The sequence below is a fragment of the Thalassobacillus sp. C254 genome (assembly GCF_001310615.1).
Genome location: NZ_BAXQ01000001.1, coordinates 394,496 through 452,166 on the forward strand (window position 1 = coordinate 394,496; position 57,671 = coordinate 452,166).

Below are 57,671 nucleotides of genomic sequence, written 5' to 3' on the forward strand. Positions count from 1 at the left end.
TCCCAGCCACTTAATTTCAAAATTTATGAAAAACCCATCTTTGTCTTTTCCTGTCTTCTGTTGCTCTTCTTTCCCTTCTGATGGTTTAAGTACTTGATAAATTGCCCAGAGGCCAATCATGATCAATATTATGCCTCCGACAGATTCAGCAAAGCCTGATGATACATAGCGCTGAATGATACTGCCAAATCCTGAGGCTATAAGCACTGATACTGCTGAACATCCGGCGATAAAAATGAGAGCTTTTAATGGAAGCTTCATTTTTCTCAACCCATAGGTTAACCCTACTCCAAAGCTGTCTAAACTTACGGCGAAGGCAAGCACCAACAATGAAAGGACTTCTGCCATACAGATAAGCTCCTCTCTCCATCGCATACTTTACGATAAGTATATGGCAGGAGCCTATCCGATGTTCATCGGCAGACAAAAGTCCCTTCCTATTTTCAACATTTATTTTTCTGGCTGGCATCCAGGCAAAAATGAGTGCCTCTGCCAGCTACAACCAGCTTTTCGATTGGAGTCATACAGTTTCTGCACTCTTCCCCTTGCCTCCCATATACATAAAGATGAAGCTGAAACATGCCCATGTCACCTTTGCTGTTTACATATGAGCGAACGGAGCTTCCGCCCTTATCTACAGCTTCCTGAAGTGTTTCCACAATGGTTTGATGAAGTCTTACTAACTCCTCATGATGTAAGGTGCTTGCTTTGGCATTAGGTCTGATTCCGGCTTTAAATAAGGCTTCATCCACATAAATATTCCCAAGTCCGGCTACTGCTTTTTGATCAAGAAGGACCGCTTTAACATTTCGAGTCGTTTTTTCAAATGCTCTTTTCAATACCTCAGGCGTAAAGTCCGGCGTTAGAGGTTCAGGACCGAGCTGCGCAAGGGGAAGAGCGGTCTCTTCCGTCCCTTTTTCGAAAAGATGCATGGTTCCGAATTTACGTACATCCCTGTATCTGAGCTCAGTTCCATCGGTAAATAAAAAGCGCACATGTGTATGTTTATCTGCTTCTTGTCCATCAGACATTTCGTAGCGGCCTTCCATTCGAAGGTGGGAAACAAGAACGAGGTCGTCCAGATGAAATTTTAAGAACTTACCTCGTCTTGTAATTTCATGAATTGTTTGCCCATGAATAAGAGTCCGAAAAGCTTCCTGATCATCGGGTCTTTTTATAATTTTTGGCCAGGTTATTGTAACCTCTTTGATTTCTTTTCCTTTGATAAGCTGGGTGAGCGTTTCTTTTACTGTTTCTACCTCAGGAAGTTCAGGCATGTATCTCTCTCCTTATTTTGCATCATACCAGGTATCTCCGTATGAAACGTCTGCCTTTAATGGCACATCAAGTGAAATAGTTTGTTCCATTTCTTCTGCAACAAGCTCTTTCATGACCTCAAGTTCTTCAGGCGGCACTTCAAAAATCAGTTCATCGTGCACCTGTAAAAGCAGGCGGCTTTTCACCTTTTCCTGCTCCATTCGCTCACTTACGTCCACCATTGCTTTCTTAATAATGTCAGCAGCCGTTCCTTGTATTGGTGTATTCATAGCCGTCCGCTCGGCAAAGCTTCGGCGGTTGAAATTGCGGCTTGTAATATCAGGGAGATAGCGGCGGCGGTGCATAAGAGTTGTGACGAAACCCTTTTCTCTTGCTTCTTCTTTACTGTTTTCCATGTATTCCTTCACTTTGGGATAGCTTTCTAAATAACGATCTATGAATTCCTGAGCCTCTTTACGAGTTATACCAAGGCTTTGAGATAAACCATAATCACTGATACCATAGACGATTCCAAAATTAACCGCTTTGGCACTTCTCCTCATGTCATTAGTAACCCCGTCTTCTTCCACGTGAAAAACATCCATCGCTGTCTTTGTATGCACATCCATGTTGTTTTGAAAAGCTTCCAGTAACCCTTTATCCCCTGCCATATGAGCTAAAACTCTCAGTTCAATCTGTGAATAGTCAGCTGCAAGTATAACCCAATTGTCTTCCGATGAGACAAAAGCTCTGCGAATCTTTCTGCCTTCTTCTAAACGAATTGGTATATTTTGCAGGTTGGGTTCTGTTGAGCTTAATCGTCCGGTTTGGGTAATTGCCTGATTAAAGGTCGTATGAATTTTGTTTGTCTCAGGATGAATAACCTTTAACAACCCATCTACATACGTTGATTTCAATTTAGAAACCTGACGGTAATGAAGAAGCTTAGGGATAATCTCATGACTGTCTTGAAGCTTCTCTAAAACATCAGCTGACGTAGAATACCCCGTTTTTGTTTTCTTGATAGGAGGAAGATTCAATTTTTCAAAAAGGATAGGTCCGAGCTGTTTCGGTGAATTAATATTAAACTCGGTTCCCGCCAGAGCATGTATTTCTTTTTCAAGCTCTTTTAATGTTTTATCTAATTCCGCCCCCATTTTTTCAAGCTGCTCTGCATCAACTTGTACACCTGTCGTTTCCATGTTCCCAAGAATGAGCGACAAAGGTAATTCAAGATTTGAAAAAAGCTCATGCTGCTCGTTTTCTTTCAGATCTTTCTCAAGTTCTTCTTTTAAGGTAAATATCGTTTCACCCTTACGGACTAGGTGCTCTGCCAGAATATTTTCTTCTGGTTCTGCCCGCTTTGCCCCTTTTCCGTAAACAGCATCATCCTGGTCGACAATTTTTTTCTTGTATCTAGAAGCGATATCCGCAAGCTCATGTGAGGAAGTTGAAGGATCAATTAAATAGGAAGCAATTAACATGTCAAAATTCACACCGGCAAGAACAATACCTTTCCAGCCAAGGGCTACGACTGCTCGTTTCGTATCAAACATTAGTTTCTCTGCGGTCTCATCAGCTGCCCACTCTCTGAAAACTTCAGATTCCATGGCAGCCTTGGCAGGAATGTAATACCGTCCTTTTTCATTTACCAGGGCTATCCCCCATATATCAGCCTGGTGATAGTTTTCCTGAGGAACTTCAACAACTAACGCTGAAGGAGAAACCAGGATGTCCTTTGTTACTTCCTCCACGCTTCTGTAGGTAACATCCTTTAAATCTTCTTGAACTTCCGTTTCTCCGTCATCAAACCTTTCAAGGAGACTTGAAAATTCAAGTTCTTTAAAGATCCTTGTGATCTCCTTTGAATCATACTCACCAAATGTGACTGTGGAAAGGTCCACATCAACAGGTGAGTCACGATCAATGGTAGCCAGCTCTTTGCTCATCATTGCCTGGTCTTTATTTTCCTCAAGGCGCTCCTTCATTTTTTTCCAGAAATTTCGTTGATCGAGTCAAGTACTTTTTCAATCGTGCCGAATTGTTTAAGTAATTTAATGGCTGTCTTTTCTCCTATCCCGGGAACACCAGGGATGTTATCAGAACTATCCCCCATAAGACCCTTCATATCGATAATCTGCTCGGGATGGAAGCCATATTTCTCTTCTATGGCATTCATGTCATACGTTTCTACGTTGGTAATCCCTTTTCTGGTTAAAGCGACCTTCGTCTTTTCACTAACGAGCTGAAGCAGATCTTTATCTCCTGAATAAACTTTCACTTCCCAATTTTGTGCTTCTGCTTCCTTCGACAGAGTACCGATAATGTCGTCAGCTTCATAGTTCTCAATTTCAAACCTTGATATGTTGAACGCATCCAGTACCTCCCTAATAAGAGGAAGCTGCTCAGAAAGCTCCGGTGGAGTCTTTTGGCGCCCTGATTTGTATTTTTCATAAGTCTTATGACGAAAGGTTGTCTTGCCTGCGTCAAATGCTACAAGCATATGAGACGGCTTTTCTTCTTCAATTACTTTCAGCAGCATCGTAGTAAACCCGTAAACCGCGTTGGTGTATACCCCTTTTTCATTATTTAAAAGGGGCAGTGCAAAAAAAAGCCCGGTAGGCAATACTGTTTCCGTCAATTAAAATAAGCTTACTCATGGAGAAAGCTCCTCTCTCTGTATAAGTTACAATGTTCCACTTCTCATGTAGAGTTATTTTATCATATCCGTTCCCTCAGGTCAGACTCAGGAACTCATTCTGTTTTTCGTTTGCCAGTCGTTTTAAAAAGCTCTCTGCCTGTTATAGGAAGAGAGCTTTTTAACTTAGTCAATATAACCCATCAGTATTCGGCATATGGTGAATCAGCTGGCAAAGTAATGACCGTTTCATCTTCAATTGTCGTACGGTAGCTTTCAAGAGTACGGTATAGTTCATAAAATTCCGTGTCCCTTCCAAAAGCCGCATTATAAACTCTGGCTGCTTCTGCTTCACCTTCACCAATAATCTCACTTGCATCCGCTTCTGCCGTTGAGATTATCTCCTGGACTTCCCGGTCCGTATTTGCACGTATACGGTTGGCCTCTGCATCCCCTTGTGAAAGGTACTCCTGTGCTGTAGACTCCCGTTCAGAGATCATCCGCCGATGAATAGCCAGCTCATTGTCTTCAGGAAGGTCCGTTCTCTTCATCCTTACATCTGTAATAATAATGCCATAATTATCACGGGCTAGAAGCTCATTGACTCTTTCTGTCACCCGTTCATTAAAGTCACCCCGGCCCGACTCTTCCTCATTTATTATTTCATCATAATCCATCTGCCCTAATTCTGCCCTAATGACTGAAAAAATAAAATTAGACATAATGGATTCTGCGTTTTCTATGGTTCTGGCGTTTCCAATCATAGCCCGTGGGTCCTCTACACGCCATACAGCATAATTATCAACCAGCATTCTCTTTTTATCCCTTGTGTTTATTTCAGCAGGATTGACATCGTAGCTCATTTGATATTTTGGAAGAGAAGAAACAGTCTGGATAAATGGGATTTTCACATTAAGTCCCGGCTCCTCTTCAATTCTCACAACCTCTCCAAACTGCCGGACTACTTTGTACTCCCCTTGTTCCACGATAAACAGGTTAGAAATTCCTATGATTAGAAGGGCAAGCAAAACAACAAGGACAATAGCCTTCTTAATCCATTTCCCTATATTTTCAGGCCCTCTTTTTTCGTTAAAGTTCACTATATTATTGTCTGCCATCAGCTGTTCCCTCCTTCCTCCTGTTCGTCTTCTTCCACTGAATCTGGTTCTTCTTCATCTACGTTTTCCTGTAGTTCTTCCTCATCAGGCTCTTCCACAGGTTCTTCAGGCTCTTCCACTTCCTCCGAATCATTGCTTCTTCCTTGATCAGCCAGTACAGCTTCCTCTTCACGTTGCTCCATAGGACGAAGAGGCAAGTAGTTTACTGTGTCCTGATTGCTGTCCAGTATAAAAATATCTGTGCCAGGAAGCACATCTTCGAGTGTTTCTAAAACAAGTCTCTGCCTCGTAACTTCAGGGTTATTTTGATATTCTTCGTAGAGAGCGTTAAAACGTGAAGCATCCCCTCTGGCTCTTTCTATTCTTTCTGCTCGCTGTCCCTCAGCACGGGAAATTATCGCATCCTGTTCCCCTTCAGCTTCATTTATTTCCTGGTTACGGTATCTATTAGCCTGATTAATCTTTGTTAACCGTTCTTCTCTCGCATCTGTCACTTCAGTAAAGGCACGTCTTACCTCCTCAGTTGGAAGCTCTACGTCCTGAAGCTTTACATCGAGGACGGTGATCCCAATGTCATAGCGATCAATAAGTCCAGTTAAATTATCAAAGACTTTTCCTTCTACTTCCGGCCGTTGATCTGTTAATACATCATCGATTAGTGAGCTTCCAATGACCCCACGTAAAGATGCAGAGGTAGCGTTATGTAAGATTCGTTCAGGATCATCGACGTTAAATAAATACCTCTCCACATCCGTTATTCTCCATTGCACGACTAAATCGGCAAATAGGATATTTTCATCCCCGGTGATCATTTTTGCCTCATCTGTGTATTCGGTCACTTCTCCATCCTCTTCCACATACCCAACCCTTAGGCTGTTCGTAGAAATAGGAAGTATTTCTACTCTTTGCACCGGCCAAGGCAGCTTAAAGTTCAGACCTGGCTCGGAGACTGTTTCTTCCACTGCTCCAAAGGTAATTAATGCTGCTTGTTCTGATTCATCGACCGTATACCAGCCTGTAATTAAAAATAAAGCTAAGATAACAACCCCAATCAGTGCAAAAAACCTAGGATTAACTGCTTAATGGTTACCACTTCATTCCCCCTGTCTTTCCTTACAACCTTATGTATCCTATTTATGTAGTTCATCTCTTTTTTATAAATAAGATATACCTTTCTATTATAGAACAAAGAAGAGTAGGGTCCTATGTTTCTATCAAATTTTCTCCTAAATTATGAAAACCTTTTACTGAATATGGATTTTTTACACGTGAAGTACTATTCAGACACAAATTAGGACGAAAGCCAAGGGGGGCTTTCGTCCAATAAAGGGAATTATGAGCCGTTCTATTATTATCCTACCGTTAATTTGTTAAGGAGATATGAAGAGAAAGTAAAGATTAGGTAAAGTTTACATTATATCAATTCTTTTGGAAAGGTTAGAGTAAATGTGGTCCCTTTACCTAATGTGCTATCTACTTCAATTTTCCCTTGATGAGCCTCTACCAGGTGTTTAACAATGGCTAATCCCAGTCCTGTCCCTCCTGAATTTCGGCTTCTTGCTTTTTCTATTCTGTAAAAGCGTTCAAAAATTCGTTTTATATGTTCTTGACTAATCCCTATGCCAGTATCAGTAACTGAGACCTTGATCTGTTTGTCTTCACTCGTTACTTCCACAAGAATGTTGCCTTTAACAGGGGTGTAAACAATGGAATTATTAATAATATTTATTAAAATTTGTTTTAAGCGAGCAGGGTCTCCATTCATAAGAGCTTTTCCATCTCCCTTACTAGTTACAGTGATATCTTTCTCTTTGGCCTTAGGGAGAAGAAGATCTGTCACTTCCTTAGTAAGGGCTGCAATATTTACCTGCTGTACATGCAGCTGGAAGTGCTCCTGCTCAATCTTTGACAGCTCCAGCAGCTCACTTATCAAGTCCTGCAGCCGGTCACTTTCTTTCCAAATAATATCAAGAAATTGTTTCCTAAGCTCAGGGTTTTCCATGGCACCATCAAGTAGAGTTTCAGCGAATCCCTTTACAGAGGTAACAGGGTTCTTAATTCATGAGAAACATTAGCAACAAAATCTTTTCGTACTTGTTCTAATTTTTTCAGCTCGGAGATGTCATGAAGAACCAGAACAATTCCTCGCAGTTTATTACGTGCACCAATGACCGGTGCTCCGTAAACGTCATAATATTTCATCTCCAAAGGAGCAGAATGGTTACCTGCTGTCTGTCTTTTTGCTCAGTTAAGAGAACACTTTGAATGAATTTTATTAACTCTTTTTCATGAATCACTTCATAATACAAAACATCCTGCCATTCATCTGTATTTTCATTAAAAATGTCCTTACAAGCCTGATTTATGAGTGTAATATCACCACGATCATTAATAAATATTAATCCGCTGCCCATATTATCAATTAAAGCCTCTAAACGCTCCTGCTGCGTCTGATACCTTTTTGTAATCTGACCCAGGTTATAAGCAAGAACATTAATGGATCTCGTAAGCTGTCCGACTTCATCCTTTGACCCAGAATACGTTCTGGCGTTAAAGTTCCCTTTTGCTAACTCATTTGCAACCTTTGTTACTTGGCCGATAGGCTTCGTAAGCTGGCTGGCAATCCGGTAATTGAGGGATAGAATAACGAAAAAAGCGACAGTAAATGTAAGTCCAATAAAAATCCAGATCTGACGATTCATTTCATTTACATGCTCTACGGGCAGCCCAAGTCTTAAATATCCCTCCACCTCTCCATTTAATTCAAGAGGAAGTGCAAAGTAAAGAAGTTCTGCCCAACCGTCGTACTATAACGAACATGGTGAGTACCGCTTTCTCCCGCATTCATGATTTCAGGGCGGTCTGAATGATTTTCCATTCCCACCGGTGTTCTCTCTGATTCGCCAATGACTGTGCCTTCTGAGTTCAATATGGTGACTCTAGTCCCAAGGCTCTCGCTAATGTCTACAGCAAGGGACTGCCACTCATCACCACCTCGTTCAGAAATCGTTAGAGCTGCCAGCTCGGCTTCTCTCTCAAGTCTATCTGTAAGCTGGTCCAGGTAGGAGCTTTTTACGACTTCGCCCACTAAGAAACCTAGAATAACAAGGACAAGAAAAATGACAGAGAGAAAGCCTATCATTAATCTTGTTCTAAGTTTTTTCATAAGGAAGAAGGCTCCTCTAATTTATATCCAAGACCTCTCACGGTTTTAATATACACAGGCTTTTTTGTATTAGGTTCAATTTTTTCTCTAAGATGACTGATATGCACATCCACAATTCTCGTATCTCCAACAAATTCATAGTTCCAGACAGCGTTTAACAGCTGATCCCGGGTAAGTACCCTTTCTTTATTCACAGCTAAATAAAGAAGCAGCTCAAATTCTTTAGGTGTTAATTCTAATGGCTCTTTATTAACCAAGGCTTGATAATTTTCAGGGTATATTAGCAAATGACCAATTTTGATTTCTTCCTTGGATCCTTGGTTTCCATAGGAACTATTATTACTTCTGTTTTCAACTCTTCTTAATATTGCTCTGACCCTTGCTACGAGTTCCCGGGGACTGAACGGCTTGGTCATGTAATCATCAGCACCAAGCTCCAGGCCTAGTACTTTATCGAATTCCTCATCTTTTGCTGTCACCATTAAGATGGGAGTATTAATCTTCTCTTGTCTAATTTGCCTGCACACTTCAAGTCCGTCCATTTCAGGTATCATTAAATCAAGTACGATAAGGTCAAACTCTTGATTCTGTGCCTTACTAAAAGCCTCTGAACCGTCCATAGCTGTGTCTACCTTGTATCCTGCTTGTTCAAGGTTAAATTTAATCAAGGTAACAATCGACTCTTCATCATCTACTACAAGTAACCGCTGAGCCATAATATGTAATTCTCCTCCATCTGTTTCTGGCACCCCTGTCACCAGAACATGATCTTAACGGCAAGAAATATAATCCCCTTTTCTTTCTTTATCTTACTATCCTTATTATAGATAAACAATACTCTCCTTCTTCCCTTCTATGCGCTAAGGACATTTAGACAGTTGACTGAATACGAAAAAAAAGCTTGCCCGGAAAACTTCCCGGACAAGCTTTGCTTATTAATCTTTTGGTAATGCAGTCATCACGCTTTTTACAGATTCTACTGACTTAGAAAGCTCTGTTGCTTCTTCCTCAGTAAGGTCCAGCTCAATAATTTTTTCTACACCATCGCCACCTAGAATGGTAGGAACTCCGACATACAAGTCTTCATATCCATACTCCCCTTCAAGGTAAGCTATTGATGGAAGAACACGTTTCTTGTCTTTCAAAATGGCCTCAACCATTTGAGTCAAGGAGGCAGCTGGCGCATAATAGGCACTTCCGTTGCCTAAAAGCTGAACGATTTCCCCGCCGCCTTTTCGAGTGCGTTCTACAATCGCATCAATACGATCTTGAGGCAGAAGCTTAGTTAAAGGAACTCCCCCCGCACTTGAATAGCGAATTAATGGTACCATGTCGTCTCCATGCCCCCCTAGAACAAATCCCTGGATATCTTCGACAGAAATATTCAGTTCTTGAGCGACAAAGGTACGGAAACGTGCAGTATCCAGTACACCGGATTGTCCCATTACGCGGTTTTTAGGGAAACCTGACTCTTTAAACACAGTATACGTCATAGCGTCAGCAGGATTAGTAAGTACTATGATATAACAATCAGGGGAATACTTTACTACTTCTTTTGTCACTGACTTCATGATTTTTGCATTTGTATTTACAAGGTCATCACGGCTCATGCCAGGTTTTCTTGCAATACCTGCAGTAATAACAACTACATCAGATCCAGCAGTGTCTTCATATTTTGATGTCCCGACTACGTTGGAATCAACTCCTTGAACTGGATAGATTCGAGCATATCAAGTGCTTTCCCCTTTGTTGGTCCTTCCATATCAGGAATGTCCACAAGCACTACGTCTCCTAATTCCTTCTGAGCAACCATTAGCTGTCGTTGCACCAGTAAAACCTCCGCCGATCACAGATACTTTTCTGCGTTTAATTGCCATGTGCAGTACCTCCCCAAGAATTACATATTTTTAATTAGCTCTTCACCGAACTCAGAAGTCTTAACTTCTTTTGCACCATCCATTAGGCGTGCAAAGTCATAGGTAACTACTTTGCTTTCAATTGTCTTATCCATTGCACCTAAGATTAATTCAGCAGCTTCTGTCCAGCCAAGATGACGGAGCAATAATTCCCCAGACAAAATAACAGAAGAAGGATTTACTTTGTTAAGGCCGGCGTATTTAGGTGCAGTTCCATGAGTGGCTTCAAAAATCGCATGGCCGGTATCGTAGTTAATGTTTGCTCCAGGAGCGATACCGATGCCGCCAACCTGTGCTGCCAAAGCATCAGAAATATAGTCTCCGTTTAAGTTCATTGTAGCCACTACATCATGGTCCTTTGGACGAGTTAGGATTTGCTGTAAGAAGATATCAGCAATAGAGTCTTTAATGATAATCTTTCCAGCTTTTTCAGCTTCGTCTTGTGCGTTATTAGCTGCTTCTTTTCCTTCTCTTTCTACAATTTCATCGTACTGAGCCCAAGTAAATACTTTATCCCCAAACTCGCGCTCAGCAAGCTCGTAGCCCCAGTTCTTAAATGCGCCTTCTGTAAACTTCATGATGTTTCCTTTATGAACAAGTGTTACGCTTTTGCGGCCTTCTTGAAGGGCATAGTTAATAGCAGAACGAACGATTCGCTCTGTACCCTCTTTTGATACAGGCTTAATTCCGATACCAGAAGTTTCTGGGAAACGAATATTGTTAGAGCCCATTTCGTTAATTAGAAAATCAACTACTTTTTTCACATCATCCGTGCCTTCTTTAAACTCAATCCCCGCATAAATATCCTCAGTATTCTCACGGAAAATTACCATGTCCACCTCTTCTGGACGTTTAACAGGAGAAGGAACGTTAGTAAAGTGGCGTACAGGGCGCAAGCAAGTATAAAGGTCAAGCTTTTGACGAAGAGCTACGTTTAAAGAACGAATCCCGCCTCCGATAGGAGTTGTTAAAGGTCCTTTAATAGCAATCAGATACTCACGGATTGCGTCCAGGGATTCCTCTGGAAGCCACTCACCTGTGTTGTTGTAGGCTTTTTCCCCTACAAGGATTTCTTTCCACTCAATTTTTTTCTCGCCATTATATGCTTTCTCAACGGCCGCATCTAATACTTCTGTGCAGCTGCCCAAATATCCGGGCCGATTCCATCACCTTCAATAAAAGGGATCACAGGTTATTAGGTACATTTAAAACTCCATTATTTGTGGTAATCTTCTCTCCATTAGACATTGTTACATTCCTCCTAGCTAATAGTTAACTTGTTAATTTCTTGGTGGTACAAAAGAGCTCAGCTGATTGATCACTTGTTTAGCAGCCAGCTGTCTTAAATTCTTACTTACTATATGTAGTAAGAGAGAGAATACTCTCTCTTAAACACTAGCGTTCGTTTAAAGGGACGTACGCTTGTTTGTCAGGCCCGACATACTCAGCTCTTGGGCGAATTAAACGATTATCGCTGTACTGCTCAAGAATATGGGCAAGCCAGCCAGAAACACGGCTCGTTGCAAAGATAGGGGTAAACAAATCATGATCGATTCCCAGGCTGTGATACACGGAAGCAGAATAGAAATCAACGTTAGGAAGTAAGCCTTTTTCACCCACTACCATTTCTTCTACCTTTACAGACATATCATACCATTTTGACTCTCCAGTGATACTTGTGAGCTTTTTGGACATGTCGCGCAAATGTTTTGCTCTAGGGTCCCCATTCTTGTATACCCGGTGTCCAAATCCCATAATCTTCTCTTTATTATCAAGAGCTTTACGGATATATGGTTCCACATTGTCAACTTCTCCAATATCCATAAGTGTTGACATGACGCGTTCATTTGCTCCCCCATGAAGCGGGCCTTTTAAGGCACCGATGGCAGAAGTAATACCTGAGTATACATCTGACAATGTAGCTACACACACACGAGCTGTAAAAGTAGAAGCATTAAGCTCATGATCAGCGTGAAGGACTAACGCCTTGTTAAAAGCAGTTTCTGAAATTTCATCTGGTTCTTCTCCATTAAGCATGTATAAGAAGTTTGCTGCAAAGCTGAGTTCCTTTTTAGGCAAAACAGGCTCCTTGCCATTTCTGATACGGGCAAAGCCTGTAACGATTGCAGGAATTCTTGCTTGCAGGCGAATTGCTTTGCGACGGTTAGCCTCTTCAGTCATTTCATCAGCTTCTTCGTCGTATAAAGCAAGCTGTGAAACAGCTGTACGAAGAGCTGCCATAGGGTGTACCTTATCGATAGGGTAAGACTTCATATAGTCAAACACTTCTTTAGGGACTTCCATGTCACTTGCTAAATTTTTCGTCAACTCTTCCAATTCATCTTTCTTTGGCAGACGACCGTTCCAAAGGAGGTAAATAACCTCCTCAAAGCTAGCATTATCAGTTAAATCATCAATGTCATACCCTTGATAAGTTAATACATCATCGATAATTGAACTAACACTGGAAGTTGTTGCAACAACGCCTTCAAGACCACGAGTTGTGCTCATTTCAACCTCTCCTTCACCGAAAAAGTTTGCGATTTCCAAAAGGTTTGAAAATCGTAAATGCTTACATTTTCACGTTCAGCAAGGGAAAACCCTATCATACCTACGTAACCGAAGAGTTTAGACTGCTTAGTCTGTTTCAGGAAGAATTCGACCCTAAGCCGTTCCTTCATGCACCCCGCCTAATTGAACGTGCTTAATCAATAGGCTATGTAGGAAGAACATTACACCCAGTATCAATTATAAACATTTTTTAAACTTTTGTGAACTTATTCATGAGAATTAACTTTAACTCTCTAAAAAGTTTAACTAATTAAATTATTCAGATAAATTTCGATTGCGGGAGAATACCAGTACTTTGGTTTCTGCCCGCTCCTGCTTCTGCCTTTTTCAGCCGCCTCCGCCTGAAAAATCTCCACCGCTTTCATTGCATAATAAGCTATTCCTGCACCAATTAAAGGGCCTACAGCTACACCGTTGAAAAGAGCAACTGCCAGTATCGTCCCAATCACAAGCGCAGCAGTAATATGAGGGTCGTTCTGAAGAAGATCTACTCCTCCCTTTGCAATAAGAGCGACTGTAATTCCTGCTCCCAGGGCTACCCAGGCATAAACTGACTTCATTGCATCACCTAACTGCTTAAAGCCGATTTCACCGGTTACGATAGGAACAAGGACAGCTATTGTTAAAATGGTGACTGCTATATTAATCCCTTTTGCCTGCATAAAAGGAAACACCTTGTCTCCTGCACCAGTCCATTTCAGTGCCAGTAATACCAGGATTGCCACAACAAGGGATTGGTTCTTTCCGATTACTCCTATGGCCAGCAGGATAAGCATGAATATTGTTGCCTGTGATATCAAGTTGTTGTAACATCCTTCCCCATAGACTTTCTCATTTATCGTACCACACTTTATAAATCACTTCACTTTTGTAGCGCCAGGAAGAACCGCTTCATTTCCTGCGTATGAACACGATGTTTCCTGATTGGGTAAGCTTTGAGAATACTCTCTGGAACACACCCTTAAAATACCCTCTTGTGAAAGGAATTAATAGTAAAAAGCCGATGGCGTCGGTTATAAACCCAGGCGTAAGAAGTACCACCCCGCCCACAAGAATGCAGAGGCCGTCCAAAATCAGATTGCTCGGTACCTCACCCTGCTGCATTTGCAGCTGTGCTGTGCGAATGGTTTGCAGGCCTTCTCTTTTGGCAAGCCATGCGCCAAGCACACCTGTTAAAATAACAAGAAGAACTGTAGCCATACGCCAAGGTAATTTCCTGAAAGAAGCAGTACGCCGATTTCCAAGGCCGGCACTATAATCAATAACAAGACTAATATTTTCCCCATGTTTGTTCCCCGCTTTCTTGTTCTTCCCTTTGAAGAGTGATCTTACCTATACCCAAGTATACCTTTTATCATTTCTTATTCCTAAGTTTTACCCGGGTTTCTCTTTAGCTTTGTTACATATTGTTGGTGGCTTTTGCGAAAGAACGCTTCCCTTACACCTGAAGTAAATGCGGCATTCAGTTGTCTTCTATTCCCGGAGCATTGCCTTCCTAGGGAAAACTGCCTGCGTGATCTTCGACTCATAGTATTCTTCAAGGCGCCTCGAGCGTTTATCTATAATCAAAGGATTTATAAAAATAAACCATTCGCCTTTCACAGAGCTCAGGAAAAAGGAGAAGGCATCTGCCTTCTCCCATGTATTAGAGCACACTGGCGTGCCCTCTATAAATATCTCCATGTGCACTATCTATCGTTACTTCTTCTCCATCCTCGAAAAGCTGAAGAGCATTTTCCACTCCAACTACAACCGGAATCCCCAGATTAATTCCCACCACTGCTGCATGAGAAGTGAGGCCGCCTTCTTCTGTAATCACAGCTGCAGCTTTTTCAAAAGCAGGCATTAACTCTTTATCAGTGCTGTAGGTCACAAGAATGCAGCCTGGTGTCGCTTTTTGGTTCGCTTCTTCTGCAGTTCTTGCCACAATCACTTTCCCTGCAGCTGTTTTTCTTCCAATGCCTTGTCCTTTAGCTGCAATTTCACCAATAACGTGTACTTTCATAATATTTGTTGTACCTGATTCACCAACAGGGACTCCAGCCGTAATCACTACAAGGTCCCCGTGATCCACATTTCCAGATTTCAATGCTTCCTGCACGGTAATATCAAGCATTTCATCAGTGCTGGCTGCTTCAGTCCCCATTACTGGAATAACTCCCCATACAAGGGAAAGACGTCTCATCACGTGCTCATTGCTTGTGACAGCGATGATCCGGGACTTAGGACGATACTTGGAAACCATTCTTGCCGTGTGCCCGCTTTCTGTAGCTGAAAGGATTGCGGAGGCATTTAGGTTTAGTGCTGTATGAGAGACAGACTGACTGATTGAGTTCGTAATAGACGTGCGGCTTTCTTTCGTGCGCTTGTCTAGAATTGTTTTGTAATCAAGTGCAGATTCGGCTCGTGTAGCAATATCACTCATCGTCTGCACGGCTTCCACCGGGTAATCTCCCGCCGCCGTTTCCCCGGACAGCATAATAGCATCCGTGCCATCAAAAATAGCATTAGCTACGTCACTTGCTTCTGCTCGTGTCGGCCGCGGGTTTCTTTGCATAGAATCAAGCATTTGTGTGGCTGTTATCACCGGTTTTGCAATCGTATTACACTTCTTGATTAAGCTTTTTTGAACAAGAGGAACCTCTTCAGGCGGAATCTCTACACCCATGTCTCCACGGGCAACCATCAGACCGTCAGAAACCTCCAGAATTTCATTAATATTATCAATGCCTTCCTGGTTTTCAATCTTTGGGATGATGTGAATGTCTTCTCCTTTCCTTTGTTCAAGAAGTTCACGGATTTCAAGGACGTCTTCGGCTCTCCGGACAAAAGACGCTGCAATGAAATCTACTTTTTGTTCAATGCCAAAAACGATATCCTCAGCATCCTTTTCTGTTATTCCAGGCAAGTTAAGCTTCACATTAGGAAGATTAACTCCTTTCTTATTTTTAAGTTCCCCATTGTTTAGCACCCTTGTAAGGACTTCTGTGTCTCTGACTTCCAGAACCTCAAGTTCAATTAAACCATCATCAAGGAGAATTTTCTTTCCTTTTTCCAAATCATTTGTAATCCCTTTATAAGTAACAGAAATCTTTTCAGGTGTTCCAATAACCTCATCTGTTGAAACAAGAAGGTCCTGCCCTTTTTCTAGATGAATAGCTCCGTTTTCCATGGTATGAGTGCGGATTTCCGGTCCTTTTGTGTCCAATAGAATAGCAACGGTTTTCCCTGTTCTTTTTGAAGCTTCACGAATATTTTTGATACGCGCGCCGTGTTCCTCAAAATCGCCGTGGGAAAAGTTCAAGCGTGCAACATTCATGCCTGCTTCAATCAGCTTTACCAGCGTATCAACCTGTTCACTGGCTGGACCGATAGTACATACAATTTTCGTTTTTCTCATGTTATCCTCCTTTTATCTATACCCGATTACTTATTCGCTTACCTGCTGTGATCCTTAAATTGAAAGTTCCTGAGAAAGCCGGTACAGTTCAAGGTCTAGTTCACGCTTCTCCGATAAGGCTGCAGAGATAGACTGGTAATATTCCTTGTTATTTTTAATACCGACCATCTGCCTGCTGCACCCTCTAATAGAATTTCAACTGCCTTTCCGCCAAGTCGGCTTGCCAGTACTCGGTCAAAGCCGGTAGCGATCCGCCCCGCTGTATATGGCCAAGTACCGTAACTCTGGTCTCAAAGCTCGTGGCGTCCTGAATTTTTTTACCAAATTCAGGCCCGCTGCCCACGCCTTCTGCTACGATTATAATACTGTGCTTTTTCCCACGTTCATGTCCTCTTTTTAGGCGCTCAACAATCTTGTCCATATTAAAGGGCTCTTCAGGAATGATAATAGATTCCGCTCCATCGGCCAGCCCTGCCCATAAAGCAAGGTCGCCCGCATCTCTACCCATCACTTCCACTACATACGTTCTCTCATGAGAAGTTGCCGTATCCCTGATTTTGTCAATTGCATCGATTACTGTGTTGAGAGCTGTGTCAAAGCCAATGGTAAAATCAGTACCAGGGATGTCATTATCAATAGTTCCCGGCACACCTATGGTAGGAAACCCTAGTTCAGATAATTTTTCAGCTCCTCTGAAAGAACCGTCTCCTCCAATCACAACCAAACCTTCAATACCTAATTCTTTCAATTGCGCGACGGCTTTCTCTCTGCCCTCTTCTGTTTTAAACTCCTCACAGCGAGCTGTATAAAGCATAGTGCCGCCTCGGTGAATAATATCACCTACGTCACCAATTTCCAATTTTTTTATGTCTCCTGAAATTAAACCGGCATATCCATAATAAATTCCGTATACCTCTACATTATTAAAGATTGCTTTACGAACAACAGCTCTGACCGCTGCATTCATTCCAGGAGAGTCTCCACCGCTGGTAAGTACTCCAATACGCTTCATTATTAACCTCCTCGGTTATCTTTTCTTTATTGTACAAAAAAAGGCTGACCCTATCCATTTTTCCCCATTTATCAGGGAAATGAAAACAACTTTCATACATCCCTATAACATTTAATCATTTGTAAAGCCTTTCATGCAAAGAAAAAAGTGCTTCTCTTGCTACGAGTAAGCACTTTCCAAATTTAACTGTCTATTATGACGTTGTCATCAGCTAACTGTCCAATTGCTTTGTATTTCTCATAGCGCTGAGAAACAAGTTCTTCAGGTTTCAGAGATGAAAGTTCTTCTAATGATCGAGACAGAGTCTCATCAATCAAGGCAGCCTGTTTCTTTAAATCCTGGTGCGCTCCACCTTGTATCTCAGAAATCACTTCCTCCAGGATACCTAACTCTTTTAAATCCGGTGCTGTAATCCTCATTGTTTCTGCTGCTTTTTGGGCGTAGGAGGAGTCTTTCCACAAAATAGAAGCTGCACCTTCCGGTGAGATGACAGAGTATGTGGAGTTTTCCAGCATATGAATATGGTTGCCTACACCTAGGGCAAGGCTCCGCCACTTCCCCCTTCTCCAATAACAATACAGACGACAGGAACAGTCAATCCAGCCATTTCAAACAGATTGCGCGCAATTGCTTCACTTTGGCCTCTCTCTTCTGCTGCTTTGCCGGGAAAGGCTCCTTTCGTATCAATAAAACAAATAATAGGTCTGTTAAATTTTTCGGCTTGCTTCATAAGCCGTATCGCTTTTCGATAACCTTCAGGGTGGGGCATACCAAAGTTTCTGCGGATATTTTCTTTAGTATCCTTTCCCCGTTGATGACCCACTACCGTAACAGGGCGGCCCTTGTACTTCGCAATTCCGCCAACGATAGCTTCATCGTCTCCATAAAGACGGTCTCCATGGAGTTCAAGAAAGTCCGTGAACAACTCTTCTATGTATTCCATAGTTGTAGGCCTTTCCCCGTGACGGGCAATTTGCACCCGCTCCCACGGCTTCAGGTTTCCATATACATCTTTTTCCAGCTGAACAAGCCGTGCTTCCAATGTTTCAATTTCACCGCTTAAATCGATATCTTTTTCTTCGGTAAAGGATTTAAGCTCTTTGATTTTCTCTCTTAATTCAACCACTGGTTTTTCAAAAGGCAAGTTGCCATTCAATGCTTCCACCTCCTTACTCTGTATCCGGCGTATGCAGGTCTAGTATTTTTGCCAGAGTTTCCCGCATTTCCCCCCTGGTACCACTTTATCGAGCTGTCCGTGTTTTAATAAAAACTCTGCAGTTTGAAAGTCTTGCGGAAGCTCCTCTCTAATGGTCTGCTCGATAATTCTTCTTCCGGCAAACCCAATTAAAGCCTTTGGTTCTGAAAGGTTATAATCTCCTAAGGAGGCAAAGCTGGCAGAAACACCGCCTGTTGTCGGGTGAGTAAATACAGAAATATATAAAAGGCCTTCTTCTGACAGTCTTCTCAATGCAGAGCTCGTTTTTGCCATTTGCATCAAGCTTAGTACACCTTCCTGCATCCGAGCTCCTCCTGAAGCAGAAAACATAATAAATGGAAGCCGCTTATCAATGGCCTGTTCTATTGCACGTGTAATTTTCTCTCCGACCACAGAGCCCATACTTCCCATTCGAAACCTTGAATCCATTACACTAATAATGCAGCGATACCCCTGAATTAACCCTTCTCCCGTAACGATCGCTTCATTTAATTCTGTTTTTTGTTTATCTTTTTCAAGCTTCTCTTCATAGTCAGGAAAAGAAAGTGGATTGGCAGATGACAAATACCCGTTTAATTCTACAAAGGTGCCTTCATCACATATACACTCGATTCGTTCGTAAGCAGTCATAGAAAAATGATGTGCACAACTTTGACAGACCATGTCATTTTTCTTTAACTCTTTTGAATACACGATCGTTTTGCATTCAGGGCACTTTGTCATAACTCCTTCATTCATCTTCCTCGGTTGTTCTCGTTCAGATGGAACCGTGGCATACTTTCTTTTTTTAGAGAAAAAATCTTTTAGCACACAGACACCTCCTTATCTATACGTAATGACTCCTCATCATTCTATTTAGCAATTAAAAAGGTTATTAGATAGATTATCATATCGCTTAAAAAAAACAACTCTTTCCCCTAAAGGGGACAGATCTTCCCTTTTTTCGCCCTGTTCACACCCAGCCCGTTTTTATGTACTCAGCTTAGGGGAAATGGTAGAAAAAGGAGTTGTTTTACCCATAAAAAATTCTTGGAGCCTAAAATGCACTATTTTCTAAATGATCACTTAGTGCTTTAATCGCTTTATCCTCATCTCTGGATTTAAGCGCTTTGTAAATCTGGACATGTTCTTCATAGGAGTATAAGGGTCTTCCAGGCCTGGATAAAGATTCTTTTAACGCAGCTTTTGTGTACTCTACTAAGGGAATCCATATTTGGTGCATTAAATGATTTCCTGAAAGTTTAACAATCTTTTTATGGAAAAGATAATCTTCCTCAAGAGGAAGAGTGCCACACTTGACTTTTCCCTCATACGAAGCAAGCAAATCCTCAAGCTCTTCGATTTCCTCTTGTCTTGCTCTGCAGCAGGCGAGACGAAGCGCTTCGACTTCTACTACTTTTCTTGTTTCTGCAAGATCGCGGCGGGCTTTTTCATCCTTAAGAATAAAAGAAGCAATTATTTCTACAAGGCGCTTTCCTCCGGCCTCTTTCATAAACGTCCCTTCTCCACGTCTAGTTTCGATCAGGTCGAGAAGTTCGAGTGATCGGAAGGCTTCACGAACAGAAGAGCGACCGACATGAAGCCGATCACTCATTTCTCGTTCAGAGGGAAGTTTGTCTCCGCTCTTTAAACCATTCGTATGAATCATTCGATTTATTTCCTTAATAACTTCAATGTATACCTTTTCTTGTGATGACATAATCATCATCACCGCCATATTTCAATTTTTCAACCTGGAAAACATCTATATTATCAATTCGTTTTATTGCTCTTTGTCAATAATTGAAAGCTCTCTTGTTTTCTCAGCTACTTTTTCAGGATCCACGTTCTTTCTGGCCACTCCTGTTTCCATAGCTGCTTTTGCTACAGCGGCAGCCACTGCAGGGGCAACTCTGCCATCAAATGGCGCAGGGATAACGTAATCAGGAGTCACGTCTCTTTCATCAATAAGTTCTGCAATTGCATAAACAGCTGCTTTTTTCATTTCTTCGTTGATGTGGGTTGCATTTACATCCAAGGCTCCGCGGAAGATCCCTGGGAATGCAAGAACATTGTTCACTTGGTTAGGAAAGTCGGAGCGTCCAGTACCCACAACACTTGCTCCTGCTTCTTTTGCAGTGTCCGGAAGAATTTCAGGGTCCGGATTAGCCATGGCAAAGATGATCGGATCCTGGTTCATGGATTTAACCATTTCTTGGGTTAACGCCCCAGCTACGGATACACCAATAAATACATCAGTGTTTTTCACAACGTCCTCTAGTGATCCTTCTGCATTATCTTTATTTGTAACTTTAGCAATTTCAGACTTCACATCATTCATCCCGTATGAGCGGCCTTCAAAAATGGCTCCCTTTGAGTCACATAAAATGACATCACGAACTCCGAGACGCTGCAGCAGCTTGATAATAGCAATACCTGCTGAACCAGCTCCATTGATAACGACACGAATTTCTGATAATGATTTTCCAGTTACCTTCAAAGCGTTAATTAAGCCAGCGGCAGTCACAATTGCTGTTCCATGCTGGTCATCGTGGAACACAGGAATATTTGCCTCTTTTTTCAATCTTTCTTCAATAATAAAGCAATTTGGAGCTGCAATATCCTCTAAATTCACACCGCCAAATGTCGGCTCAAGGAGTTTTACTGTCTCTACAATTTTATCGACATCAGAGGTACCAAGGCAGATAGGGAAAGCGTCCACTCCTGCAAAGGACTTAAAGAGAACAGCTTTTCCTTCCATTACAGGCAGGGAGGCTTCAGCACCAATATTTCCAAGACCCAGTACAGCTGTACCATCAGAAACTACAGCAACCATATTGCCTTTCATTGTATAATCAAATACTTTCTGCTGGTCATCAAAGATTGCTTTGCATGGCTCAGCAACTCCCGGGGAATACGCCAAACTTAAATCACGTGCATTTTGTACAGGCACCTTGGCTTTCGATTCCAATTTTCCTTGATTTACTCGATGAAGATGTAAAGCTTCTTCTCTTAACGTAGACACACTCTCCACTCTCCTTTTATGTGTTTAAGCAATTCATAAGTATAAAAGGGACAATCCGTCCCATTCTGATCCATATTGGTCAGACCACTTGAAAAACTGTCCTTATTATAACAAAACTAAAGGAGTTGTTCACCCTTTTACTCTGCTTTTAAAACAACGTGTTCAGAAGATAAAATAAACTGTAGCTGTGAAATGCACCTCTCTGTAGCATTCACGCGGTTTTCATCGGACAGCTGGATCATTTTTTTTTCTTTTTCATAAAACAGTTGAACAGGCACAGGTCCCGGGTAAGAATTTATCACCTTCTTTACCTGCTGAAGGATTTGATGGTTGTCCTGCTCGGGACTGATTTTTAAATATAAATTCTTGCTTGCATCTTTTAAAAGGTCATCAAGGTGAAAGATGCTGTTTGCAAGAAGTTTATTTCCCTGGCTTTTTTTGTCAGGAACCCCAACCACCAGTATGGGTGACTGAAGGGTAAGCAATGAACCTGCTTTGCGGTAAAGGTCTGGGAAGACTACAACGTCACAGGCTCCTTCACCATCAGTCATACTCAAAAAAGCCATTTTCTGCCCAGTTTTAGTACGGATTGTTGATAGTTGTTCGATAATCCCAGCCAAAGCTTTTGTTCCCCTGTCGCCACCAAGGTTCTCTGCAAGGGGGACTGGCTGGAACGGGGCAATTACTTTCTGATACTGAGAAAGGGGATGGCCACTAAGGTAAAACCCTGTCACTTCTTTTTCCCCTTCATATTTTTCAATGTCTGTAAAGGCTCCTGATCTATATAGCGAAAATCGGCTTCTCCCTGTTCAAATAAACTGCCAATATCCCGCTGAAATTCCGCAAATTCAATAGCTGCATCCAAAGAAGCCAGTAAAACAGCTCTATCCTTACCCAGCTCATCGAATGCACCAGCCTTAATCAAGGATTCTATCCCCCTGCGTTCAACACTGCCAGCTTCCACCTTCATAAAAAATCGATAAAGCTCTTAAAATTCCCCTTCGTCCTTGCTTGAAGGATTGCTTTGACTCCATTTTTCCCTAGATGTTTAATTCCTATTAGGCCAAACACTATTTCTTCCCCAGCAGCCGAAAATCCCGCTTGGCTTTTGTTGATTGAAGGAGGCGTAACTTGCAGCCCATGGTGCTTAGCTTCTCTTAGGTACAGTCCTACCTTTTGAGAGTTATTTATATTCGTAGTAATGAGTGCTGCATAAAAGTCTGCCGGATAGTGAGCTTTAAGATAAGCCAACTGATATGCAATGAAACTGTATGCAACTGCATGGCTCCGGTTGAAGCCATAATCAGCAAAACGAACAATTAAGCTGTAAACTCTTTCAGCAGCCTCATTGCTAACACCTTGTTTGGCTGCTCTCTCTACGAAATGAAGACGTTCTTTTTCCAGTATTTCTCTATCCTTCTTACTCACCGCCCTGCGTAAAAGATCGGCTTCCGCTAAGGTATACCCTGCAAGTTCTTCTGCTATTTTCATGATTTGTTCCTGATAAATGATTACTCCGTATGTTGGTTCCAGAATAGAGCGCAGCTTTTCATGAGGGTATGTTATTGGTCTTTTGCTGTGTTTGCCGTCAATATAAACAGGAATGTTCTCCATCGGACCCGGCCTGTAAAGTGCATTAACAGCGACTATATCCTCAAAGGAAGTTGGATGAAGGTTTTTCAGCACTTGCCTCATTCCTTCTGACTCCAGTTGGAAGACTCCTGTAGTATCCCCCTTTGCTAAATGCTCAAAGGTGAGTGAATCGTTTAATGGGATCTCAGTTATGGTGATTGTATTGCCTGTTCTTCGTTTCACAGAGAGAATGATTTTCTCTATAAGCGTAAGGTTTTTAATCCGAGAAAATCCATCTTCAAAAGTCCCAGCTCTTCGAGATCATTCATCGGAAATTGGGTAACTAACGTATCATTTTTCCCCTCTGAAAGTGCTGTAATCTCATAAAGCGGTGTCTGACTCATCACTATTCCAGCAGCATGAATAGATGTATGCCTTGGCAGGCCCTCAACTTTTGAAGCTAAAGCAAAAACAGCCTCGGCCTCTTTATCCTTTCGCAATATCTCGAGCAGCTCAGGGCTTTCCTCAGCCGCTTTTGGTAAGCTTGTACTTTCAGACGGGATCATAGAGGCTAATCGATCTATTAAGCCTTGAGGAATCTCCAGAACCTTACCAACATCTCTTATCGCAGCACGAGCCCCAAATGTCCCAAACGTCACAATCTGTGCCACATGGTTTTTTCCATATTTTTCAATAACGTAAGAAATAACTTCTTCCCGGCGATAATCAGGAAAATCTATATCGATATCAGGAAGTGAGATTCTCTCCGGGTTTAAAAAACGTTCAAAGATCAGGTTATATGTCAATGGATCTATTTCTGTGATGAATAATACATAAGCTACTAGAGAGCCTGCTGCCGATCCTCTCCCAGGGCCCACAAGAATCCCCCTTTTTTTTGCAAAGGAGATAAAGTCCCATACAATGAGGAAGTAATCGGCAAACCCCATCTCGTTAATCGTTTCCAGTTCCTTTTGAAGCCGTTTTCTTATTTCTTCATTCAGGCTGCCGTATCTCTTCACAGCCCCCTCTTCACACAGCCTTTTCAGCTCTTCTTCTGTGCTTTTTCCTTGTGGAAGAGGAAATCTTGGCATGTTCAGCTCACCAAGAGGAAGCTCCCAGCTGCATCGGTTTGCAATGTTTTCTGTGTTTTGCAGGGCTTTTTCCGGCGCTCCTCTTTTTCTGATTCCCTCTTCTGAACAAAACTTTCCTCGAGAAGGGTCTTCATTCTCTTTAACTTCTTTTAGACTCTTTCCTTCTTTAATTGCTTCCAAAGCAGATCTGGTTTCATTTTCACCTTCGTCAATGACATGAACGTTAGCGCCAGCTGCCAGTGGAATTTCAAACCTTTCCGCTGCTTTTTCCCAGGTTCGTTTTTCTCTCTCTGTTCCCTGAGGAGACCATTCCATATACAGGTAACCTTCAGAAAATAGGATTTTAAGTTTGTCTACAAGAGAAAGAATCCTTTCTTTTTCCCTCTGCTGAATGGAAAAAAACAGTTCACTTTCGCCCCAGGGAATCAGGCATATGACTCCTTCCAGGCTTCCTTGAAGTTCTTCGAATGTAAGAAATGGTTCTGTTCCTTGCTTATTAGCTGTTGTAGCCAGCTGCAAAAGGTTTTGATATCCACTTCTGTTTTCTGCTAGAAAAACCAGTGGATAGGCATTTTCCCGGCCTATTTGAATGTCCAGTTCAATGCCTGCTAAAGGCTTAATTCCCTCCTTTTTACAAGCTTTATAAAAAGGAACAATTCCATGGAGGACGTTTTTATCTGTAATCGCTAAAGCGCCCATATTCAGTTTCTTGGCTCTTTGTACAAGTTCATCTATCCTGGCCGTACTTTTTAATAAACTGTATTCTGTATGAATATGTAAATGGACGAAAGCCAAATCAATCCGCCCTTTCTTTCTCGGTTATTACTATAAGTATGAAGAGCTTCCTCTTTGAAAACAAGCATATTCCTCTAAACAGGCAACTATATTTAGTAAAAGGACCCTTGTCCCCTTCCCCATAAATTGTGAGGAGCAGAAAGGAGCAATAGCAATGCTGAACCGTGACTTTATTGCTACTCTGGTGATTGATTTCTTCGTCGCCTTTGGCGTCATTATAGGCGGTGCTATTATTGGAGGGATTGGCGCGTTCCTTATCGGAAAGCCTCCTTTATCAACTATTCATGACTTGGCCGCAAGCTTGAAAATCTGGGCTCTGGTAGCGGCTATCGGCGGTACATTTGATGCCATTACATCATTAGAAAGAGGACTCTTTACGGCACACATGATGATATGTACCGGACAATTCTTATGATTCTTGCAGCCTTAGGAGGAGCTAACACTGGCACAGTCCTTATTCAGTGGATTACACAGGAGCATTTAAGCCCATGAGAATTCCTCCCTATTACAAACACCCTGGGTGGCAGCGTCTATTTGCCGGTTTCGTAATAGGCGCTCTCTTTGGATGGGGGTTTTTTTTATATGAATTTGGTGCAATTCATGAAAAAATTGATTATAGATTTAAAAAAACAGCAGCTTACTATTGAAGCTCAACAGGAAACGATTGAAATGCTTAGAAGTGAAGAAAAAAAATTGAACGAAGAAAACGAAAAGAAATTAACCATTCAAGAAATCCTGGTATATTTCACAAACGAAGAAAAAATCCGTTTAAGCGAGCTCACTCTCCATGAACTAAGACAGCAAATAGAAAATGAGCTGAAAGGCATAAAAAATAGTGACATAGAAAGTGTGGTTACAAATAAAGAACTAATGATAAAGACAATTGAAAACAAAGAATTCTTAGTAGGTGAGCATTTGTACCATGTAAAAGTGGAGCAAATATATATGTACACTACATTAGAACTTCATCTAAAAATCCTCCCCAAAAACCGCTAAGCACAATCCTTTTAAAAAATAATAAAAACAGGCTACAAAACTTGATATTTTAGTTATAATAGAGGAAAGAGTATAATGTAGAAGAGGCACCCTTGTTTTTCAAATGTTGCCTTCCCTTGAACCTACCATTCACTTAGAGGAGGTGTGTTGGTTTGGATATGACTGGTAAGGAAATGGTCATGAACCGAAAAGAACTCGCGCTTCAGAAAGTAGATAAGATTAAAGCAGGATACTCTGCTTTTGCGGAATCGAAGGAAGTTACAGCCATGATACGAAAAGAACTTCAAAAACAAGGAATTGATGTGTACGAGGATATTACAGATTTAGGATCCTGGTTTATACCGAGCAATAAAAAAGAATAATACAATCCCGCTTATCTGCCGGGATTCTTTCATTTTCGGGCCTTTAAGACCAAATATTTACCCTTTGTAAGAGTCCTCTCACTTAACAATACCCCCAAAAAACTGACAGTACCAGCGATGAGAAGCAGAGGTTCCTACTTAAAGGAGTATTGCAGGCACTCTTTTTCAAGAAGAGAGATAATTTCCTTTGTTTCGGCTGTGTTCTTTGCCTTTGCCCCTGCAGCCATAGGATGCCCTCCCCCATCAAATTGGGCGGCGACCTTATTGATGACCGGCCCTTTTGAACGAAGCCGCACACGATAACTTCCATCTTCGTTTTCTACAAAAAAGACCCAGGCCTTGATTCCTTCTACTTCACTAAATGAATTCACCACTGCCGAAGATTCATTTAAAGACACCTTACATTCTTTCAGGAGACTTTGAGGTAAATAAGATATCCCTAATCCGCTTTTCCGCATTTCAAAATCCTGCAGGACTCTTCCTTGAAAACGAACCAGATTTTCCGGCTTTTCATACATCTTTGTATATAGCTCAGTTCTGTCAAAATCAATTTTTATAAGCTCCGCTGTATACTGGAGGGTCTTTGCTGTCGTGTTAGGAAAGCGAAAACGACCCGTGTCTCCCACAATCCCTGCATAAAGAAGACGGGCTGACTCCTCGGTCAGGTTCCATTCATCCTGAACCTCCATGAACAGTTCGGTAATCATTTCACTGGTTGAGCTTGCAGAAGTATCCACCCATACGATGTCGCCATATGGCTCATCATTCGGATGGTGATCAATTTTAATGATTTTATCACCTAGCTTATATCGCTTATCACTGATCCTTTCCTGATTTGCTGTATCACATACAATGACAAGGGAGCCCTGATATGTTTTTTCTTCCACAGTATCCATCTTCAGGAGAAAGGTTAAGGAAGGCTCTTCTTCTCCAGTCACATAAACCTCTTTTTCTGGAAAGGTGTCTTTTAGCAGCCGGGCAAGCCCCCCCTGTGACCCAAGGGCATCAGGATCCGGGCTTTCGTGGCGGTGAATAATGATCTTGTTATACATGTTGATCATTTCTATTATCTCTTTTTTCATCAATACCCCTCACTTTCATTCGTTACAAACAATGACCGCCCTGATTACTTACTATATCTTGTCACACAAATTTCATGCTGCCAAGGTGGCTTTTCTTAAAAAGCATTTGGCATTTTGATTCAGGGAAGGTAAAATTAAAGGCAGAAAACATCCAGGAGGGGTCCTATGACACAAATACTTGTCGTGATAATTGTCCTAGCTGTTGCTATGTATATATTTTATAAAGCAAAAGTTATCCGCACGAAAGCTCCCGCCGAGAAAAGGTGGCAGCAAATGAAAGCCACGATGGCTTTAGGAACGTTTGTCACAGCTTTTGGTTTAAACCTTGCCTTAACGCCAAGAAGCACTCTCGAATTGATTATTGGTCTCGTATTCATCTTGCTTGGAGGAGCAAATGTTTTACTAGGATACAAAGGCTATAAGCACTACCTTCCTTTTGTCGAACAAGAAGCAGAAGAAGCCCGAATGAAAGCATAAGGATACGTTTTTAAAGCATGACCAGCAGCTAAGACGCCGGCTCATGCTTTTTTTTATTCTATCTTTCTAAAAGCTGTGCCATTAACAAAGCTTTTCCTACAATCTTTCCTTCATGGTACAACTCTACGTCCATTTTCCCGTATTTTCTCCCTACTTCAAGCACTCTTCCTTTTGTTTCAATGGTACTTTCTATCTGGACAGGCTTAATGAAATACAGTGTTATATTTTCTACAACCATGTCTCCTCTTTTGTATTGCCGGAGGACTCTGCTTCCTGTTTCTGTAACGAGGGTGGTAATAACACCATATGAAAGCATGCCAAGGTGATTGGTCATTTGAGGAGAAACTTCACATTGGAAGTCATATTCAGAGCCTGTAGTTGTATCATGAAACCTGCTTGTAATTGTATCCTCAATCGTTTCACCAACATGGGGCTGGCGTTGAATCATCTGCAGAGCTTTTAACACGTCTTGTCTGCTGATGACACCAAGAAGCTTACTGTGATGATCAATAACAGGTAGCAGTTCAATTCCTTCCCAAACCATCACATGAGCTACAGAAGCAATTGATGTTCTTTCATTTACTGTAATTGGCGATTTAGTCATTACTTTTTCGATAGGAATGTGATACTGAGCTCCCAGTACATCCTTGGCTGCAACCATTCCCTTTACTTTCATGTCTTCATCTATGACAGGATAGCGGCTGTGGCCTGTCCGCTCGTTTAGTTCATGCCACTTTTCCACTGTATTCTCTGTGGTCATAAAGTAGGTATCCTGAAGAGGAATTAAAATGTCATCAACGACTGCAATTTCCTTTTTAATCAACTGGTCATATATCGCCCGGTTAATCATTGCAGCGACAGTAAAAGTATCATAGCTCGTTGTAATGACAGGCAGTTCAAGCTCATCCGCCAGTTCAATCACATCTTCGTTTGTATCAAACCCTCCTGTAATGAGAACAGCCGATCCTGCCTCTAGAGCTAGCTTATGTACTTGATAACGATTCCCTACAATTAAAAGGTTTCCTGCTTCTACGTACCTCATCATTGCCTCAAGCTTCATCGCGCCGATGACAAACCGATTTAACGTTTTGTGCAGTCCATTCCTTCCTCCAAGTACATGCCCGTCCACTATGTTAACAACTTCAGCATAGGTCAGTTTTTCAATATTGTCCTTCTGCTTCTTTTCTATCCTAATTGTCCCCACTCGCTCAATGGTTGTTACCAGGCCTTGGTTTTCTGCATCCTTAATCGCCCTGTAAGCTGTTCCTTCACTTACATTAAGAAACTTTGCAATTTGGCGCACTGAAATTTTCTCTCCCACGCCAAGTTCAGTAATATGCTGTAAAATTTGTTCGTGCTTGGTTGCCACTGGAAGCCCCCCTTGTTAGTTATCTGATCTGTTTCACTAAAATGCGGTCACTGTACTACTTTTTATTATAAAGTTGGGGGTCTTGTAAATCAAGACACGGAAGAACCAACCTTAAGTTGTTTTATATCAGGTTGATTAAGTGTCTTTAAAAATACACAAAAAAGATACCCTCTGCTTTAAAAGCAGAGGGGTATTGTTTGGGAAAAGTCTACAGTTCGATAGATTCTCCAGCTTCTAATGCTTTCCCTTTCGTGTCTCCAAGAGAATCTACGAATTTCTTGGGGTCCTGTTTAATCACAGGCATAGTGTTATAGTGCATAGGAACGGTGTACTCAGGCTGATCCATTCTACAGCTGTCTTGGCATCTTCCGGTCCCATGGTGAAGTTGTCACCAATAGGCACAAACAGCAAATCTACATTTGTGCGTTCTGCAATTAATTTTATGTCAGAGAAAAGCCCTGTATCCCCCATATGGTAGATTGTTTTCCCTTCTGCTGTAAATAGGATTCCTGCCGGCATGCCCGTATATACAATGCGCTGGTTTTCTTCTTCTGTGTAAGCAGATCCATGGAAGGCTTGTGTAAGCTTAACATGACCGAAATCAAAATCGTGGCCCCCGCCAATGTGCATTGGATGAGTATTTACCCCTTGCCATCCTAAATAAGTAGCCAATTCAAAAGGAGCTACTACGAGTGCGTCATTCTTTTTTGCTAACTCTACCGTATCTCCTACATGATCATTATGTCCATGAGTAAGCAGGATCACATCTGCTTCTACGTTTTCCGCTTCTAAATCACACATGCCGTTCCCTGTAATAAAAGGATCAATTATGATTTTCTTTCCGTTCGTTTCAATAGCTACAACAGAATGTCCATGATAAGTAACTTTCATTCGAAACACTCCCTTACTTTCATAGTATAGTGGAAAAAATCCCTATTCCTTACTTAACATAATTTTCCCTCTATTTCAAAGGTTCCTTTTCGTTTCAAAGGTTAAACCTCTCCTTTTGTCAAACCCGGTCACTAGTTTTGCAAAACAATGCACCCAATTGTTCGTTACATATAATAATTGGGTGCAGTTCAGCTTGTCTTGTATTCTAGTTTCTAAATTGCGGCAAGTAGGTGGAAAATTCCGGAATAAAGATAATAATTAGTAAAGTTAAAATCATAGCGACAAAGTAAGGGACTACAGCCTTGGACAGTGATTCAATTGAAAGGCCGGATATCCCCGCCCCTACAAATAAATTAACCCCAAGGGGAGGAGTAATAAATCCTACTGCTAAGTTAACAATCATAATAATCCCGAAATGAACAGGATCGTACCCTAAATTAACGGCAATTGGAAGTAAAATAGGGGTAAGTATGATAATAGCAGCGAGCGTATCCATAAAGCACCCTACAACAAGAAGGAGTACTGTTATCATAAGTATGATAATAAGTGGGTTTTGAGATACTGACATCATGCCTTCAGCTACTTGATTAGGAATTTGTTCCACTGTTAGCAGGCGTCCAAAGGCAGTCGCAGTCCCTACTATAATAAGGACGGTAGCCGTAGTTAAAGCCGCATCAGCAAATACCTTAGGAAGCATTGTAAGCTTAAGTTCCCGGTAAAGCACGATCCCGGCAAACAACCCGTAAATAACAGCGACAACAGCCGCTTCAGTAGGAGTGAAAACTCCCCCGTAAATTCCTCCTAAAATAATAACAGGAATTAACAAAGCCCATTTAGCATCCCATATAGCTTTTCCTATTCCTTTTATTGAAGTTTTTTTCTCAAGACCCCTGTATCCCATCTTTTTGGAATATAAGTAAGCATAAAGAATAAGAGCTCCTCCTACAAGTAAACCGGGGATAATCCCCGCAATAAATAAATTGCCGATTGAAGTACTTCCTGTTACCCCGTATATAACCATAGGTATACTCGGGGGAATAATGACTCCAAGTGAGCCAGCTGCAGCTACGGTAGCCGTTGCGAACTTTTTATCATATCCCTGCCTTACCATAGCAGGAATCATAATTCCCCCTATAGCTGCTACTGTAGCGGGTCCGGAACCCGAAATTGCTGCAAAAAACATACAAGTAATAATTGTGGCAATAGCAAATCCTCCTGTTTTGTTTCCTACAAGAGAATTAGCTACATTAAATAACCTTTCAGACACCCCGCCTTTCCCCATAATTTCGCCAGCTAGTATAAAAAAAGGCACAGCCATTAACGGAAATGAATCTATCGAAGTAATTAGTCCTTGGACTAAAAACTCAACTGGCAATGTCCTGAATAAACAATCGCTATTAACGAAGCAAGACCTAAAGCGATCCCAATAGGAACGCTAAGGAGCAAAAAGAAAGCAAAGCTTCCAAATAAAACTAAAGTAGTCAATATATTTCCTCCCTTCCTTTGAGGTCATTCTTAGCCTCTGCTTCCTTTAAATTTCTCAGGCAGGGGTTGTTCTACATCTCCTCTTTCTAAAGCGTCATCAAGTTCTGTTTTTACGTAAAACTCTTCTTTTCCTAATAGGGCCTTTAGCTGCAAATACATTTGCTGAATGATCCTGACAGCTGTTAAGCTCATCCCAATTGGCGCAGCCGCGTATACCACTCCCATAGGCAGGTTCAAGGAAGGTGATGTTTGCCCAAACAATAATAAGCTTTCCGTTATTCTATAGCCATATATTACTACAAACACGGCAAATGATAAGAAACATAGATTAGCTGCCATATGTAATAAAATCTTGCCTCTTTCTTTTAAAAGTAAAAGCAAGACATCAACTTTAATATGTCTCTGTTTTTTCACTCCATAACTTATCCCGATATAAACTAGCCAGATAAAGCAGTACCTTGCCAGCTCTTCAGACCATGCTAATGAACTGCCTAAAAAATAACGCATAAACACCTGGAGAGCAATAACACCTACCATAATACCTGTAAATATGACAAGTAGCAGTTCCTCCAGGTGCTTATCTAAATATGTAACGATTCTCATCACTTTGCCTCCTTTAAACAGGACAATTTCTCCCGTTTCTGCTGACACGAAGGCGTTTCACTACTAAATAAGCAGTGCTCCAATCCCTCGGCTGCATCCACTATGCCGTTGGCGTTTTACCTTACATTATTATATGACAAAAAATTTTGTTTTTCAAATGAATTTTTAGAAATCAAAGCCTGCAACAGTAATAAAAAATACCTCTTCCCTCACTGCAAACATTAGAGGAAAGAGGTATTTTCATTTATTTACATCATATCAGGTATAAAGGCTCTTTTCTTTTTAATTCTTTTCCCAAACCCAGCTGTATAACTGGCTTTCTCCGCTTCTCCACCGAATATCAAATCGCTCTAAATCCGGAAAAGGACCGTTTTTAAGGCGGGCTGCTAACTCTTCAGCCTCTGCTTCTTCTGATAAATCAAGCAAAGCAAAAACTTTTTCTACATTTGGTTTCGCCTTCTCACCATGAAGGACTTTGTCACCATGATGCCATTCATATGTTCCTGGGCTGTCAAATTCCCAATGATAAACGTCCCCATCGGACTCAAGAGTTACCCGAAAAGAGAAATTTTCCATTAATTCATCGGCATAGACTACTGATGGAGCAAAAATACCACAAAGCAGAAATGCCATTGTAAAAAATACCGGCAAGCTTCTCATGAAATCACCTCATCCATAATTTGCCGATATTTTTTTATTTTATACTTATTCCTCTGCTTTTCCCCTGTATTTATGCAGAACGTCTACCCCCCCTGTTACTTCTATTACTGATCCTGTGATCATATCCGAATCTTCCTCGCATAAGAACGCTATCGTCCTTGCAATGTCTCCGCCGGTTCCTGGCCTTCCTACCGGCGTTATGTTATCGGTTTTCCCTTTCGCCTCCTGAATACTTGCCTCTTTATTCTCTTCAGTAATTACCCCTGGACAAACCATGTTCACGGTGATGCCATTTTCGGCTTCTTCCAGTGCCACTGACTTCATTAGAGAAACAAGACCTACTTTGGACGCAGCATAAGCAGAACGGTACAGCCATCCAGGTGCGTCGCCGGCCCCCTGAAAGCCATATGTAATGATCCTTCCATACTTCTGCTCGCGCATGTGGGGAACAACATGCTGAAATAGATAAAACATGGAAGTCAGGTTCCCGTCTACCATTTCATGCCACTCTTCCGGCTTATAATCCATTAACTTTTTCCGTTCAAATACATAAGGTCCAGCATTATTCACTAACACATCAATTCGTCCAAACCGGTTTACTCCTTCACTTACAATCCGTGCTAAATCCTCTTTTTGTGTTACATCGCCCTGAACGATATGTATTTGATCAAGCTTATCGTGGTATTGTTCTTTTAAGGCCTGCACTGCCTTATGTCGCTTCGGTAACTCACGGTCACAGCGTACCCTTTATTTATAAACGTCTCCGTGACTTTTCTCCCCAAGCCTTTTGAGCCTGCAGTGATAATTGCATGACGCATGGAAGCTCCTCCTTCGACCCAGCGTTCCTAGTTCTCTCTTTCTTAAATCATACTATGAGTTAAATTTTAAATTCAAATATTCACTCTTCCCTAGTAAGAAAGCCCTCTGAAGACAGAGGGCTTTTCCACTCTATGCTTTCATGTTTGCAGAGTGGCCTTCTTCATTGGTCTCAAGACGCTGAGAAGTGTCCGAGCCAACATGGTAATAGTCCAAAAGTTGATTATGGACATGTTCTTCCCCTTCATGCTCATAGTGAAATTGCTGCTTTTGTTGTTTATCCACTCTTCATCTCTCCCTTCTGAGGATGGTTCCCTCGTTTTATAAGATGAGCTACTATCAGTTTTTTATGACAGTTCAAAATGTAACCCCTTACATGTTATAATAGATTAATAGAATGGGTATATGACAAAGGGGGGTGAAGGTAACATGTCTCAATACAAAAAAATTTTAGTCGCCGTGGATGGTTCAAAAGAAGCCAAAAGGGCTTTACAGCGTTCTTATTTGTTTGCAAAAGAAAACAATGCAGAATTAGTGATCGCTCATATTATTGATACACGTACCTTTGCTACCATTGAACAATACGACCGCACAGTTGTCAGCAGGGCAGAAATGTATGGAAAAGACCTGTTGGATCAGTATAAAACAGAAGCTGAGGCTGCCGGTGTGGAAACCGTAAGCACTATCATCGATTTTGGTTCACCTAAAGTGAAAATCCCAAAAGACGTAGCAAAGAAAGTGGAGGCAGATCTTATTATCACTGGAGCAACTGGATTAAATGCGGTGGAGCGCATGTTAATCGGCAGTGTATCAGAAGCGATCGCACGCCACGCAAAATGCGATGTTCTTATTGTACGCAAAGACTCATAAAGTACATGATGTAAAAAGCGGATGTCCTTTTTGGACACCCGTTTTTTATTGTTCTTTTTGATTAACTTTTTCTTTGCCTGATTCAATCGCTTTTTTGACTTGTTCAAAGCCCGTTCCACCAGCACTGTTTCTTCTCTCCACAACAGTCTTGGGCTGAAGTACGTTGTAAATGTCTTCTTCAAACAACGTACTTGCATCCTTATATTCATCAAAGGAAAGATCCAGAAGATATTTGTTTTGTTGAATACATTGAAGGACAAGCTTCCCTACAACCTCATGAGCTTCTCGAAACGGCATTCCTTTTCCGGCAAGATAATCAGCCAGCTCAGTTGCATTGGAAAAATCAGAATGAGTGGCGTTTATCATTTTCTCTTTATTGACAGTCATCGTTTCAACCATGCCAGTAAAGATTTTCAGTGAACCAGTAAGTGTAGTAACGGCATCAAATACGCCTTCCTTATCCTCTTGCATGTCTTTATTATACGCTAAAGGCAGCCCTTTTAACGTAGTTAATAAAGAAAACAGGCTTCCATATACCCGACCCGTTTTCCTCGAATCAATTCAGCCATGTCCGGGTTTTTCTTTTGAGGCATAATACTGCTTCCTGTCGCAAACGTGTCATCCAGCTCTATAAACTGAAATTCCTGGGTTGACCAGAGAATAAACTCTTCTGCCAAACGGGAAAGGTGCATCATAATCGTTGAACCCGTACCGAGAAACTCAATAATAAAATCCCTGTCACTTACAGCATCCAGCTGTTTTCATAAATGCCGTCAAACTCTAATAGCTCCGCAGAAAATTCACGGTCAATGGGGAAAGTGGTACCTGCAAGGGCACCTGCCCCCAGAGGAGACACATTTATTCTTTTCAGGCCATCCTCAAGGCGTGAATAATCACGCTCCAGCATCCAGAAATATGCCATTAAATGATGAGCAAAAGAGACAGGCTGTGCACGCTGTAAATGTGTGTACCCTGGAATTAACGTCTCAACGTGCTCCTCAGCCTGGCCGAGAATGGCTTTTTGAAACTGCTTTATAAGTTCCATAATTTCTTTTGTATGGTTTCGTAAATATAAGTGAATATCAGTAGCTACCTGATCGTTTCTGCTTCTTCCCGTATGAAGCTTGCCTCCTACGGAACCTATTTCATCAATCAGCAGCTTTTCCAGGTTTAAATGTATATCCTCATTTTGCACAGAATATTCAAGCTCATTATTTTTTGCTTTTTTTTAAAAGCGTATGTAATCCTTGTTGAATCTTTTCTCCTTCTTCTTCAGAAAGGATTTCACACTTTGTCAGCATTTTTACATGAGCAAGACTTCCCTGGATGTCTTCTTCCACTAACTTTTGATCAAAAGGGATGGATGCCCCAAAGGCATCCACCCACTCTTCTGCACTCTTTGTGAAACGTCCTCCCCAAAGCTTGGTCATACGTTTACACCCTTTTTATTTACCATGCTTTGAACCTTGGTAGGCAGACCCCATAGGGAAATAAACCCTACTGCCGCACTATGGTCAAACTCGTCATCTGGGGTATAGGTTGCAAGCTTCTCATTGTACAGGGAGAATTCTGACTTTCTGCCCTCTACTACTGCATGCCCTTTAAACAATTTCACTCTGACTACGCCAGTGACGTTTTTTGCGTCTCAGCAAGGAATGCTTGAAGGGCTGGAGTAAGCTGAGAGAACCATAGGCCGTTATAAATAACCTCTGTAAGCTTTTGTTCAATCATCGGCTTAAAATGTGCTACTTCTTTAGCAAGAGTAAGGTCCTCTAGTTCTTTGTGTGCTTTAATTAACGTCATAGCACCCGGGCACTCATATACTTCTCTTGATTTAATCCCTACCATTCTGTTTTCTACATGGTCGATTCTGCCAACGCCGTGCTTGCCGGCTATATCATTCAAGTAAAGGATAAGGTCATCAAGCTGATAAGCTTTACCATCAATGGCTACAGGCTTCCCTTGCTGGAATTCAATTTCAATGACTTCCGCTTCGTCAGGGGTCTCTTCTAGAGGCTTGGTCAGCTCATAAGCTCCTTCTGGAGGCGTTGCCCATGGGTCTTCAAGAATTCCACACTCATTACTTCTTCCCCAAAGGTTCTGGTCGACAGAGTATGGGTTGTCTAAATTCACGGGTACAGGCACATTGTTTTGTTTGGCGTATTCGATTTCTTCATCTCTTGACCAGCCCCAGTCTCTTACAGGTGCAAGGACTTCAAGGTCTGGATTTAGTGCCTGGATAGATACTTCAAACCTTACCTGGTCGTTCCCTTTTCCAGTACATCCATGAGCCACAGCATCGGCTCCTGTCTGTTCAGCAATTTCTACAAGCTTTTTAGAAATGAGAGGTCTGGACAAAGCAGATACAAGCGGATACTTCTGCTCATATAATGCATGGGCTTGAAGTGCAGGAAGAACGAAGTCTTCCGCGTATTCTTTCTTTGCATCAATTGTATAAGACTGAATAGCGCCTACCTTCAACGCTTTTTCTTTTACGAAATCCAAATCTTTTCCTTCACCGACGTCAAGTCCTACGGCTACTACGTCCCATCCTTGGTCAGTAAGCCACCGGATCGCTACTGATGTATCTAATCCTCCGGAATATGCAAGTACTACTTTCTTTTTACTCATTAATAATCCCTCCGTGTATATCGTGAATATAAATACCTTAGTAATTATTTTTATACATTCATTTTCAAAGAAATAAGAGGAAGCTCCTCTTTGTTTTTAATGCATGTTTTTTCAATTCAACTTATGTTTATTCAATACTTTACCACATACTTATATTTTTGCAATAGGTATCGAGAAAAAATTTAAAAAATATAAATCCCGTTAATTCAACTTCTCCCTGCCCTTGCCAGCTCCAATGTCACAAGCCTTCTTTATCATATAATCAGGCAGGTAAAAAAGTCTACAGAGAATTCATTTCTTTTTATTAAAGTTGTTCCTTGCTCTGTCCAAGCATTTGGTTGTTTATGATAAAATAGCAAAAACGTGTACAGTTAGGAGGGTTCCCGTTGCAATACCGATTTATTCATGATCAAAGACTCGGCATCTCTCTTCCTCAATTAGAAATTGAGTGGGAAAATTATTCTCCAGCCTGTCAGGACGTGATCCTGGAAAAGTGGGAGGAAATACGCGGGAAAATTCCTGAGCGGATACAAGAAATTGAGAACATCATTAATAAGAAACAAGCAATGCTTGATAAGGAAGAAGACTTTGAAACCTCTTGCAGGCTGAATCTGGAAATCGCGGAATTGGCTTCACTGATAAATGATCTTTGGATATGGTATCGAACAACTCAGCATATAACGTTAGATTAAAGCTCGCTTGTAGGTTTTCACTTTTCTTTTTTGAACAAGCACTTATTAGAATTCTTAGATAAGAAAAGGCTCTCACCCCGATGGTGAGAGCCTTTCTTATTAGCTGGATTTTGTCCCAGCCTCTATCTTCAGCCTCTGCCTTCTAAAGAAAAGCAGCTTCTTGCCTACAGACGGCTTTTTTCATATAAATAGCGTTTTTCGTAGAAGTTTTTTGCAACTTCAGTTACCTGGCACGAGAAATTATAATTTACCGTTGCACCGATCAACATACCGGCAACAGGTATGCCTTGAATCAGCTTCTTCCTCGCTAAGGTAATGACAGCAGCTTTCCCGACTTGCCTTAACGGCTGCTGGAACCAGGAAGGATTAATGACTTCTTCTTTTCCACCATAGAAGAAAGGATAATCTGAATCTTCTTCTTCCCACTCCTGTAACACCTCTTCCCAAGCTTTCTTTTGCATGCCTTTTGGCAAAGATGCTACATGGAATACTTTGATCGCAAGCATCATTTCATAAGGTTTTCGTAAGTCGTAGCCAAAAGTTAACGCGGTAAGCTGCACGGCCCGTAAATTAATAATAAGCATAGCAGGAAGGTCAGCACCGATAAGCAGTACTCCTCCGGCCCCCGACAGTCCCCCTTGCCCTAAAGAAATGAGACGCTGCTTCGCCGCCTGCTGCGAATGGATAAAATGCAGCTGATGAAGCTTTAAGCTCTTCATATCTTGAATTTCCTTAACTTCTTCATTAAATATCCTTGCTTGAGTAATAATTCGCTCTGTTGCTTCTTGGTGAAAACGAGAATTCAAGGTTAAAGACTGAGCATAAAATAAAAATTTATCTACGGTATCAAGTAACTTTTGTTTTCTCTTTTCTGGCAGCTTTTTAAAGCCTTCTCTGTAAAGCCTTTGATATGTAACTTCAAAATCAGTAGGCACGTGTGAAAAGAATTCATCCTCCCACCGTTCTATTTCATAGAGGCGCTTTTCTTCTAAATTGGTTAAGGTCACTGGTTACCCTCCTTTGTCTGATCACACTATATTATTCATATCACAATGTGTATAGTTTAAAAAGCATAGCCCTTCAACTTTACCATACATACACTTTCCCTCTACCTTTATTATACGTGAAAAGACCCTTGTGGTATCACAAGGATCTTTTGTTTAATCAGCTGCTCAGTCGAACTGTATCACGCGCCAGCATAACCTCTTCATTTGTAGGAATAATAAGGGCTTTTACCGGGGATTCCTCTGTCGTTAAGAAAGCCTCTTGGCCGCGTACATTGTTCTTTGATTCATCAAAATAAAGGCCAAGAAACTCAAACCCTTTTAGTACCTTTTCTCTTACCACATTACTATTTTCTCCAACGCCGGCTGTAAAGATCACTGCATCCACGCCATTCATACTCGCTGCGTAGGTGCCGATATACTTATGAATGCGGGTAGTTAAAAATGTTTAAGGCTGTCTGTGCTTGTTCATCACCATTACCTGCTTTTTCTTCAATATCACGAAGGTCACTTGAAAAACCACTTAAACCAAGCATCCCACTTTCCTTGTTTAAGATGTTAACGATCTCTCCTGCTTCTTTTCCTGTCTTTTCCATAAGATAAGGAATTAAAGCTGGATCAATGTTCCCGGAACGCGTCCCCATGGTCACGCCAGCTAACGGTGTAAATCCCATGGATGTATCCACAGACTTCCCTCCATCGATTGCTGTAATGCTGGCTCCATTGCCGATATGGCAAGAAATAAGCTTCAAGCCTTCAGCAGGCTTATCAAGTAGCTCTGCTGCTCTTTCGCTTACATATTTATGTGAGGTACCGTGAATCCGTATTTACGGATTCCGTATTTTTCATAATAATCATAAGGAATGCTGTATAGGTATTTTTCTTTTTCCATGGTTTGATGGAAGCTGTATCAAACACTGCCACTGCCGGGACCTCCGGAAGGACTTCTTTAAAAGCACGGATGCCTACAATATTAGCTGGATTATGAAGAGGAGCCAATTCGGAAACTTCCTCAATGCCTGCAAGAACTTCCTCATTAATTAGAACAGAGTCAGAAAACTTTTCGCCCCCATGAACGACACGGTGGCCGATTCCATCAATCTCATCTAGAGATTGAATAATTCCATTAGCAGTAAGGCTGTCGAGCAGCTTCTTTACAGCAGCTTCATGATCAGGAATAGAAAATGTCTCTTTTTTCTTTTCCCCTTCCACTTCGATTGTCAGCTGTGGATTGTCCAGCCCTATTCTCTCTACCAGGCCTTTTGTTAGTACTTCTTCTTCAGGCATATTTAAAAGCTGAAATTTAAGGGAAGAACTTCCTGCATTAATTGCCATGATTTTTGACATAGATTGACGCTCCTTTTTTCACCCTGCATGTTTTAAATAAGATAAAGTTTATAGAAATAATTTCTCCAGATATCAACTATCTACTCTTTTATCCAGAATTTCCTTTCATCATTGTAAACACCTGTCGAAATAAAATGCAAGAAAACCCCTGTTATATCAACCATATTCATACCTTTCTTGATATTCAGACAAGTAAGCGCGAACAAAAATAAAAAGGCCTTTCTTCATAAAGAAAGACCCGTAGTTATTAGTCAATATTTAATTCATCGCTGAACCACTTATCAATTTGGCGCACCATATCCAGTAAAGCATCCTGGCGCGTAAAAGACGGAAGCTCTGCAAGCAGGGCCTGGCGAGGCTGCACAGCCTCTTTCCCTTTCTTTTGTAAAATCCAGATACTTTTTCCAAATTGTTCTGATTTAAACATGGAACTTGGAAGCTGCAGCAGCCCCAAAGTGATAGCATGTTTCTTTATATATTCATTTAACGCGGAAGCTTCTTCGCTTTCAAACATAAAGTTTGGAATAAGAAGGACCATATAACCGCTTTCTTTTAATGATTGCACTGCTTTTTCAATCATTAAATGATGAACATAGGATTGCCCTTTTTTTGCTTTAAGCTCAAAGTTTTCAGCTACATGCTCTTTAGGATAATACCCTACTGGAAGATCTGAAACAATTACATCTACAGGAGGGACCGAAAGCTGCTCGATGCTGTCTTGATGAAATAGCTCCACCTCATATTCCTGGAGGTTGGAAATAACAAAAGCCAGTTTTAACAGCGTTTCATCTGCCTCCACTCCATACGTTACTGCTTCCTTGCTCAACTGGTTTAATACTGCTGTTGTTAAGTTGGCGGTTCCAAGCGCCGGGTCCAGAAGGGTCACATGTTCCTTTTTCTTTACCAGCTTTTGGACAAGATATCCCATAAATAACGCAACAGCATCCGGCGTCATGGCATGGTGGGGCTGCACTGCCTCTTTCATTCCTTTAATCACTGCAAGCTGAAATGCTTTTCTGATTTCTTCTCTTTTGATTTCTTCGGGAGTTTCTTCTTGAAGCTGTTTTTCCAGTTTATCTTTATGGTTCTCTGGAATCTCTTGTACCACTTTCCCCTGGAATAAATTTTCGCCTGCTTCCGCCAGCGACTCCAGGTACGTTCGATCAGTGTGCTCCTGTATTGTTACCGCCATATCATCTATTAAAGCATAGAGCTTTTCAACTTTCGTTGTCGGTTCCATTTTCATCTTTCCTTTCCTCTAATCTCCGATACTTATCCATTTCGACAGTATAGCAAAACCTCCTTTGAAAAGAAACCTTTTAGAAGTGAGACGTGAGACCCTTACAGCAGAGGGAAACACGAAAGATGCAGGTTTTTACATCAGACATGTTTTATTGAAGTACGTTCTTATGAATTAGGCATATGATACTTTCATAAACGGTGAAAGGATGATCCAATATGTATTATGTGCCTATGGTATATCAGAGCCCTTATTATGTTGAAAATGCAAGACACTCCTTACGCTCTAAATGGCAAGAGCCCAAGGAACAAATCGTCAAGTACTGGAAGCCTTGCTTGCTGGGATAAAAAGAGAAGCTTCTACTACTGATCTTTACAGCCGTTTAGCTCAGATAGCGCCAAACCAAAAAAATAGGAATGACCTTTTTCAAGCTGCAGAAAACAAAAGACGACACGTAAGGGAACTCACCTCTCTATACACCGCTATCACTGGCAAGAAGCCTGCGTACCAAATTGAAAAGGCTTCTTTTAACAACTATCAAGAAGGACTGCAAAAAGCTTATGAAAAAGAAGTCAAGGGGGAAGATGCATATCAAAAGAGTTGTTTACTTACTCTTCACCCATTTATTCAAAATACTCTTGCCCGGGTTTTATACGAGAATCAAGCACAAACGGCTCAACTTGACTTTTTAAGAGACCAGGCAGATACGCGGATAAGTGACTATGGAAAGGAACCGTTCGTCGTTGATATTGAAGAAGCTGTGGAAGAAAACAATAACTTTCGAACAGCCATATGGACAGGGGAGCACTTGCAGGTAACTCTTATGAGCATCGATGTTGGTGAAGATATTGGATTGGAAGTGCACCCTGATGTTGATCAATTTTTACGCATAGAAGAGGGGCAAGGACTCGTTCAAATGGGAGAAACCGAAGATCAATTGGATTTTGAAGAAGAAGCTTTTGCAGACTACGCTATCATGGTACCTGCTGGAATGTGGCACAATCTAACCAATACCGGGAACCAACCTCTAAAGCTTTACACTATCTATGCACCTCCAGAGCACCCTTTTGGAACCGTGCATGAAACAAAGGCCATAGCCATGGCTGAGGAACATCACTAAGCGATATTGACGCCATAAGCTCCTGAGTAAAGTAACAAGGTGTTTCCTGAAAAAGGAAACACCTATACACAACTTATGGGTACCTACCCGTTTGTATGCTCTTTTAAATGTTTTAACACAGCTTCATAATCAGGGTGGTCTGTTCCTTCTGAAACGTACTCCGTATAGGTTACTTTATCGTTGCTGTCGATTACAAAAATAGATCGAGCCAACAACCTTAACTCTTCCATAACAACCCCATAAGCCTTTCCGAATGAAAGATCCTTATGATCGGACAGTGTCTGGACATTTTCGATATCCTTATCTGCCGTCCAGCGTCTCTGTGCAAAAGGAAGGTCACAGCTGATAGTGAGTACCTCTACATTATCCAGATTGGCTGCTTCTTCGTTAAATCGGCGAGTCTGTTCTGCACATACTCCTGTATCAATAGAGGGGATAACACTAATCAGCCTTACCTTTCCTTTTGTGTCCATGAGCGAAACCTTGCTCAGATCGTTTGCTAATACTGTAAAGTCCGGAGCGGTGTCCCCTTCTTTTACTTCTTCTCCTAGTAATGTCATCGGGTTGCCTTTAAAAGTTACTTTTGCCATATGATCTCCTCCCTGAAATATCTTCCTGTCCATCTTAGAATGACAGCCGCCCCTCTTTCAAGCATTTACCATTTTAGGGTCGTTTCACATTTTAGATAAATCTTTATTAAAGATGTAACCGAACATCTTTAGTCAACCACAAGATATAACAAAGAAAGCTGCAGATAAAAAAAACGGCCTGCATGAAGGACAGGCCATTTTTCTTATAAAGGCGGGGTTTGATTATTTTGAGACTGTGTTGGCGGGGTCATTCCGCCGCTTTGATTTTGACCGCTGTTTACCATTTGCTGAATTTTTTCTACCACCTGTGGAGCGAACTCCATTAGCTTCTCATAAAGGTGGGTACTATTATCCAGGTGAATCATTTTTATCCCTGTAGAGTTAACAACGAGAAAAGCAATAGGGGTAATGGAAACTCCGCCCCCGCTACCACCGCCAAAAGGGATTTCTACTTCTTCATTCTTCTCAGACATAATAAACTGGCTTCCTCCGGCAGCAAAACCAAAACCTACTTTTGAAACAGGGACAATGACACTTCCGTCAGGACTTTCAACGGGATCACCAACAATGGTGTTAACGTCTACCATCCCTTTTAAATTTTCCATCGCTGTTTTCATAAGACCTTGAATTGGATGTTCAGACACTGTTATGCCTCCTTTTTATGTGATTCCGAACGCCTGTGCTTTACAAAAAGCGAACTGAATTCTCCTTTTGTGTGACGCACAACTAATATTCCCGCAAAAATAGCATGCCCTAATTGAAGAGTTACCATGCATTCTAAATGAGTTTTTGAAGCCCATCCCTGAAAAATGGGGTCTACTTTAAGCTCCGGAATACATTTTAGCGTAAGATATGAAGACAACAGACCCGCCATTGACCCTTTTATGGACCAAATCAGTCCGGAAAGCCATCCGGTCGTGCTGGCATCCCCAGCCCCAAGGCTGCTGCTCCAGTTAAAGCGTTTAACTTTTACATGTTTTAAAAAGCGTCGGGCAATTCGATGCAGACCGACAATCTGCTGCAGCCATCGGTTAAGCTCACGTACTTGCTCCACTAATTCATTTGGCGTTTCTTTTCGTATATATTCTTTGTCCCCGCCCGCTCCTTTTACCTCTTCTTTAAAAACCAAGGAGGGGGATTCTTTGTCTATGGCAATAACAGGGACTTCAATGGTTTTGGATATGACCTTCCACACTGTTATTTTTATCGTGAGCTGGTCATCGTCCCCATTATGCCAATATGTAACATCAAGACGAATTGGGGTGATTAATAGCAAGATTAGCAGTGCTATTATTATGCCTAACGCCCACCACATCCATATCATAATATCCACCTTTTTTTCTTCATTATTGACAACCAATTTTTTCTTTAAACTTGTTTGCCAATTTGTCTTTGGTTTTGTAAAACGAATAGCTTTTATTTCATTTACTTTATATTTCCATCAAAAGATGCTTTGTTGACATATAACATGGCTGCCTCACTGCTTAACCAGGCAGCGTAACTTTTTCATTGAACGTAAAAAAGAGAGCGGCTGTGCCGCTCTCTTACTTTCTTTCATGAATGACCCGTGTATCGGAGAACATATCATGAATTCCTTGTTTTTCATTTGTGAAGCCTACCACGATATAAAGAATATTAGTAATAACAAGCTTCTGTGAATAAACCGTCCGACCACTTCCCTAAACAGGACATCAGACCATTTTAAAACGCCATTGTCTTTTTTATAACCCTCAAACCAAAAAGCATCTTTCCAAGAGTCTGCCCTAAGTATTTTGTCATCAAAAGAAAATATATATATGCTGACAAACTCGAAATAATTCCTTGGGCTGTTAAAAAACCAAACAGGTTCATGTTAGTTCCTTCAATAAAGGCAAATGGTATAAGCAGAAGTCCGTTGACACTAAATACAATAATGAGATCTGTAATGTAAGCCCAAAATCTCATCCAAAACCCTGCATATCTTTGGCTTTCCTCTAAGACTGCTCCTGTCTTAGACTTTCTTCTCGTTCAGGAGTTCTTGTTTCCTCTCCGTTATACGTAGTATCCATAGTCACTTCCCCCTCCTATTCCGTGTACAAATACATGGCTCTAGGAGCATTAGGTTCGGTGAGAAGTTTATTTATCCCAAGCAGCTCCATATCACTGACAACTAAATTTCTGGCTGTTACTCCTAAAAACTGGTTAAAACGAAAAGTCGGCTCAAAACGGACAACCTGGCTTCCTTCTAAACCATATTCCTCTTTCATGATGTCAATGGCATTCGCAAGTGTTCCTAAGTCATCAACTAAGCCTACATCGTGAGCCTGGGTGCCGGAATAGATGCGGCCATCTCCTAACTCTCGCACCTCTTGTTCTGTCAGATTATCTCGGCCGTTATCAATAACTGTAACGAAATCATCGTAAAATTCATCAATGATGCTTTGCAAAATTTCTTCTTCGTCATCAGTCATTTCCCTGGTCGCTGACATAATGTCTTTGTATGGTCCGCTTTGGATCGTTGTAAAGTCTACTCCTAGATCATCAGCTAGTTCTGTTATATTTATATTTTGCATAATCACCCCGATGGAACCAGTAATGGTTGCAGGATGAGCTATGATTCGATCAGCCGGGGCAGCCACGTAATAGCCGCCAGAAGCAGCCTGGTTGCCCATCGTCACATACACGGGTTTCCCCTGTTCTTCCTGGATTTCTACGATGCGATCATGAATTTCTGCACTTTCAACGACCCCTCCGCCAGGCGTATTCACATTAATTATTATCCCTTCAATATCATTGTTTTCTCCGGCACGTTCAAGCATATAAAGAAATTCTCTATGGTTATACCTCCAGAAAACAATCCTTGGTCTGTACCTGTATCTTGAATAACGCCTTCAAGGTCGATCACAGCTATTCTTCCCAGCTCACTGCCATCTTCTACAATATGCTCTTCCCATGGCTCATCACCTGCCTCAAACATCCCTTCAAAGTTACCTGTTGCTATTGTTGAAACAAATTGAAAGGACACAGAGACTAGTAACAATAATGCGGCAATCCCCAAAGCTATCCAACGTTTCCCATTCATATTTAATCCTCCTCTTCCTCTTTTTGATATACTATTGTCTCATCTATAACAGTCTGAAGCACACTGGCAGTCAAAATCTCATCAGGTTGAGCAGTAAGAATATCTTTATCTAATACCGTGAAATCCGCTGCATAACCTGGAAGTATTTTTCCGTAGGTTTCTTCTTTTCCAATGGCTTTGGCGCTTCCTGTTGTAAACAAGCTGACTGCTTCGAAGGGAGTCAGTTTCTGCTCCGGCATATAACCTTCATGGTCTTCCCCCGGGCTTTTTCTGGTGACTGCGGCATGTATTCCTAACAGGGGATCCACTGGTTCAATGGGAGCATCCGATCCTCCAGCACAGTTTAATCCCTCCTTGAGAAGAGTTTTCCATGCAAAAGAATATGGCAGCCTCCATGTACCAAGGCGCTCTTCGACCCAAGGAAAATCAGAAGCGACAAACCTCGGCTGAATATCTAATGCAACCGGAAGGCTTTTAAGTCGTTCCCTAAGGTCTGATGGAGCAATCTGCAGGTGAATAAAGCGGTCCATTGTACGTGGGGGAGCCGGATACTCCTCCACTGCTTCTATCGCATATTCCAATGCCAAATCCCCAATCGTATGGATAGCAACTGGCATTTCAAAAGATCGGGCTTTTTTAACAAGCTCTTTTAATTCATCCCTCGTATGCATGGCTACACCAGAAGTTTCAGGGGCATCATTGTAAGGTTGTCGTAACAAGGCAGTTCTGCCGCCAAGAGCTCCATCGGCAAAGATTTTCATCCCGCCAAAGGAAAGATATTCATTTACTTCTCCATATGTAAACCCTTTGTTTTTCATATCTTCGACCACTTCATGATGCACGAGTAAATGGGCTCTGAATTTTCTTTTCTTGCCATCGATCACCTTAGTAAAGGTATCAAATGTTTGAGCAAACCCTCCGTAATAATTCAAATCCTCTGTATGGCCGCCCACAAGTCCTTTTTTCACCATATCATCCAATGCTGCCGTTAAAGCTTCCTCTAAATACTCATCGGTTACTTCTGGTACTGCTTCTCTTACTAGTTCCTGAGCTGCATCCAATAAATAACCTGTCGCCTCTCCGTCATTATCTCTTACAATAACCCCTCCAGAAGGATTTTCTGTCTCTGCAGTAACCTGGCCGAGTTCAAGGGCCTTAGAATTCGCCAGGATTGCGTGACGGCATACTCTTGTAAGAACTACTGGATTGTCAGGAGCAATTTCATCCAGTTCTTGACGGTGAAAAATTTTTCTGTCCGGAAAATTGTTTTCATTCCACCCTCTCCTAAAAGCCACTGCCCCCGTTTTAACTCCCTTGCTTTTTCAAGCAGAGCTTTTTTCATATCGTCAGCAGACTTCAACTGTGATAAATCCAGGCGAAGCATACTCTCACCATAACCAATCATATGTAAATGACTGTCGACAAACCCGGGGAATACAACGCCTCCTTTAAGATCTACGTATGTGGTGATCGTTTCGTTCCATTTATTTTTCATTTCCTTTTTAGTACCAACAGCCTTAATTCGTCCATTATGTGTAACAACGGCTTCTACTGATTCACTCTCATCATTCATTGTATAAATCTTGCCGTTATACCAAAGTGTGCCCACCGCTCTTCTCACCCCGTATCTTCGTTTTCTAGTCTTCATCTTCCCAAAAGTAAGCAGGCTTTTCAACTCAAAAGGATACTGCGTTGCTGTTCTTCTTAGAAAATACATAAACTCACAAAAGGAGAAGGCCATGCCTTCTCCTCGTATAGCCATATTATTCAATTTTTATTGTTGCTGCTGCCCATTGCTAAATTGCTGTTCGGACATTTGAACTAAACGCTTTGTAATTTCTCCGCCAACAGAACCGTTGCCTCTGGAAGTCGTGTCAGCTCCTAAGTTCACTCCGAACTCTTGAGCAATCTCATATTTCATTTCGTCAAGAGCTTGTTGGACTCCAGGTACAACCAAGCGATTTGATGAGTTATTGTTAGCCATCTTTCTCACCTCCTCATCAACTAGCCTTTACCTGGACCCCCTTGTTCATGTAGTAAAAATATAGGTAATTCATGAATGAAAAGGATTTTTCAGACAACGATGAGAACGAATGCCATCATTACGAGAAATGTAACACCATTCAGATTACCAAAAGGGGTATCTCGTTTTTGTCCCCTTTTTTCCTACTAGAGAGTTTTATAATAAATCATCGATCACATTTTCTTTTTTGCCAGAAGCAGGGCCCAATTCAACCGTTTCTACCTTCTGCACAGCCTCTTCGATAAAAGGCTGAAAATCTAATCGGTTTTCAAAACGATTTGATTTTTCCCTGTTTGGCTTCGTTTTAGAATCAGAAGGCAAAAAGATTGTACAGCAATCCTCGTATGGCAGTATCGATGTCTCGTACGTGTCAATCTGATGGGCAATTTGAATAACTTCTTGCTTATCCATGGTGACAAGAGGACGCAGAATGGGAAGGTTTGTCACTTCATTGATAGAATACATGCTGTCAAGAGTCTGGGAGGCAACCTGTCCTAGGCTTTCTCCATTAACGATCGCTTTTGCTCCTCTATTTTCAGCAATATGAGCAGTAATTCTCAGCATCATCCTTCTCATCACAGTCATTGCATAGCTTGAAGGAATATGTTGATGGATCGCTTTTTGCGTGTCTGTGAAAGGGACAATGTGAAGCTTAATCTTCCCCCCAAATTTCGTCAAGATCTGTGTAAGGTCCTCCACCTTCTTGCGGGCTCGTTCATTTGTGTAAGGAGGACTATGAAAATGAACGGCTTCCAAGTCCACTCCTCGTTTAAGGGCCATGTACCCGGCCACCGGACTGTCTATCCCGCCGGAAAGCATTAGCATAACCTTTCCGCTTGTCCCAACAGGAAGTCCTCCCGCTCCTTCTATTCTTCCACAGCTTATATACGTGCCTTGTTCTCTTACTTCAACTGTAATTTCAACATCCGGGTTGTGCACATCCACTGTTACCCCTTCTGTATTTCTTAGAATATGAGCTCCTACCACAGGATTTAACTGCTGGGAAGGGATCGGAAAAGGCTTATACGTACGACGTGCACTGACTTTAAATGTAGCAGCCTTGGGACTGTGGTTTAAAAAGGCCTGAAGGCCCCCTCTTTTTATTTTTTCTTCCTCATTTTCAGTTTTTATGGCTAAAGAGAAGGAAGAAATTCCGAACACATGCTTCAGCTTTTCGAGCATTTCCTTTGGATCTTCATCATGAATTTCTATTAACATTCGGCCAAAAGTACGTTTGATCTTGCTCGTCGGATGAGCCGTCAGAGCATACTTAATATTTCTTTGCAGCTGCTTTTCAAAAGCAGTTCTGTTTTTTCCTTTTAACGCCAGTTCACCATATCTCACTAAAATGTGATCATAAATCATTTTTTATTCGCTCCCATAACTTTCAATAATTCTGGTATTTGAGAATGTAATTCCCCTAGCAAAGCTTCAATTTCCGCTTCTGTCGTTTCCAGAGAAAAGCTCACTCTAATGGCACTCTCTGCCCGTGCTCTGCTCTTACCTGCTGCAAGAAGTACCTCACTCGGTTCATGTAATCGCGAAGAACAAGCTGACCTTGTTGAAACATGTATGTCTTTTTTGGTCAGTGCCTGGATAAGCACCTCAGGCTTCACCCCTGGTATGGAAAAATTAACAATATGAGGGGCACTCCCTTTCCGTGGAGTATTAACATATACTCCTTCTACTTTATCCAATGCATTTATCAAGTTTTCTTTCAGCCGCTCCATTTTGTCTCTCTCTTTTTCCTTTTTTTCAGAGAGAGCCTTAATGCTTTCGCCATAGCAGCAATGCCAGCTACATTTTCTGTTCCCGGACGATGAGCAAGCTCCTGACTGCCCCCATGAAAAAGAGGTGACAGTTTCACGCCACTTCGAATATAGATTGCTCCTGTTCCTTTTAACCCATGGAACTTATGAGCTGAAAAAGTACATAAATCTATATGGGCCTCTTTAAACGATAAAGGCACTTTGGTCATTCCCTGTACATGATCCACATGAAAAACCGCTTTGGGCCAATCCTTTAAAACTGTGCCGATTTCTTCAATTGGCTGAATTGTCCCCAATTCATTATTCACATGGATGACAGACACAAGAATAGTATCCTCTCTTAGTGATTCAGCCAGAGTTTCGACCTCCAACCGCCCCTCATTATTCACCGGAAGCCAGGTTACTTCAAATCCAATCTTCTCCAAATGAAAAAAAGCTTCTTTCACAGAGGGATGTTCTATTTCTGTAGTAATTACATGTTTTCCTCTGCCTTGGTGCTCCAATGCAGCTCCTTTAATAGCAAGATTGTTCCCCTCAGTTCCTCCTGAGGTGAAGATTAATTCTGAAGGGGCAATATGAAGAAGCCTGGCGATCGAGCTTCTTGCCTTTGTTAATAGCATCTCTGTGTCCAGCCCTACCGAATGAAGAGAAGAAGGGTTCCCAAAAAATTGCTGAGATACTTGGGTGAATGTATTTACTGCTTCTGGATAAGGTGGTGTGGTGGCACTATTATCCAAATATATCATGGTAAAAACCCCTTTTAGGTTATGCATGGTCTAGTTTGCAACAATATATAATAGCATAATTCATCTTTATATTCGAGATGGTAAGTCTTTTCCCGTCTTAAAGAAAAAAAGCGCTTCTGCGCTCTACAGGGACCGTTCCACAAGGTTTCTTTCAGCAGGAATTTATTGCACTACCCCTGTTTCAGCTCAAATAAGTATAATACTTCACATGATTTGACTTCATAAATAGAAAATAATTTTTATATCAACCTGGATTCACTTCAGGTAAAGCGGACCTCTCCAAACTGAAGAGCATTTTTCTGTTACTCCCGTTCTTCTATCCAGGTAAGCATTTCCCCTATAGAAGCGCGGCACCATCAGGAGCCAAATCATTACTGCATCCTTTAGGGAGATATTTCATAAGCAGCCTCATTGTTACATTTAGTATACCGCAAGAAACTACGAATAACACTGTATGTATTCTTCCTTATTATTTTTCGTGAAAGAAATACAAAAAAAGAGAAGGCTTTATGCCCTCTCCTTTGCTCGTTCCTTAACTTTTTCCAGCACTTGCGGCTCTTTGTTCTCTATCGCAGGCAATGCCAGGTTTACAGCTTCTTCATAAGCACCTTGACGAAACTTCTGTTCAGCATGCATTAAAGCTTCATCTACTTCAGGTGATTGTCGTCTGAAGCGATTACCGTATTGAATCAGTGACTCTGAGAGCTCTGCTTTCTCAATGGTTTCTCTTAAATAAGTTGAAGTCTTTTGAAGCTGCAAGCTTGCTTTTTCTACTTCCTCATATACTTTATTCATTTCTAACGGAAGATCCTGGAGACGCTTAGAAGCAAGAGACAACATCTCATCTGCCTTTTCCATTTCATCGACAAGAGACCCTGGAACGTATGGAAGCCTGCTCTTTTGAAGAGCCAGCTTTTCCTGAACCATTTGTTTACGAAGCTCCTTCAAATTATCAAGAGCTTTTAGCTCATCTTTTCTTAATGTATATAGCGTCTCTTTTGACGCACGTATCATTTTATCAATTTGGCTGAGGTCACTGCTTAAGTCTTTAAGCATATTCTTTAAGGATGTAAAGGACTGCTTTTTGTTCTCGAATAAATCCTTAAAGACACGCCATGATTTATCAGCTTGTTCAAACTCTTTTTTTACTTTTTGCTGACGATTAACCTCATCTTCAGGGATGCGGTAGCTTAGCTCTACCTTTCCTCGTTCATGGCCCAGCTCCTGCAGCTGGTATTGAAGTCTTTCCACGTCATTTTTAATGCTTAGGATCGTGGATTCAACATACTCTCTTGCATCTACTTCTTCCTCCAGGGACGTGTAGATTCCCTCAAGATTGCGATGAAGCTCCTCCAGCCGGTCTCTCACTTTCTGAAGCTCTAAGTTCTCTACATCTTTGACCAGCTTTGGAAGTTCTTCGCGATATGCCTGGATGTCCTTTTCAAAAGAAAAGTTATCAAGCTGGTATCCTTTTTCTCTCATATCCTCCATGCCAGCTTCAATATCCTTCAGCTCGGCTGGAAAATCCGATTCAATCTCGATTAAAAGCGAAGGAATTTCTTCCGATTGTTCTTTCATTAAAGAAAGCTCTTCTTTCACAGTGGTAAGGACTGTCCTGGCCTGAAGGTAATTCCCATCCAATGTCTCTTTTTCAAATTGGGAGAAGCCTTCTTCTACTTCCTTTAACTTCTTTTCAAAGTGATTACCTGCCTTGCCAAACGAACGCCAATGAAGAGAAATGTACTTTTTGACATCCTGGTACTTTTCCTTAACCTCGCCTATGTCTGAGCGGTTCTTCTCTTCACTATGTACTAGTTCATTTACATCTGTCATTATATTATCAATCTGGTTTTCAATTTCCTCAAGCTGCACCTCTACAGCCTTTATCAGCTCTTTTGATTTTTTGAAACGATACTTATTTGCCCATTCTTCAATATCAAAGAGAGCTTCCTCTATGTCCGGAAGATGGACATCAATGATATCATCCCAATCCTTTCGCCAGGATTCAAACTTTTCTTCTGTTTCTCCTGAAATCGTTAACCCCTTAACCCTGGATATTTCTTCAGCAACGGGACGATTTGTAACGTCTGATTTCCAGCGTTCTATTCGGTCTACTTCTTTATAAATATTTTTCCGTAAAACCGAACCGCTGATAATCACTACCGCAAAGATAACAGCAATGCTGATAACCACATATATCATATGACCTCACTCCAGTTTCTCCACACCAATAAGGTAGGTACAATCTCTTGATTGACTGACTTTTAACACTTATTATATTCCGAGCTGCTGTAAAGCAGTTTTACCTATCAAAACTCATTAAGTTGATTTTTTTCTACATAAAACGTCAAATTCCTTCTTCTTCTATAAAAAACTTGTGCAGAACAGAAACGTTCTTTATAAAAGATCATAGAAGAATACACTTATTATAATGATAACATGATAAGATTATTTTTGAAGTCATTTCCATGTAAACAAACGAAAAAATTCCCTTCGCCTGTAAAGGGAAATAAAATGGGAGGTAAACGCTATGATTGTTGATCGTGACGGCCATGTTCACACACCATTTTGTCCCCATGGAACACTCGATCCCTTGGAGAAATATGTAGAAGAAGCGATAAAAGCTGGTCTGAAAACCATCACTTTTGCAGAGCATGCCCCCCTTCCTCTAAACTTTGAAGACCCTGTTCCCGAGAAAGACAGTGCAATGGAATTCCGTCAGCTGGATTCCTATTTCCAAGAGATCGAAAGAGTAAAAATGAAATATACATCTGACATCCTTATCAAGACAGGACTGGAAGTTGATTATATTGAGGGTTTTGAGAGTGAAGTCAAGGCTTTTTTAAATGAATTCGGCCCTCGTTTGGATGATGCTATTCTTTCCGTGCACTTCTTGAAAAAAAAACAGAAAAACGAATACATATGTCTTGACTACAGCCCTGATTCCTTTAAGGAATTAACCACTATATTTGAGAGCGTAGAAAGTGTAGCTGATAAATACTACGAAACCGTACTAAAGTCGATATACAGCGATCTTGGCGCTTACAAGCCTGGCCGAATCGGACATATGACTTTAGTACGCAAATTCCAGAAAAAGTTTACTGGCAACACTGCTCCTAAAGAACCTATCCTTGCTATATTAAATGCGATCCAGGACCAGGGATATGAATTGGATTATAATGGGGCTGGGACAGCAAAGCCTCTATGCAGGGAGCCTTATCCCCCTTCCTGGGTTGCTGATGAAGCAATGAAGCGAAACATTCCCTTGATCTATGGATCGGATGCTCACCAGGCAAAAGAAATGATGCAGGGCAGCAGCCAGCTGCTCTGATCAGGGGCTCTATAAGGAAGCTGCTGAAGTTTCGATATCATGGATTAAATGATGATCGACCCAGTGAGACAATTCTTTCATATACACTTTCAGGAAATAAGATTCCTGGGGCTGCAAATGAAATACTTCTCTAATATACTGGGGATGGAGAAAGGGCATTGTCACCATTCCCCTGACATACATTACTGTCCAGTCTAAAGGAGCCCTGGCAAAGATCCCTTGCTTAATGCCATGTTGAATCACTAGTGAGTACATGTGCTTTTCTTTCATAAAATAGGTGCTCATAAGTTCTCTGACCAGCACGGAATCCAATGTCATTTCCCGAAGAACAAAGCGGGAACGGTGATGGTTTTTCTGCATGTATTCAAGAGAGCTTTCCATAATATTTAGCAATGTTCGCCTGGCCCCTAGCTCAGTAAGCCTTTCCGCTTCTTTTTCAAGGGTGTGCAAATACCCTTCAAGGTAATCGGTCATTAAATTTTCAAGGAGACCTTGTTTTCCTCCAAAGTAGTAAGAAATTAAGGAAACATTAATGTTTGCTTTCTCAGCAATTGCCCTCACAGAAGTGCCGTGAAATCCTTTGGTGTTAAAGAGAAAGGTAGCTGCATCCATCACTTTTCTTTTCGTCATTCCTTCTTTTTTACTCATGGAAGGTCCTCCCTTTCCAGCTCAGTTTCATAGAGTATATATTCTGTTTCTTACTTTTATTTCCTTTTGAAACTTCTCGACAGTTCTGCCCTCTTTTAGTCAGATTTCTCAATGAAAGGTATTAAAAAACTATTAAGCAGGTGAAAAAAATGTTTAAACCAGTACAATATAATGATTCTCTTAAAGACAGCTACACCACCTTAAACAAACAACTTGATGCTCTCATGAGCGGAGAAAGGGACATGACTGCTAATTTAGCAAATGCTTCCGCTTTATTAAATCAATTTCTGGACCGGGTGAACTGGGCAGGCTTTTACCTTTATAAAGAAGGAGAACTTGTACTCGGCCCATTTCATGGTCTTCCTGCCTGTGTAAGAATTCCACTTGGAAAAGGTGTGTGCGGAACTGCAGCCGCTGAACGAAAGACTATTAGAGTAGATGACGTGCATGCTTTTCCAGGGCATATCGCCTGTGATGCTGCTTCACGTTCTGAAGTTGTTGTTCCACTGCTCAAAGAAGGAGAATTACTTGGAGTCTTAGATATCGACAGCCCGGAAAAAAACCGTTTTACAGAAGAAGAGACACTCTATCTAGAGGAGTTTGTGGACGTCCTGATCCGTCACCTGTAGTCAGAATGAAGACAACGACCTTCCAGCCTTCTATAAAGATAGTTTTCCAGGGTGATTGACTTTCCTTCTTATTCATTATATAATCTCCCTTGTGTAAAAAAAGACAGCCTGGATAAACTTGATGTGTTAACCCTCATCATTTTGTTCCTCTTAACCCAGCGGCTGAAAACGGGTTGAGGTGTATCAGGTAACCTCTAGCTGTCGAGGCGAAGGTGCATGAAAACAAAATGAGCATGTCAGGAGATTATCATTGTTGTTCTTTTTTCCATAACTTTAAAATATAAAGGGGGAGTCTTTGTATGGCACGCTATACAGGACCATCTTGGAAAAAATCCCGCCGTCTTGGAATTTCTTTAAGCGGCACAGGAAAAGAATTAGAAAAACGCCCATATGCACCAGGTGAGCACGGACCTACTCAACGGAAAAAACTTTCTGAGTACGGCCAGCAGCTTCAAGAAAAGCAGAAGCTTCGTTTTATGTACGGCTTAAATGAGCGTCAATTCCGTCGCACATTTGATATTGCAGGCAAAATGAAAGGTGTTCATGGTGAAAACTTCATGATCCTTCTTGAGTCCCGTCTGGACAACCTTGTGTACCGTTTAGGACTTGCCCGCACTCGTCGTGCAGCGCGCCAGCTTGTTAACCATGGTCATATCACTGTTGATGGTGGACGTGTAGATATCCCATCTTACCGTGTTGCTCCAGGACAAGTTATCGGTGTTCGTGAAAAATCTCGCAACAACTCTGCTATTAAAGAAGCAGTAGAAGCTAACAACTTCGTTCCTGACTTTGTTACTTTTGACGAAGAGAAGCTTGAAGGCAGCTTTTCCCGCTACCCTGAGCGCTCTGAGCTTCCAGCTGAAATCACTGAAGCTCTTATCGTTGAGTTCTACTCTCGTTAATATCAAAAACTGCCATTACGGCAGGTTTTTTCTTTTCAATTCAATAGAAAAATAGAAAAAGGCCAGTATCTTCAGGATTACTGGCTCTTTTTTTCTTTATGAAGGAGCTGGTGAAACGGCCTCCTCTTTTTTAAGCATATTGTATTAAGAAGTATTTCTTCTTCCCTCTTCTAATAATTGTAAACGCTCCATCGATTTTGTCTTCCTGACTGATGGTCTTTTGCATATCCTGGCAGCGGTCACCATTAATGTAGACGGCTCCGTTTTTAATATCCTCTCTAGCTTGTCTTTTCGAGGAAGAAATTCCTGCTTCCACAAGAAGATCAATTAGTCCGTACCCTTCTTCTTCTGCCACAAAGGTAGGAACATCTTTAAAACCTTGCTTGATTTCATTAGCTGTTAAGGTTTTTAAATCCCCTCCGCCAAATAATGCTTGACTGATGTTTTGAGCCTGCTGTAATGCTTCCTCTCCGTGGACAAAGCGTGTGACTTCTTCGGCTAGCCTAATTTGGGCAGCGCGCTCCTCAGGACGTTCTGCTGCTTCTTTTTCTAAAGCAGACAATTCTTCCTCAGAAAGAAACGTAAAATAATTTAAGGAACTTCAATACATCTCGATCATCAGTGTTAATTAAGAATTGATAAAACTCGTAAGGCGATGTTTTTTCAGGATCAAGCCAGATGGCGCCCCCTTCAGTCTTGCCGAATTTCGTACCATCAGCTTTGGTTACAAGGGGAATGGTAAATCCGAAAGCTTCGGCTCTTTCCTCTTCTTCCTGGCCTTTCATCTTTCTGATCAACTCAAGCCCTGCAGTGATATTGCCCCACTGATCACTTCCTCCGAGCTGAAGTTTACAGCCTTTTTCCTCATAGAGTCTGTAGAAGTCATATGATTGTAGTATTTGATAGCTGAACTCCGTAAAAGAAATACCTGTCTTAATTCTTGACTCTACTGATTCTTTTGCAAGCATATAATTAAGCCCAAAATGCTTACCGACATCACGCAGGAACTGAACTACGTTCATTTCACCGATCCAGTCATAGTTATTCACAAGCTCTGCTTTATCTCCGCCATCAAAGCTTAAATACTTTTCCAGCTGCCCTTTAATTCTGTCGCTGTAGGATTTAACTATCTCCTCTTCATTTAGGGTTCTTTCAGCGTTTTTCCCACTTGGATCTCCGATCAGGCCCGTTGCCCCGCCAACAAGAGCCAGCGGTTTATGACCTGCCAGCTGAAAGCGGCGCAGGGTAATAATTGTCAGCAAGTGTCCAATATGCAGACTGTCTCCTGTCGGGTCAAACCCACAGTAGAGCGTTACTTGCTCTTTCTTAAGCAGAGACTCAAGCCCCTCCCTGTCCGTTACCTGGTTTACAAGACCTCTGAATTCTAGTTCCTCTAAAATGTTCATCATCTTCTCTCCTTTAAAAAGTAAGATTATCGGGTATATTATCGGGTATAAGTATAGAAGGATACTTAGTTACAAAGTAGTACATATATCTTCTTCATATGCACAGTTAGCCTTATATGATACTTCTGCACAAACTCCCGTTTATGAGGATAAGGCTGCTGATTA

Annotated in this window: 42 protein-coding genes and 18 pseudogenes (1 of these 60 cut by a window edge); 10 read left to right on the forward strand and 50 right to left on the reverse strand. The window is 41.5% G+C overall.

All coding sequences use genetic code 11. The features are described 5' to 3' along the window. From ytaF to dnaE (JCM19033_RS02310), 24 genes and pseudogenes are all read right to left on the reverse strand, one after another. Positions 1 to 348: the 5' portion of a sporulation membrane protein YtaF gene (gene ytaF, locus JCM19033_RS02200; RefSeq protein ID WP_054635108.1), read on the reverse strand. The gene continues 303 nt to the left of window position 1, outside the view; 348 of the gene's 651 nt are visible here — the first part of the coding sequence; it begins with the start codon at positions 346 to 348; its stop codon lies off the left edge, out of view. 95 nt (positions 349 to 443) lie between these two features. Then, positions 444 to 1,277, reverse strand: a complete 834-nt coding sequence (gene mutM, locus JCM19033_RS02205; RefSeq protein ID WP_054635109.1) for a DNA-formamidopyrimidine glycosylase — start codon at positions 1,275 to 1,277, stop codon at positions 444 to 446. 12 nt (positions 1,278 to 1,289) lie between these two features. Then, a pseudogene (gene polA / locus JCM19033_RS02210) lies at positions 1,290 to 3,917 on the reverse strand (DNA polymerase I). Positions 3,918 to 4,098: 181 nt separating this feature from the next. Beyond that, the gene (gene hflC, locus JCM19033_RS02215; RefSeq protein WP_157049702.1) at positions 4,099 to 5,013 is read right to left on the reverse strand and encodes a protease modulator HflC; all 915 of its coding nucleotides are present in this window, start codon (positions 5,011 to 5,013) and stop codon (positions 4,099 to 4,101) included. Continuing rightward, positions 5,013 to 5,975, reverse strand: a complete 963-nt coding sequence (gene hflK / locus JCM19033_RS02220; protein WP_306301191.1) for an FtsH protease activity modulator HflK — start codon at positions 5,973 to 5,975, stop codon at positions 5,013 to 5,015. The genes hflC and hflK overlap by 1 nt, the downstream gene beginning before the upstream one ends. A 452-nt stretch (positions 5,976 to 6,427) precedes the next feature. Next, a complete protein-coding gene (locus JCM19033_RS24890; RefSeq protein ID WP_269757913.1) occupies positions 6,428 to 7,015 on the reverse strand; it encodes a cell wall metabolism sensor histidine kinase WalK in 588 nt (195 codons plus the stop codon). Between the two features lie 32 nt (positions 7,016 to 7,047). Continuing rightward, a complete protein-coding gene (locus JCM19033_RS24895; protein ID WP_269757915.1) occupies positions 7,048 to 7,215 on the reverse strand; it encodes a hypothetical protein in 168 nt (55 codons plus the stop codon). Further along, positions 7,212 to 7,763 carry a HAMP domain-containing protein gene (locus tag JCM19033_RS24900; RefSeq protein WP_269757916.1) on the reverse strand — a complete coding sequence of 184 codons (552 nt, stop codon included), beginning with the start codon at positions 7,761 to 7,763 and terminating at the stop codon, positions 7,212 to 7,214. Before JCM19033_RS24900 ends, JCM19033_RS24895 begins: the two co-directional genes overlap by 4 nt. Before the next feature lie 8 nt (positions 7,764 to 7,771). Then, the gene (locus tag JCM19033_RS24905; protein WP_269757917.1) at positions 7,772 to 8,179 is read right to left on the reverse strand and encodes a hypothetical protein; all 408 of its coding nucleotides are present in this window, start codon (positions 8,177 to 8,179) and stop codon (positions 7,772 to 7,774) included. Next, entirely contained in the window at positions 8,176 to 8,895 is a 720-nt protein-coding gene (locus JCM19033_RS02230) for a response regulator transcription factor (protein ID WP_054635156.1), read from the reverse strand. Before JCM19033_RS02230 ends, JCM19033_RS24905 begins: the two co-directional genes overlap by 4 nt. 219 nt (positions 8,896 to 9,114) lie before the next feature. Further along, positions 9,115 to 10,056: pseudogene (gene mdh, locus JCM19033_RS02235) on the reverse strand (malate dehydrogenase). Between the two features lie 20 nt (positions 10,057 to 10,076). Continuing rightward, a pseudogene (gene icd / locus JCM19033_RS02240) lies at positions 10,077 to 11,343 on the reverse strand (NADP-dependent isocitrate dehydrogenase). Between the two features lie 147 nt (positions 11,344 to 11,490). After that, complete coding sequence (gene citZ, locus JCM19033_RS02245; protein ID WP_054635110.1) at positions 11,491 to 12,606, reverse strand: citrate synthase; 1,116 nt, start codon at positions 12,604 to 12,606, stop codon at positions 11,491 to 11,493. 404 nt (positions 12,607 to 13,010) lie between these two features. Continuing rightward, positions 13,011 to 13,466: pseudogene (locus JCM19033_RS02250) on the reverse strand (DUF441 domain-containing protein); the annotation flags it as partial. A gap of 91 nt (positions 13,467 to 13,557) precedes the next feature. Then, complete coding sequence (locus JCM19033_RS02255) at positions 13,558 to 13,866, reverse strand: FxsA family protein (protein WP_374701188.1); 309 nt, start codon at positions 13,864 to 13,866, stop codon at positions 13,558 to 13,560. Positions 13,867 to 14,311: 445 nt separating this feature from the next. Next, positions 14,312 to 16,066 carry a pyruvate kinase gene (gene pyk / locus JCM19033_RS02265; protein ID WP_054635112.1) on the reverse strand — a complete coding sequence of 585 codons (1,755 nt, stop codon included), beginning with the start codon at positions 16,064 to 16,066 and terminating at the stop codon, positions 14,312 to 14,314. A gap of 54 nt (positions 16,067 to 16,120) precedes the next feature. Continuing rightward, positions 16,121 to 17,078 (reverse strand): annotated as a pseudogene (pfkA, locus tag JCM19033_RS02270) (6-phosphofructokinase). Positions 17,079 to 17,260: 182 nt separating this feature from the next. Next, a pseudogene (accA, locus tag JCM19033_RS02275) lies at positions 17,261 to 18,234 on the reverse strand (acetyl-CoA carboxylase carboxyl transferase subunit alpha). A 13-nt stretch (positions 18,235 to 18,247) separates the two neighbouring features. Next, positions 18,248 to 19,104, reverse strand: a pseudogene (accD, locus tag JCM19033_RS02280) (acetyl-CoA carboxylase, carboxyltransferase subunit beta). 226 nt (positions 19,105 to 19,330) lie between these two features. Then, positions 19,331 to 19,993 carry a FadR/GntR family transcriptional regulator gene (locus tag JCM19033_RS02285; RefSeq protein WP_054635157.1) on the reverse strand — a complete coding sequence of 221 codons (663 nt, stop codon included), beginning with the start codon at positions 19,991 to 19,993 and terminating at the stop codon, positions 19,331 to 19,333. A 63-nt stretch (positions 19,994 to 20,056) separates the two neighbouring features. Further along, complete coding sequence (locus tag JCM19033_RS02290) at positions 20,057 to 21,298, reverse strand: NADP-dependent malic enzyme (RefSeq protein ID WP_054635113.1); 1,242 nt, start codon at positions 21,296 to 21,298, stop codon at positions 20,057 to 20,059. A 137-nt stretch (positions 21,299 to 21,435) separates the two neighbouring features. Beyond that, complete coding sequence (locus JCM19033_RS02295) at positions 21,436 to 22,032, reverse strand: OB-fold nucleic acid binding domain-containing protein (RefSeq protein WP_054635114.1); 597 nt, start codon at positions 22,030 to 22,032, stop codon at positions 21,436 to 21,438. Beyond that, positions 22,029 to 23,113, reverse strand: a pseudogene (gene dnaE / locus JCM19033_RS02305) (DNA polymerase III subunit alpha). The gene JCM19033_RS02295 and the pseudogene dnaE (JCM19033_RS02305) overlap by 4 nt, the downstream one beginning before the upstream one ends. A gap of 17 nt (positions 23,114 to 23,130) precedes the next feature. Further along, on the reverse strand, positions 23,131 to 24,756 hold the full coding sequence (gene dnaE, locus JCM19033_RS02310; RefSeq protein ID WP_054635117.1) for a DNA polymerase III subunit alpha: 1,626 nt from the start codon (positions 24,754 to 24,756) through the stop codon (positions 23,131 to 23,133). Between the two features lie 232 nt (positions 24,757 to 24,988). On the opposite strand from dnaE (JCM19033_RS02310), the pseudogene JCM19033_RS02315 reads away from it, so the two are divergent. From JCM19033_RS02315 to JCM19033_RS02325, 3 genes and pseudogenes are all read left to right on the forward strand, one after another. Beyond that, a pseudogene (locus tag JCM19033_RS02315) lies at positions 24,989 to 25,248 on the forward strand (YtrH family sporulation protein). A 108-nt stretch (positions 25,249 to 25,356) separates the two neighbouring features. Then, on the forward strand, positions 25,357 to 25,752 hold the full coding sequence (locus JCM19033_RS02320; protein ID WP_269757919.1) for a hypothetical protein: 396 nt from the start codon (positions 25,357 to 25,359) through the stop codon (positions 25,750 to 25,752). A 152-nt stretch (positions 25,753 to 25,904) separates the two neighbouring features. Next, positions 25,905 to 26,114, forward strand: coding sequence for a hypothetical protein (locus JCM19033_RS02325; protein WP_198153392.1), 210 nt, complete (start codon positions 25,905 to 25,907; stop codon positions 26,112 to 26,114). A gap of 134 nt (positions 26,115 to 26,248) precedes the next feature. Here JCM19033_RS02325 and JCM19033_RS02330 read toward each other — a convergent pair whose 3' ends face one another. Further along, positions 26,249 to 27,196, reverse strand: a complete 948-nt coding sequence (locus tag JCM19033_RS02330; RefSeq protein WP_054635118.1) for a bifunctional oligoribonuclease/PAP phosphatase NrnA — start codon at positions 27,194 to 27,196, stop codon at positions 26,249 to 26,251. Between the two features lie 165 nt (positions 27,197 to 27,361). On the opposite strand from JCM19033_RS02330, the gene JCM19033_RS02335 reads away from it, so the two are divergent. Then, the gene (locus JCM19033_RS02335) at positions 27,362 to 27,673 is read left to right on the forward strand and encodes a YtpI family protein (protein WP_054635119.1); all 312 of its coding nucleotides are present in this window, start codon (positions 27,362 to 27,364) and stop codon (positions 27,671 to 27,673) included. A gap of 58 nt (positions 27,674 to 27,731) precedes the next feature. Here the strand turns inward: JCM19033_RS02335 and JCM19033_RS02340 are convergent, their stop codons facing one another. The 7 genes and pseudogenes from JCM19033_RS02340 to JCM19033_RS23070 form a co-directional block, all read right to left on the reverse strand. After that, entirely contained in the window at positions 27,732 to 29,042 is a 1,311-nt protein-coding gene (locus tag JCM19033_RS02340) for a CBS domain-containing protein (RefSeq protein ID WP_054635120.1), read from the reverse strand. A 208-nt stretch (positions 29,043 to 29,250) separates the two neighbouring features. Then, positions 29,251 to 29,933: pseudogene (locus JCM19033_RS02345) on the reverse strand (metal-dependent hydrolase). A 205-nt stretch (positions 29,934 to 30,138) separates the two neighbouring features. Next, positions 30,139 to 31,418: pseudogene (locus JCM19033_RS02350) on the reverse strand (TRAP transporter large permease). 30 nt (positions 31,419 to 31,448) lie between these two features. Continuing rightward, positions 31,449 to 32,021 (reverse strand): TRAP transporter small permease, encoded by a 573-nt coding sequence (locus JCM19033_RS02355; protein ID WP_054635121.1) that lies wholly within the window; start codon positions 32,019 to 32,021, stop codon positions 31,449 to 31,451. 282 nt (positions 32,022 to 32,303) lie between these two features. After that, on the reverse strand, positions 32,304 to 32,681 hold the full coding sequence (locus tag JCM19033_RS02360; protein ID WP_054635122.1) for a hypothetical protein: 378 nt from the start codon (positions 32,679 to 32,681) through the stop codon (positions 32,304 to 32,306). A 45-nt stretch (positions 32,682 to 32,726) separates the two neighbouring features. Then, positions 32,727 to 33,499, reverse strand: a pseudogene (locus JCM19033_RS02365) (SDR family oxidoreductase). Between the two features lie 130 nt (positions 33,500 to 33,629). Then, positions 33,630 to 33,782 carry a hypothetical protein gene (locus tag JCM19033_RS23070; RefSeq protein WP_157049704.1) on the reverse strand — a complete coding sequence of 51 codons (153 nt, stop codon included), beginning with the start codon at positions 33,780 to 33,782 and terminating at the stop codon, positions 33,630 to 33,632. Positions 33,783 to 33,926: 144 nt separating this feature from the next. Here JCM19033_RS23070 and JCM19033_RS02370 point away from each other — a divergent pair, with 144 nt between their 5' ends. After that, positions 33,927 to 34,367, forward strand: a complete 441-nt coding sequence (locus tag JCM19033_RS02370) for a universal stress protein (protein ID WP_054635123.1) — start codon at positions 33,927 to 33,929, stop codon at positions 34,365 to 34,367. A 45-nt stretch (positions 34,368 to 34,412) separates the two neighbouring features. On the opposite strand, the pseudogene argH reads toward JCM19033_RS02370, so the two are convergent. Both argH and JCM19033_RS02380 read right to left on the reverse strand, forming a co-directional pair. Continuing rightward, positions 34,413 to 35,797 (reverse strand): annotated as a pseudogene (gene argH, locus JCM19033_RS02375) (argininosuccinate lyase). After that, positions 35,794 to 36,998: pseudogene (locus tag JCM19033_RS02380) on the reverse strand (argininosuccinate synthase). Before JCM19033_RS02380 ends, argH begins: the two co-directional pseudogenes overlap by 4 nt. A gap of 386 nt (positions 36,999 to 37,384) precedes the next feature. Here JCM19033_RS02380 and JCM19033_RS02385 point away from each other — a divergent pair. Then, the gene (locus JCM19033_RS02385) at positions 37,385 to 37,690 is read left to right on the forward strand and encodes a hypothetical protein (RefSeq protein WP_054635124.1); all 306 of its coding nucleotides are present in this window, start codon (positions 37,385 to 37,387) and stop codon (positions 37,688 to 37,690) included. Positions 37,691 to 37,854: 164 nt separating this feature from the next. On the opposite strand, the gene JCM19033_RS02390 is transcribed toward JCM19033_RS02385, so the two are convergent. The 3 genes and pseudogenes from JCM19033_RS02390 to JCM19033_RS02400 all read right to left on the reverse strand — a co-directional run bounded on the left by JCM19033_RS02390 (position 37,855) and on the right by JCM19033_RS02400 (position 41,281). Further along, on the reverse strand, positions 37,855 to 38,697 hold the full coding sequence (locus JCM19033_RS02390) for an EcsC family protein (protein ID WP_054635125.1): 843 nt from the start codon (positions 38,695 to 38,697) through the stop codon (positions 37,855 to 37,857). A 157-nt stretch (positions 38,698 to 38,854) separates the two neighbouring features. Continuing rightward, positions 38,855 to 40,041: pseudogene (locus tag JCM19033_RS02395) on the reverse strand (acetate kinase). Between the two features lie 247 nt (positions 40,042 to 40,288). Beyond that, positions 40,289 to 41,281, reverse strand: coding sequence for a class I SAM-dependent methyltransferase (locus tag JCM19033_RS02400; RefSeq protein ID WP_054635159.1), 993 nt, complete (start codon positions 41,279 to 41,281; stop codon positions 40,289 to 40,291). A 289-nt stretch (positions 41,282 to 41,570) separates the two neighbouring features. On the opposite strand from JCM19033_RS02400, the gene JCM19033_RS02405 reads away from it, so the two are divergent. Continuing rightward, positions 41,571 to 42,401, forward strand: a complete 831-nt coding sequence (locus tag JCM19033_RS02405) for a cupin domain-containing protein (protein WP_054635126.1) — start codon at positions 41,571 to 41,573, stop codon at positions 42,399 to 42,401. A gap of 83 nt (positions 42,402 to 42,484) precedes the next feature. Here JCM19033_RS02405 and tpx read toward each other — a convergent pair whose 3' ends face one another. The 11 genes and pseudogenes from tpx to ezrA all read right to left on the reverse strand — a co-directional run bounded on the left by tpx (position 42,485) and on the right by ezrA (position 52,792). Then, positions 42,485 to 42,991 (reverse strand): thiol peroxidase, encoded by a 507-nt coding sequence (gene tpx, locus JCM19033_RS02410; protein WP_054635127.1) that lies wholly within the window; start codon positions 42,989 to 42,991, stop codon positions 42,485 to 42,487. 203 nt (positions 42,992 to 43,194) lie between these two features. After that, the gene (gene ytfJ / locus JCM19033_RS02415; RefSeq protein WP_054635128.1) at positions 43,195 to 43,635 is read right to left on the reverse strand and encodes a GerW family sporulation protein; all 441 of its coding nucleotides are present in this window, start codon (positions 43,633 to 43,635) and stop codon (positions 43,195 to 43,197) included. Between the two features lie 2 nt (positions 43,636 to 43,637). Further along, complete coding sequence (locus tag JCM19033_RS02420; RefSeq protein ID WP_054635129.1) at positions 43,638 to 44,315, reverse strand: DUF2953 domain-containing protein; 678 nt, start codon at positions 44,313 to 44,315, stop codon at positions 43,638 to 43,640. 377 nt (positions 44,316 to 44,692) lie between these two features. After that, positions 44,693 to 44,935 (reverse strand): RDD family protein, encoded by a 243-nt coding sequence (locus JCM19033_RS27020; protein WP_306301192.1) that lies wholly within the window; start codon positions 44,933 to 44,935, stop codon positions 44,693 to 44,695. 119 nt (positions 44,936 to 45,054) lie between these two features. Then, a complete protein-coding gene (gene sppA / locus JCM19033_RS02430) occupies positions 45,055 to 45,789 on the reverse strand; it encodes a signal peptide peptidase SppA (protein ID WP_306301193.1) in 735 nt (244 codons plus the stop codon). Then, positions 45,747 to 46,052 (reverse strand): hypothetical protein, encoded by a 306-nt coding sequence (locus tag JCM19033_RS27025; RefSeq protein ID WP_306301194.1) that lies wholly within the window; start codon positions 46,050 to 46,052, stop codon positions 45,747 to 45,749. Before JCM19033_RS27025 ends, sppA begins: the two co-directional genes overlap by 43 nt. Before the next feature lie 2 nt (positions 46,053 to 46,054). Beyond that, positions 46,055 to 47,814, reverse strand: a pseudogene (locus JCM19033_RS02435) (amidohydrolase). Positions 47,815 to 47,826: 12 nt separating this feature from the next. Then, positions 47,827 to 48,036 (reverse strand): alpha/beta-type small acid-soluble spore protein, encoded by a 210-nt coding sequence (locus JCM19033_RS02440; RefSeq protein ID WP_054635130.1) that lies wholly within the window; start codon positions 48,034 to 48,036, stop codon positions 47,827 to 47,829. Positions 48,037 to 48,231: 195 nt separating this feature from the next. Continuing rightward, positions 48,232 to 49,440 (reverse strand): tRNA uracil 4-sulfurtransferase ThiI, encoded by a 1,209-nt coding sequence (gene thiI / locus JCM19033_RS02445; RefSeq protein ID WP_054635131.1) that lies wholly within the window; start codon positions 49,438 to 49,440, stop codon positions 48,232 to 48,234. Then, a pseudogene (locus JCM19033_RS02450) lies at positions 49,437 to 50,590 on the reverse strand (cysteine desulfurase family protein). The gene thiI and the pseudogene JCM19033_RS02450 overlap by 4 nt, the downstream one beginning before the upstream one ends. Before the next feature lie 507 nt (positions 50,591 to 51,097). Then, the gene (ezrA, locus tag JCM19033_RS02455) at positions 51,098 to 52,792 is read right to left on the reverse strand and encodes a septation ring formation regulator EzrA (protein ID WP_054635132.1); all 1,695 of its coding nucleotides are present in this window, start codon (positions 52,790 to 52,792) and stop codon (positions 51,098 to 51,100) included. A gap of 328 nt (positions 52,793 to 53,120) precedes the next feature. On the opposite strand from ezrA, the gene hisJ reads away from it, so the two are divergent. Beyond that, positions 53,121 to 53,921 (forward strand): histidinol-phosphatase HisJ, encoded by an 801-nt coding sequence (gene hisJ / locus JCM19033_RS02460; protein ID WP_054635133.1) that lies wholly within the window; start codon positions 53,121 to 53,123, stop codon positions 53,919 to 53,921. A gap of 9 nt (positions 53,922 to 53,930) precedes the next feature. On the opposite strand, the gene refZ is transcribed toward hisJ, so the two are convergent. Continuing rightward, positions 53,931 to 54,569, reverse strand: coding sequence for a forespore capture DNA-binding protein RefZ (gene refZ / locus JCM19033_RS02465; RefSeq protein ID WP_054635134.1), 639 nt, complete (start codon positions 54,567 to 54,569; stop codon positions 53,931 to 53,933). A 149-nt stretch (positions 54,570 to 54,718) separates the two neighbouring features. Between refZ and JCM19033_RS02470 the strand changes: the two genes are divergently transcribed. Both JCM19033_RS02470 and rpsD read left to right on the forward strand, forming a co-directional pair. After that, a complete protein-coding gene (locus JCM19033_RS02470; protein WP_054635135.1) occupies positions 54,719 to 55,198 on the forward strand; it encodes a GAF domain-containing protein in 480 nt (159 codons plus the stop codon). A 299-nt stretch (positions 55,199 to 55,497) separates the two neighbouring features. Then, complete coding sequence (gene rpsD, locus JCM19033_RS02475; RefSeq protein ID WP_054635136.1) at positions 55,498 to 56,100, forward strand: 30S ribosomal protein S4; 603 nt, start codon at positions 55,498 to 55,500, stop codon at positions 56,098 to 56,100. Between the two features lie 130 nt (positions 56,101 to 56,230). Here rpsD and tyrS read toward each other — a convergent pair. Beyond that, positions 56,231 to 57,506, reverse strand: a pseudogene (tyrS, locus tag JCM19033_RS02480) (tyrosine--tRNA ligase). Positions 57,507 to 57,671: the final 165 nt, after the last annotated feature.

What these genes read in the sequence shown, in the direction of transcription:
- mutM (WP_054635109.1), bottom strand. Translation starts at nt 1,277, where the DNA reads ATGCCTGAACTTCCTGAGGTAGAAACAGTAAAAGAAACGCTCACCCAG.
- hflC (WP_157049702.1), bottom strand. Translation starts at nt 5,013, where the DNA reads ATGGCAGACAATAATATAGTGAACTTTAACGAAAAAAGAGGGCCTGAA.
- JCM19033_RS24890 (WP_269757913.1), bottom strand. Translation starts at nt 7,015, where the DNA reads ATGGAAAACCCTGAGCTTAGGAAACAATTTCTTGATATTATTTGGAAA.
- JCM19033_RS24895 (WP_269757915.1), bottom strand. Translation starts at nt 7,215, where the DNA reads ATGAAATATTATGACGTTTACGGAGCACCGGTCATTGGTGCACGTAAT.
- JCM19033_RS24905 (WP_269757917.1), bottom strand. Translation starts at nt 8,179, where the DNA reads ATGAAAAAACTTAGAACAAGATTAATGATAGGCTTTCTCTCTGTCATT.
- JCM19033_RS02230 (WP_054635156.1), bottom strand. Translation starts at nt 8,895, where the DNA reads ATGGCTCAGCGGTTACTTGTAGTAGATGATGAAGAGTCGATTGTTACC.
- citZ (WP_054635110.1), bottom strand. Translation starts at nt 12,606, where the DNA reads ATGAGCACAACTCGTGGTCTTGAAGGCGTTGTTGCAACAACTTCCAGT.
- JCM19033_RS02255 (WP_374701188.1), bottom strand. Translation starts at nt 13,866, where the DNA reads ATGGCTACAGTTCTTCTTGTTATTTTAACAGGTGTGCTTGGCGCATGG.
- pyk (WP_054635112.1), bottom strand. Translation starts at nt 16,066, where the DNA reads ATGAGAAAAACGAAAATTGTATGTACTATCGGTCCAGCCAGTGAACAG.
- JCM19033_RS02285 (WP_054635157.1), bottom strand. Translation starts at nt 19,993, where the DNA reads ATGTCATCACAAGAAAAGGTATACATTGAAGTTATTAAGGAAATAAAT.
- JCM19033_RS02320 (WP_269757919.1), top strand. Translation starts at nt 25,357, where the DNA reads ATGAAAAAATTGATTATAGATTTAAAAAAACAGCAGCTTACTATTGAA.
- JCM19033_RS02330 (WP_054635118.1), bottom strand. Translation starts at nt 27,196, where the DNA reads ATGAAAAAAGAGATAATAGAAATGATCAACATGTATAACAAGATCATT.
- JCM19033_RS02335 (WP_054635119.1), top strand. Translation starts at nt 27,362, where the DNA reads ATGACACAAATACTTGTCGTGATAATTGTCCTAGCTGTTGCTATGTAT.
- JCM19033_RS02355 (WP_054635121.1), bottom strand. Translation starts at nt 32,021, where the DNA reads ATGAGAATCGTTACATATTTAGATAAGCACCTGGAGGAACTGCTACTT.
- JCM19033_RS02360 (WP_054635122.1), bottom strand. Translation starts at nt 32,681, where the DNA reads ATGAGAAGCTTGCCGGTATTTTTTACAATGGCATTTCTGCTTTGTGGT.
- JCM19033_RS02370 (WP_054635123.1), top strand. Translation starts at nt 33,927, where the DNA reads ATGTCTCAATACAAAAAAATTTTAGTCGCCGTGGATGGTTCAAAAGAA.
- JCM19033_RS02400 (WP_054635159.1), bottom strand. Translation starts at nt 41,281, where the DNA reads ATGGAACCGACAACGAAAGTTGAAAAGCTCTATGCTTTAATAGATGAT.
- JCM19033_RS02405 (WP_054635126.1), top strand. Translation starts at nt 41,571, where the DNA reads ATGGCAAGAGCCCAAGGAACAAATCGTCAAGTACTGGAAGCCTTGCTT.
- tpx (WP_054635127.1), bottom strand. Translation starts at nt 42,991, where the DNA reads ATGGCAAAAGTAACTTTTAAAGGCAACCCGATGACATTACTAGGAGAA.
- JCM19033_RS02420 (WP_054635129.1), bottom strand. Translation starts at nt 44,315, where the DNA reads ATGATATGGATGTGGTGGGCGTTAGGCATAATAATAGCACTGCTAATC.
- JCM19033_RS27020 (WP_306301192.1), bottom strand. Translation starts at nt 44,935, where the DNA reads ATGAGATTTTGGGCTTACATTACAGATCTCATTATTGTATTTAGTGTC.
- sppA (WP_306301193.1), bottom strand. Translation starts at nt 45,789, where the DNA reads ATGCTTGAACGTGCCGGAGAAAACAATGATATTGAAGGGATAATAATT.
- JCM19033_RS27025 (WP_306301194.1), bottom strand. Translation starts at nt 46,052, where the DNA reads ATGAATGGGAAACGTTGGATAGCTTTGGGGATTGCCGCATTATTGTTA.
- JCM19033_RS02440 (WP_054635130.1), bottom strand. Translation starts at nt 48,036, where the DNA reads ATGGCTAACAATAACTCATCAAATCGCTTGGTTGTACCTGGAGTCCAA.
- thiI (WP_054635131.1), bottom strand. Translation starts at nt 49,440, where the DNA reads ATGATTTATGATCACATTTTAGTGAGATATGGTGAACTGGCGTTAAAA.
- ezrA (WP_054635132.1), bottom strand. Translation starts at nt 52,792, where the DNA reads ATGATATATGTGGTTATCAGCATTGCTGTTATCTTTGCGGTAGTGATT.
- hisJ (WP_054635133.1), top strand. Translation starts at nt 53,121, where the DNA reads ATGATTGTTGATCGTGACGGCCATGTTCACACACCATTTTGTCCCCAT.
- refZ (WP_054635134.1), bottom strand. Translation starts at nt 54,569, where the DNA reads ATGAGTAAAAAAGAAGGAATGACGAAAAGAAAAGTGATGGATGCAGCT.
- JCM19033_RS02470 (WP_054635135.1), top strand. Translation starts at nt 54,719, where the DNA reads ATGTTTAAACCAGTACAATATAATGATTCTCTTAAAGACAGCTACACC.
- rpsD (WP_054635136.1), top strand. Translation starts at nt 55,498, where the DNA reads ATGGCACGCTATACAGGACCATCTTGGAAAAAATCCCGCCGTCTTGGA.